We start from the raw sequence: 57,671 nt of genomic DNA, 5'->3' as shown, positions 1-57,671 counted from the left end.
ATACAGGCCCAGCAGCAGTTTGATCAGGGTGGTCTTGCCGCAGCCGTTTTCGCCGACGATGAACACGATGTCGCCCTGTTCGATCTTCAGATTCACCGGCCCCAGCGTGAACGGGTTGGCGTCGCCCACGGCCGGGAAGGCGTAGCGCACGTCTTTGAGTTCCAGGCTCTGCACCGGCTCGGCTTTCTTGCCCTGATCGCTGAGCAACAGATGCGGCTCGGGCGAGGAGAACTGCGCCGACAGTTCGGCGATGCGGCGGAAGGCGATCTGTGCGCGGCTGACCACCGGCAAGGTGCCGACCAGATGTTCCAGTGGACCTTTCATGTACAGCAGCACCAGGACGAAACCGCTCATCACGGTTTTGTCAGCGCTGGGCCAGAACGATTGCAGGGCCAGTGCCAGACCGATGACCACAAAGAACAGCATCGAGCCGAAACTCTTGGCAATCACGAAGGTGTTGATCGATTTGATCTGGGTCTTGCAGATGAAATCGGCAGTGCCCTTGATGCCGCTGTTGAACATGCGTTGGCGACGCGGGCGGTGAATGCGCAGTTCCTTGGCACCTTCGGCAATCGCGTTGTAGTGCTTTTGCAGTTCGTCTTCAGCATCACGGGCGGCGAAGAAACCTTTGATCCCGCGCCCTTGGGCAAAGTACTGAATGCCCGTGCCGATCAGGATCGCCACGACCATGATCAGGAACATTGGCCACGACAGCATCGCCAGATAACCCATGCAACCGAGGGTCACGGTCAGCGATATGGCCAGTGGCGCGAAGGCGAAGGCGAAGTCGCTGATGGTGTCGACATCGTGGGTCAGCACCGGAATCAGGCGATGGCTGCGATAGCGTTCGATCTGCTCGATCGGTGCCGACAGGACTTTCTCGCCCAGTTGTTTGCGCAGGGTGGCGATGATGTGCTGGCCGACATAATTGGTGCCGATGTCCGAGCAGATCGAGCTGAGCAGCGCCAGCACACACAGGCCACCGAACAGCGCGACCACGCCTTGGGTCAGACCGGTTTCGGAGTGCAGCGCGTTGTTGATGGTGGCCAGGAGGACCGTGACACTCAGGCCACCGACCATACCCAGAATGACCGACAGTGCGACGACGAGCCGAAAAGGTTTGAGTAGGGTGAACAATTCATGAATTGCACCGCGCGTAGGCTGGGTCATGACAGGACAGTTCCTTGGGTCGTAAAGGCAGATACCCTGTAGAACGTCTGATCCGCTGCTTAATTTAGACGGTCGCCGACTGGCGGCGACCGGGGGGAGAGGAGAAGCGTTACTGCCTATTACAACTCACGCACAACACGGAAACCGATCCAGTCGCCGCGGGTCTTCGGATCGATGTCGTTGCGGTTGCCCGAACGGGAGAAGACCGGCGCTTCACCCCAGTCATTGCCGCGAATGCGCAGGGTCTCGCAGTTGGGTTCCAGCCACGCGCTACCGTCGGTTGGCGCACCTTTGTAGTCCGGGTGATAGCAGTCTTCGACCCACTCATAGACATTGCCGTGCATGTCGTACAGGCCAAAGGCGTTGGCCGGATAGCTGCCTGCCGGCGAGCTGAAACTGTAGCCGTCCGCCGGGCCGTAGGTGTTGGCGTGCTTGGCGATGCTGTAGCCCTTGCCCTCGTCGAACGGGAAGGGGAACGGTCCTTTGGAACCTGCACGGGCACCGTATTCACGCTGGGCTTCGCTGAGCATGCTGTAGGTCTGCCCGGTTTTTTTCGACAACCAGGCGACGTAGTTCTTGATGTCCTGGAAGTCCATGCACACCGCCGGCTGGCGCGGGGTTTGCGGGTAGCGCGGTTTGCTCGCGATGCACTCGCGACCGGGGCGCGTGTCACCGTTGGCGATCACCGCACCGCTCTCGCGAATGTAACTGTCCCATTCACCTGCAGTGATCTGGAAGCGGCTCATGGCGAAGGGTTTGGCGAAGGTCACTTCATGCATCGGGCCTTCGTCAGGTTCGCGCCCGACTTCATCCTCCGGTGTGCCCATGGTGAAGGTGCCGGCCGGCAGCACGACCATCTCCGGGCAGTCCTTGCAGTCCTTGAACACTTTGCCAGCAGCAGGGGCGGTTGCGGCCTGGGCGGCGCTCGGCAGCAGGCCGCTCATGAGGGCGGCGAGGGCCAGTGCCTTGAGCGCCTTGGCGCCGAGGGCAGGGGTCAACAGATCACGTTTCATGAGTCATCTCGTCTAAAGGAAAGCGGGGCGTCACAGCTGTTTGTTGAGCACGGCCATGAAACGCTCGATGTCGTTTTCGCTGTTCAGCAGGCCGGGTGCGATGCGTATCACCGGGCCGACGTCGCGCTCCACCGCGTCGCATACCACGCGGTTTTGCATGAGTTGAGCGGCGACCTGATCGCAATCGCGATCCTTGATCCGGAAGAAGGTGAAGCCGGCAGACAGATCGCTGCTGCGCGGTGTTACCAGTTCAATCGAACGGTGTTCCAGCAAGCGGTTTTTGGCGTAGGTATTGAGTTCGTGAATACGCGTTTGCACCTCGCGCTTGCCCAGCGTCAGATGCAGCTTGAACGCTTCGTCCAGCGCCCAGCGGTGCTCGAAACTGTGATACCCGCCGGGGGTCATGATGGTCGAGAACGTGGTGGCTTCGGAGAAGGTCGGGATGGTCGGGGTGACGTCCTTCAGTTCGCTGGAACGTGCGCAAATAATTCCGGTGCCGCGCGGGCCGAACATCCACTTGTGGGTACCGGCGATAAAGAAATCGCAATGCATGTCGGGGAAGTCGAGGTCATCGACACCAAAGCCGTGCACGCCATCGACGACGTACAGGATGCGATCCTTTTCCTCGCGCTGACGATTGTGCTGGTCCACCAGTTTGCCGATCTCGCCGATCGGCAGCTTCACGCCGCTGCCCGATTGCACCCAAGTCATGCCCAATACGCGGGTTTCAGGGCGAATGCCTTTGTCGATACGGGTCAGTATTTCGTCGACGGACACCGTTGCGCTGCTGTCGAACAACTTCAGTTTGCGCACCTTGACGTCATCTTTCTGCTGGCGATAAGCCAAGGTGTAATTGGTCGCGTAGTGCTCGTGTTCGGTGGTGAGGATTTCCTGATCGGCGCGCACATGAATGCCGCCATAGATAAGCGCCAGACCTTCGGTGGTGCTGCCGGTGAGGGCGATCTGCTCAGGCTTGGCCTTGAGGTAGCGACCGGCCCATTCGCGCACGGTTTGCTCGCGCTTTTCGGTTTCACCCAGATCCCAATCCATCGCGCGACCGGGATTGCGGTCGAGGGTCACGCGGTAACGCTCGATGGCTTCGCGCACCGGGCGCGGATGGGAGGTCACGAGGAAGTTGGCGAAATGCAGGTAATCCGGGTCCTGATCGAACAACTGGCGCAGTTGTGCCCATTTGTTCCCGCCGATCGGTTGTGGATTGGCGGCGCGGGCCGGCAGGTTGACGGCAGCGCCAAGGGGCAGGCCGGCGGCAAGAATGCCGGCTTGTTTGAGAAAAGAACGACGGTTGGTCATGAGGTCTGATCGCTTGTTCGAAGAGGTGTCAGCGGTTGACGACAGGCTTGGAGGATTTTTGCACTTGTTCCCAGACCCGCAAGAAGTTGCCGCCCCACAATTTGGCGATGTCGGCCTCGCTGTAGCCACGGGAGATCAACTCGGCGGTTACGTTGCGTGCTTCGCTGACGTCCTTCCAGCCATCCAGACCGCCGCCATCGTTGAAGTCGGAACTGATGCCGACATGGTCGATGCCGATTTTCTTCACGGCGTAATCGATTGCGTCACCGAGGTCCTTGAGGTTGGCCTTGGGTTCTTCGTCGACGATTGCGTAGAGCTGGCCGGCGTACTCGCCAAAGCGTTGTTCCGGCCATACGGTGATGATCGGGTCACCAGGCATCAGCGCCATTTCCAGGCCCTGCAGTGGCTGCAGATCAAACCTGGCACGCAGTGCGTTGAGCTTGTCCTGCGTTGTTTGGCTCAGGGGACGCAAGTAGGTCGGGAAACCGACAATTTGCACAACGCCGCCACTGTTCTTGATCAGTTGCATTTCCTGGTCGCTGATATTGCGCGGGATATCCACCAGTGCCCGTGGCGCCGAGTGGGAGGCCACGATCGGTGCGCGACTCAGTTGCGCGACCTGTTCCAGTGCCTTGGTCGACATCTGCGAGACATCGATGATGACGCCCAGATCATTGAGGCGATGCACGGCCTGTTTGCCGATGTCCGACAGACCGCCGAGCGCATCGCGGGTGTCATTGAAAAACGGCAGTGGTCGCGAGGAGTCGGCCCAGTCGTTGTTGCCCACGTAACTGAAACCGAACATGCGCATGCCACGTGCGGCCCACTTGTCCAGGGCGTTGAGATCGTTGCCCAGTGGATAGGCGTTGAGCATGCTCATGAAAATCGCAAACTTGCCTTCGCCATGCAGACGGCGGAAATCGTCCGGGGTGTAGGCGATGGCGACCTGATTGGGGAAGTCGCGCACCAGGGTGCTGATGATCTTGTAGCGGGTTTCCTGTTCGAAGCGTGCTTCTTCGACAAACCCGGCGGTCGGACGGTGGGGGGCGTTGGCGCCGTTCCAGATTTCCGGCCAGCCGAAGATCGTCAGGGCGGCACCGGACAGGCGCCCGCGGGCTGTTTTTACCAGATCGAACTGGCCGCTGCCATCCTTGTCGGCTTCGTTGCCGGCGGTGCCGAAATCCAGCGGCACGGTGATGTGGCTATCGAAGGAAATGATGCGGTCCTGCAACTCATCGGCTTGCTGCATGACTTTGACCGGGTAGCCGGGGTTGTCCTTGAACCAGTGTTCCCAAACCGCAAAACCTGCGGCGGCACTGATCGCCAGGGCCAGCGGCAGGCCGATGTAAAGAGCCTTTTTCGAACGTGGTTTTGTCATTGCCATCTCAGTCAGGTTCGCCGTCGAGGTGCAGGCGCAAGGGCCTTCGCTATCTGGGTGGAACGACTGGGCTGCCGGGTAATTTAGGTCTGGCTGAAAAGAACGCGCGCGATACAGGAACTGCCGAAGGCTGCGATCTTTTCAGGACGGCATAAATTTACCTCTGCAACAAACGTTCTAGCTTGGATAAAGCCTGCTTCATGGCTGACACAGGTAGGGCAATGAAGATTTCTCGACGATGGTTCATGGCGGGCCTGGCACTGACCGGCGCCGCTGTGCCTGCAGCGTATTTTGGGCATCGTGAATGGACGAAGCCGGATCCGACGATCACCCCGGGTGAGGCGTCGTTCGACGTCGCGGATGTTGCCGGACAACGCCTGGCGGATGCGCTGCGCGGTGTCTGGCAGATTCGTTTCGAGGGTCATGATGCCGGTATCGCGGGTTTGCCCGGAGAAGGTCTGGAAGTGTTTCTCGATGTTGCCCACAAAGGGCGCGGCGTCATCGGCTTTCTCGACACGGCCGAGCGCTTGCGTTCGTCTCAGGCGCCGCGCTATCGAATTCTCGCGGACCTCGCCGATGTCAAAACCTCGCAGTTGAGTTGGCGTCTGGTCAGCCTGTCCGCAGCCGACGGTGCACCGGACTACGAATTCAGCATGGCGCTGGATGAGGTCTGGGGCGGTTTCGGCAACGCCGGCAGCGGCAGCCTCAGCGGACGCGTCCTCAACCTTGATCGCCCCTTGATGCTGCCGGCGCAGGACAACCGTTTTATTGCCGTCAAACGCGTATTCCCCGAGGCACGCGAGCGCGCAGGGTTGAACCCGACGTTGCTGGCCTGGCTGATTTCTCCTGAACACCGCTTGTTCCATCAGCTCTGGCACGCCAGCCGCGACAAGTGGCATACCTTGAGCGAGGAAAAGCGCGGCGCCCTGCGCGGTATCGGCTGGCAGCCCGGCCCGCGTGACAAGGAGCGCGACGCCCGTGGTCCGCGCAAGGACCGCAATGGCTCGGGCATCGATTTCTTTTTCATGCACAGGCACATGCTGGGCACGGCGCGTTCAATGCAGGATCTGCCGTCGTGGCAGCATTTTCCGCTGCCGCAGCCGGAATTGATCCGTGATCGCCAGGGTTTTGCCGATTATTTCGACAATCACGACGGCACTTCACTGCCGCCGACCTGGCTGGCCGAGGACGATGACGAATACTCGCAATGGGTCAGCGACATCAAAACGGCCGAGACTTATCACAGTAATTTCCTAGTGTGGGAATCGCGCTACCGTGACCCGCGCTATCTGGCCAGGCTGACCTTGGGGCAGTTCGGTTCGGAAGTCGAACTGGGGCTGCACGACTGGCTGCACATGCGCTGGGCGTCAGTACCACGGGACCCGTCCAATGGCCATCCGGTACCGTTCGCGCGCGATCCGGCAGATTTTTCCGCGCGTTGGTACGCCGCTGAAAACGACTTCCTTGGCGATCCGTTTTCCTCCCATGTCAGCCCGGTGTTCTGGCACTTTCACGGCTGGATCGATGATCGCCTGGAAGACTGGTTTCGCGCGCACGAACGCTTCCATCCGGGCGAAGTCAGTCGCTTGCAGGTCAATGGTGTGCCGTGGTTTGCACCGGGTCGCTGGGTTGAAGTCGCCGATCCGTGGCTCGGGCCGAGCACTCACGGCTGCAGCACGGTGCCGGGCCTGCAACCGGGCAAGTCAGTGGAGATGGATCCGGAAACCATGAAGCTGGCGCTGCGCATTACCTTCAGCGATGACGAGAAGGTGTTGTCGTCGTTGTTTCGCAAGGTGCCGCAGCGCCCTTGGTATGCGCGCCATCTGAAACCCAAACAGACTTCGGCCTGAGGCCGCGTCATCGTTCTTGGCGAGCAGGCTCGCTCCCGCAGGTTGTTGTGCTGGCCCGTAGCTAGCGGCAGCACCCCTGAACACTGTGGGAGCGAGCTTGCTCGCGAATGGGTTTGACCGGCAGAGAACTTACAGCGCCTGCCACCCACCCCCAAGCGCCTTGTACAACGCAATGCTTGCCTGCATTCGCGACAATCTCAACTGCACATTCAAGTCCTGCGCGGCGTACAACGTGCGTTGGGTTTCCAGCACCGTCAGCAAGTCTTCGGCGCCGGCCTGGTAGCGGCTCTGGGCGATGTCGAACGCGGTCTGCGCTTGCCGCAGTTCTTCGCTCTGCCACTGCCGCTGTTCGTCGAGGCCGCGAATGCTGTTCAAGGCTTTTTCGACATCGGCGAAGCCGTTGATGATCGCACCCCGATAATTCTGCAGCAGTTCTTCCTGGCGAGCGGTCGCCTTGTCACGCTCTGCGCCGAGGCGACCATTATTGAAGATTGGCCCGATCAGTCCGGCAGTAAGGTTGTAGAAGGGGCTGCGTAGAACGTCGCGGAACTGGTCCGCCCCCGAGCCGATATCGGCACTGAGGGTGACGGTGGGCAGCATGGCGGCGCGGGCAACGTTGACGTCGGCTTCGGCGGCAGCCAGTTGCGCTTCGGCGCGGGCGATGTCCGGGCGTCGATCGAGCAGATCGCTTGGCACGCCGGCGGCGATTCCCGGCCATTGCAATTGGTCGAACGATTCCCGGTTCGGTGCAAGTTCCTGAACGGGTCGACCGAGCAGCGCCGCGAGGCTGATCGAAGCGTCTCGGGCTTGTTGCTGCACCAGCGGCAATTGTCGTTGTTGGGCGGCCACCAGGCTTTTCTGCTGAGCCAGTTCCAGGGCGGTGGCCGAGCCTGAGTCAAAACGCGTTTGCACCAGTTTCAGCACGCTTTGTGCGTTGGCCAGATTGAGTTCGGCAATGCGGCTCTGCTCGCGCAGCGACAAGGTTTGCGCATAGGTGTCGGCGACACTGCCGAACAGCGTCAGCTCCACCGTGGCACGGTCGAACTCGCTGGCCTGCAAGGCAAATTGCGCACTGTCGCGTGACGCCTGTTTGCCACCCCAAAAGTCGATTTCGTAACTGGCATTCAGATTGGCGTCGAAATAATCCACAGCCTTGTTACTGCTGTCGGCGTCCAGTTGACTGTAGCCGTTGCCACGGAGCAGTTTCTGCCGATTGGCATTGAGCGCGGCCTGCACCTCAGGCAATTGAGAGCCGCCAGCGATCACGGTGCCGGCCTGGGCCTGGCGTACCCGGGCCATGGCGGCGGCGAGGTCGAAACTGCCGGCGCGCGCCTGTTCGATCAGACGATCAAGCTCTGGGCTGCCAAACTGCGTCCACCATTGCGGGTTGTTGCGAGCACTGCTGGCAGTAGGCGCTGACTGCCACGCGGCAGGAGGCTGCAAGCTGCTGTCCGGGCGCTGGAGGGGACTGCCGCAAGCGCTGAGAATCAGGCATACGGTCAACAAACTGAGGCGCGGTTTCATAGATCGATCATTCGCTGGTAAGGGCCGTGACCGGGTCGAGCCGGGCAGCTTTGCGGGCCGGCATGAAGCCGAAGACAACACCGGTGACAAGCGCGCAGCCAAAAGCGCCGAGCACCGCCAGTAACGAGAAGGCGACCGCGACGTCGCTGAGGATCAGCACGCCGCCGACGAGTAACGCCAAGGCAATCCCGGCGATCCCGCCGACCACCGAGAGCATCACGGCTTCGGTGAGGAACTGACGCAGGATGTCGCGCTGACGCGCACCGGTGGCCATGCGAATACCGATCTCGCGGGTGCGTTCACGCACGGTCATCAGCATGATGTTCATCACGCCGATACCGCCGACCAGCAGCGAGATAGCGGCAATCGAACCGAGCATCAGGGACAGGGTGTTTTGCGTGCGCGCCTCGGCCTGGATCATCGCGGCGTTGTTGGTCAGTTCGAAATCTTTCTTGCCGTTGTGCAGACGCAGCATCATCCGCTCAATGTCCTGCTCGGTTTCCTTGACCCTGCGCGCATCGGCGGCGGCGATGGCGACGTACTCCGGGTTATAGGTGCCAAACAGGCGCGTGCTGGCGGCGGAGTAGGGAATGGCAATGCGGTCGTCGCTGTCGGAATCGCCAGAGCTGGAACCCTTTTCCGCAAGAACCCCGACCACTTGAAAGGGCACGTTTTCAATCAGAATGTACTGCCCGATAGGGTTGGCAACATCCTTGAGCAACTTGCTTCTGACTTTGTGCCCGATGACGGCTACCGCAGCGCCACTGGCTTCGTCGGCAGCGGTGAAGTAAGTGCCTTCAACCACTGGCCAATTGAAAATCTTCGGGAAATTGGTGTCATTGCCGCCCACGTAACTGTTGTGGTCGAGATTGCCGAAACGCACCACGGCTTCGGCGCCGTTGACGGGCATGATCTGCTTGATCAGCGGCAGTGTGGCGAGCACGGCGAGGTCGTCGAGGGTGATGATGCCCTGCGGAGCCCGCGGGTGCGGAGGGACGCCGCCCAGATAAATGATGTTCGAGCCGAACGCGCCCATTTGCGCCATGACCTGGCGCTTGCTGCCTTCGCCGACCGCCAGCATCACCACCACCGACGCGACGCCGATGATGATCCCGAGCAAGGTCAGCGCGGTGCGGAAGCGGTTGATCCACATCACTCGCCACGCGGCGTGCAAGGCGTCCACCAGTTCGCCTTTCCACGCGCCGGTGGCTTCGGCGCCCTCGGTCAGACGCTTGCGCAGATCCACCGCTTGCAGCGCGCCGGGGTTGGCACTGGTCTGGGCGTGGGGATTTTCGCGGGCGCTGTCGCTGATGATCAGGCCATCGCTGATTTCGATGATGCGCTTGGCCCGCGCCGCGACTTCGCGATCGTGGGTGATGAGGATCACCACATGGCCCTGGCTCGCCAGTTCGTCGAGCAGCGCCATGACTTCTTTGCCGCTGTGGCTGTCGAGGGCGCCGGTCGGTTCGTCGGCGAGAATGATGTGGCCGCCGTTCATCAAAGCGCGGGCAATCGATACCCGCTGTTGCTGGCCGCCGGAGAGCTGATGCGGACGGTTGCCGGTGCGCGAAGCGAGGCCGAGGCGGTCGAGGAGGGCGGCGGCGCGGGCATGACGCTCGGCGGCTGGAGTGCCAGCATAAATCGCCGGCATTTCGACGTTTTCCTGGGCGGAGCCGGAAGGGATCAGGTGATAGCCTTGGAACACAAATCCAAAGGCTTCGCGACGCAGCCAGGCCAGCTCGTCGCTGTCGAGACCGGCGACGTTTTCCCCGGCGAAACGGTATTCGCCGGACGTCGGTCGGTCGAGGCAGCCGAGGATGTTCATCAGCGTCGATTTGCCGGAGCCGGACGCGCCGACAATCGCCACGAATTCGCCGGCGTGGATCGACAGGTCGATCCCGCGCAGCACGTGAACTTCAGGCGCGTCGCCGCCGCCGTAGGATTTGCGGATGTCCTGCAGGTCGATCAGGGGCGTTTGCATTCAACCACCACTGCCGTCGGCCGGGCCGATCAGCAGGTGATCGCCTTCACTCAGGCCGTCGAGAATCTGTACCTTGAGTCGATCGGTGATGCCGGTGCGCACTTCGCGGGATTCGATTTTGCCGTTGGCGGCAACCACCTGCGCGGTCTGCAGGTTGGCTTTGTCGCTGCCTTGCAGGGCCGCCACCGGGGCGGTGAGGACATCCCTGGCCTGATTGGCGACGAAGAACACCTGAGTGGTCATTTCCGCCATCAGTGCGTTGTCGGCGTTATCGACGTCGAGCAAAACGGTGTAAAGCACCACGCGAGCGCTGCCGCTTTTGCTGCTGCTGGCCGGGCTGCCACCGCCCTGACTGGTTTGGTCCAGCGGCTTGGGCGGCACCGGCAGAATCTGCCGCACTGTGCTGCTCCAGCGCCGATTGCCGCCGCTGAGGGTGGTGAAGTAAGCGGTCATGCCCGGTTTGACGTGGCCGATGTCGGCCTCGGAAACCTCTGCCCACACGGTCATTGGCGACAGTTTGGCGATGCGCAGAATCAGCGGCGTTTGCTGTTGCGCGTTGAGTGTCTGGCCTTCGCGGGCATCGAGGGCGACCACGGTACCGGCCATCGGCGCGTAGATGCGTGTGTAGCCGAGCTCGGCCTGATCGCTGCGCAGACTGGCTTCGGCCTGGCGGATCTGCGCCTGAAACATGTCGATGCGTGCTTGCGTGGCTTTCAGTTCGGCGCGAGCGGTCTGTACGTCTTCTTCTCGGGTTGCACCGCCGGCCGCGAGGTTTTGCTGGCGCTGATATTTCTGTTGCGCCAATTCATGTTGCGCGCGTTGTTCCTGCAATTGCGCCTTGAGGTTCTCGATCGAGAAGCGGCCGGCGTCGAGCTTGGCCTTTTGCGTCGATGGATCGATTTCCACCAGCAATTGGCCTTCCTTGACCACGTCGCCGACTTCCACATGGATCCTCTGGATCTGCCCGGAGGCCTGCGCGCCGACGTCTACGTAACGGCGTGGTTGTAACGTGCCGAGCGCGGTGACACTGCTTTCGATATCGCCACGGCTCACTTGCACGGTGGCGAATTTATCCCGGCCCGGCGGCAGCATTTGCCACGCGGCATAGCCGACAACAGGGATCAGACAGAGGACTACGAGCAGGGCGCGTCGGGCGGGGCGGGGACGTTTCATGCAGGGTTCCGGCCAGTGGAAATCGGCCCGTCGTTCGGCTGGCACACAGTTTCGGGCAGCGCTGAACGCTGTCGCAGGGCGCGACAGACACGGGGAGCTGTCCTGTAAACGTTGCAAGGGCGAGGGAATTTAAGCGAAGACACACGATGTTACAGCTATAGAACAGGACTATTTCTCGGGCAACGACAAACACCACTTTAAATCTATATGAGAATTACTATAAATTACGCGCCTCAAGTTGCCACTATCTTGCTACTGCCGTTCAGGTGCTGGCAGATCAGTCGGCTCAAGGACAGAAACCGCACCACAGCGGTCGGGAGTCATGTTGGAAAACTACTATCGGGAGCTGGTGTGTTTCCTGAACGCCAAGCTTGGCAACCGTCAGGTCGCCGAAGATGTGGTGCATGACGCCTATCTGCGAGTGCTGGAACGTTCCAGCGACACGCCGATCGAGCAACCCCGAGCCTTCCTCTATCGGACCGCGTTGAATCTGGTCATCGATGACCATCGGCGCAACGCACTGCGTCAGGTCGAATCGCTGGAAGTGCTCGACACCGAAGAGCGTTACTTCACGCCTTCACCCCACAGCACGTTCGATCACGGCCAGCGCCTGGAGATGCTTCAGCGGGCCTTGGCGGAACTGTCGCCGATGTGCCGAGAAAGTTTTCTACTGCGCAAGATCGAAGGTCTGTCGCATCCGCAAATCGCGCAACAGCTCGGCATTTCCAAGGCTCTGGTGGAAAAACACATCGTCAACGCGATGAAGCATTGTCGTATCCGGATCAAGCAATGGGATGCCCATTGAGCTGTCACTGTTAAATTTTATTTCACTGTCCTCGTTCCTACTCAACAGACGACCTGCTGTCCTGCTCAAGGCCGGTCAGGTCACTTAGGCTCTCCTTGCCCCTTGTTGAGGGGTTCATCCAGAGGACACTGGAAATGACTCAGGCAATTACATCGCCCATCGTTCACGACCTGATCGGCGTCGGTTTCGGCCCTTCGAACCTGGCGCTGGCCATCGCTCTGCAAGAGCGCGGGCCGACCCAGGGCGAGCTGGATGTGTTGTTCCTCGACAAGCAGGCTGACTACAGCTGGCACGGCAACACGCTGTCGACCCAAAGCGAGTTGCAGATTTCCTTCCTCAAGGATCTGGTGACCCTGCGCAACCCGACCAGTCCATACTCCTTCGTCAACTACCTGAAGGATCACGGCCGTCTCGTTGACTTCATCAACCTCGGCACCTTCTACCCGTGCCGCATGGAGTACAACGACTACCTGCGCTGGGTCGCGGGGAAGTTCACCGAGCAGAGCCGTTACGGCGAAGAAGTGCTGACCATCGAGCCGGTGCTGCACAACCATCAGGTCGAAGCGCTGCGCGTCATTTCCCGTGGCAGCGACGGTCAGCAGCATGTACGGACTACCCGCTCGGTAGTGGTCAGCGCCGGCGGCACACCGCGTATTCCGCAGGCGTTCAAGGCGCTGAAGGGCGACGCCCGCGTGTTCCACCACTCGCAATACCTGTCGCAAATGGCCAAACAGCCGTGCGTGAACAATCAGCCGATGAGCATCGCGATCATCGGTGGCGGGCAGAGTGCGGCGGAAGCCTTTATCGACCTGAACGATTCGTTCCCGTCGGTGCAGGTCGACATGATCCTGCGTGGTTCGGCACTGAAACCGGCGGACGACAGCCCGTTCGTCAACGAAGTGTTCTCGCCGGAATTCACCGATCTGGTGTTCCAGCAGAACAGCGCCGAGCGTGAGCGTCTGGTCAACGAATACCACAACACCAACTACTCGGTGGTCGACATCGACCTGATCGAACGCATCTACGGCATCTTCTATCGCCAGAAGGTTTCGGGGATTGCCCGTCACGCGTTCCGCACCCTGACCACCGTCGAGAGCGCCACTGCCACTGAAAACGGTATAGAACTGGCCGTGCGCAACAACGCCACCGGGGAAGTCACCGTACGCAACTACGATGCTGTGGTATTGGCCACAGGTTACGAGCGGCAGATGCACCGCAAACTGCTGGCGCCGCTGGAAGAGTACCTGGGCGAGTTCGAGGTTGATCGCAACTACAAACTGATCACCGACGAGCGCTGCAAGGCCGGCATCTACATGCAGGGCTTCTGCCAGGCCAGCCATGGTCTGAGCGACACGTTGTTGTCGGTGCTGCCGATTCGTGCGGACGAGATTGCCGGCTCGCTGTATGAACATGGCAAGAATCGCGGGCATCGTTCGATGGCGGATCTGTTGTTGGCAACTGCCAGCTAACTCAGTATTTCCTGATACACCGCCATCGCTGGCAAGCCAGCTCCCACAGGATCTGTGCTGGACACAAAATTTGTGTTCACTGGAGATCCCTGTGGGAGCTGGCTTGCCAGCGATGGGTTCCTTATGGCTAACAAAAATCTGATTTCTGAACCCTTCCTGAACATCCCCCACATTCCCTGACGCACTTCCTTTTGCGGGTTTACTCTCCAATCATCGGGGCGTAAGCTTCGCGCGTTTTCATCAATAGCGGAGACCCACAGTGGGTACTTGTTCGAGTGACAGTTGTCGGCCGGTCTCGGTAACCGGCAGATTCTCGGCAAGATAACGCGCAGCCTTTCTCTGCCGTTGTCTCGCCGTAACAGCGAGCAGCGGCATCCCGTGCATGACCCGTTCTGGGGCATGTCTGGACGTTCCTTCTCATCGACGCTGAACAGAGCGTGATTTCGACTGCACAGTCGTGATCGCAGCCCTATCGACACGCCTGTCTTTTTGACCGGCGCGCCAAGCCTTGCCGTGCCGGTTGATCCGGCGAACGAGGCGCGGCCGTACCTGCTTGACGGTTTCCCGGCTGACCATAGGGGCAACAGCCATGAAACTTACGCTCAAGGAATTTTTCGCAGGCTTTCTGCGGACCCGCCACATCGCCCGGCACTTCCGTCGCCTGGCGCTGCTGGAAACCATCAACGACACCACGGTCAGCCGTGAAGTCCCGCCAACCTTGGCCAATGTGCTGGTCGATGCCGCGCACAGCGACAGCGGCGTATTGCTGTCTTCACTGGGCACGCACTCCGATGGTCTGACCGATTTCGAAGTCGATGCGCTGCGTGCGCAATACGGCCTCAACGAAGTCGAACACGAGCAACCGCTGCCATGGTGGACTCACCTGTGGCACTGCTACAAAAACCCGTTCAACCTGCTGCTGACCTTGTTGGCGGTGATCTCGTGGCTGACCGAAGACCTCAAGGCGGCCGTGGTGATTTTTTCCATGGTGGTGCTGTCGACGCTGCTGCGCTTCTGGCAGGAAAGCAAATCCAACCAGGCCGCCGACGCGCTCAAAGCCATGGTCAGCAACACCGCCACGGTGATGCGCCGTGACGCACCGCGCAGCGAGTTGCCGATCAAACAACTGGTGCCGGGCGACCTGATCGTACTGTCGGCCGGTGACATGATTCCGGCCGATTGCCGGGTGCTCAGCGCCAAGGACCTGTTCGTCAGCCAAGCGGCGATGACCGGTGAATCGATGCCGGTGGAGAAATTCCCGCGTCAGCAGGATCGCGACACGCGCAATCCTCTGGAACTGGAAAACATCCTGTTCATGGGCACCAATGTCGTGTCGGGCACAGCGGTGGCGGTGATTCTGACCACTGGCAACAGCACGTATTTCGGTGCGTTGGCGCAACGCGTCGGCGCGACTGATCGAGCGGTGACGTCGTTCCAGCAAGGCGTGAATAAAGTCAGCTGGCTGTTGATCCGTTTCATGTTCGTCATGGCGCCGCTGGTGCTGTTCATCAACGGTTTCACCAAGGGTGACTGGACGGAAGCACTGCTGTTCGCATTGTCGATTGCAGTCGGTCTGACCCCGGAAATGCTGCCGATGATCGTCACCTCGACGCTGGCCAAAGGCGCGGTGTTTTTGTCGCGCAAAAAAGTCATCGTCAAACGCCTCGACGCGATCCAGAACTTCGGCGCGATGGACGTGCTGTGCACCGACAAGACCGGCACGCTGACCCAGGACAAAATCTTCCTCGCGCGCAATGTCGATGTCTGGGGCCAAGACTCCGATGACGTGTTGGAAATGGCCTACCTCAACAGCTACTACCAGACCGGCCTGAAAAACCTGCTCGACGTCGCGGTGCTGGAACACGTGGAAATCCACCGTGAACTGAAAGTCGGCACGGCGTTTCGCAAGGTCGATGAGATCCCGTTCGACTTCAATCGTCGGCGCATGTCGGTGGTGGTCGAGGGGCGTGGTCAACCGCATCAACTGATCTGCAAAGGTGCGGTGGAAGAAGTGTTGGCGGTGTGCAGCCGCGTGCGTCACGGTGAGGTCGATGAAGCCTTGAGCGATGAATTGCTGACCCGGATTCGTCAGGTCACCGCAGCATTCAACGCTGAAGGCTTGCGCGTGGTGGCAGTGGCCGCCCGCTCGATGCCCGAAGGTCGCGAAATCTACAGCCTGGCGGATGAGCAGGAACTGACGCTGATCGGTTATGTGGCGTTCCTCGATCCGCCGAAGGAAAGCACCGCGCCGGCGCTCAAGGCTTTGGCCGAGCATGGCGTGGCGGTGAAAGTGCTGACCGGCGACAACGAGCTGGTGACGGCGAAGATCTGCCGCGAAGTCGGCCTCGCTCAGCAAGGTCTGTTGCTGGGCAACGATGTCGAACGCATGAGCGATGCCGAACTGGCAGTGGCCGTAGAGACAACCAACGTCTTCGCCAAACTGACGCCGTCGCACAAGGAGCGCATCGTGCGCATCCTCAAAGGCAACGGTCATGTGGTCGGCTTCATGGGCGACGGCATCAACGATGCGCCGGCGCTGCGTACCGCAGACATCGGCATTTCCGTGGACAGCGCGGTGGACATCGCCAAGGAAGCGGCCGACATCATCCTCCTCGAAAAGAGCCTGATGGTGCTGGAGGAGGGCGTGCTTGAAGGCCGTCGCACCTTCGCCAACATGCTCAAGTACATCAAGATGACCGCCAGTTCCAACTTCGGCAACGTGTTCTCGGTGTTGGTCGCCAGTGCGTTTATTCCGTTCCTGCCGATGCTGCCGATGCATCTGTTGGTGCAGAACCTGCTCTACGACATTTCGCAGATCGCCATTCCGTTCGACAACGTCGATGACGAGATGCTGAAAAAACCGCAGCGCTGGCAGCCCGGTGACGTCGGCCGATTCATGCTGTTCTTTGGCCCGATCAGTTCGATCTTTGACATCACCACGTTCGCCTTGATGTGGTACGTCTTTGATGCCAACACCCCGGATCACCAGACGCTGTTCCAGTCCGGCTGGTTCGTGGTGGGGTTGCTGACCCAGACGCTGATCGTGCACATGATCCGCACGCCGAAGATTCCGTTCCTGCAAAGCCGTGCAGCCACGCCGCTGCTGGTGATGACCGGGATCATCATGGCGGTCGGGATCTTCCTGCCGATGGGCCCACTGGCGCATTACTTCAAATTGCAGGCGTTGCCATCGCTGTACTTCGTGTTCCTGCCGGTGATTCTGCTGGCGTACATGGCGCTGACCCAGGCGGTGAAAGGCTTCTACATCCGCCGGTTCGGCTGGCAATAACCGCAGGATTGCTCCCCCTGTAGGAGCTGCCGAAGGCTGCGATCTTTTGATTTTGTTTTTAAAAGACAGGATCAAAAGATCGCAGCCTTCGGCAGCTCCTACAGGGGATTTGTATGTATTCAGGGAGATGACGATGCAAGCCATCAACAACCTCAATCTCGATTCGCTGCTCGACACCCTCGTCAGCCTCAGCGCCGCGTTCATCCTCGGCGGTCTGATCGGCTTCGAGCGTCAGTACCGGCAACGCACCGCCGGCCTGCGCACCAATGTGCTGGTCGCGGTCGGTGCGGCGATTTTCGTCGACATGGCCAACCGTCTCGCCGGCGCTGAAGGCGCGGTGCGTGTGGTCGCTTACGTGGTCTCCGGTATCGGGTTTCTCGGTGCAGGGGTGATCATGCGCGAAGAAGGCAACGTGCGTGGCCTCAACACCGCCGCGACCCTCTGGACTTCTGCCGCAGTCGGCGCCTGCGCCGGTGCCGATCTGCTCGCCGAAGCCGTGCTCGGCACGCTGTTCATCCTCGCCGCCAACACCTTGCTGCGGCCCATCGTCAACAACATCAACCGTCAGCCACTGGACGTGGTCTCGGCGGAAGTTACCAACATCGTTTATGTCATCGCCCGGCGCTCGCAGCAGAAAGCCGTGTTCGCCTTGCTCGAAGCCGAGCTTGAACGCAGCAACTACCCGGCCAGCGACGTTGACGTGCATGCCTTCGGTGCCGATGAAATCGAAATCGAAGCCACCTTGGCGACCACCTCGGTCGATGGCGACGAGCTGGATGCACTGGTCGCACGAATCTCTACCTCGGCGCTGGTGGTGCAGGCGTTCTGGAGTCCGAGTACTACCGAATAAGCGCAATCCCAAGCCAATGGCACTGAACAACCGTTCGGTGTGGCACGCCTCTGATAAATAAAAAAGCCACGTCGGTTGATCCTGCGTGGCTTTTTATTGTGATGTTTAAAGATTGATCTCGCTATTTTTCAGACTTGTCCTACATGACTCGCGGGCCTTTTTGCCTAGTGTGTGGTTTCGCACTGTGATCAGTAATTTTTCTCTAAACCGTCGAAACCTATGTCCTACAAATGCTGGCGAATATTGATCGTCGAAGAGCAGCCTTTGCTGCAAACCCGAATCGGCAAAACCCTCAACGAGCTGGGTTGCCGTGCGCTTACGGGCGTCTGTTCGTTTCGCGAACTTCTGAGCCTGACCCATTACTCGTACGAGCCCTTCGAGCAGTTTGATCTGCTGCTCATCAACGGCGAACTGCTGGCCTCTGCGGGAGTTGATCCGGTGCGGTTCTTTCAGAGCAATTCACAAATTCGCCACGGCGTGATTTACGACACACGGCGTGGCCAGCCGCGGGCCGAGATGATTTATGCCAATCATCGGCGCCAGTTGAGCCTGGTTCACACGCCAGATCGCCAGACGCTCGGGCCTTTGCTGGATCAGCTCAATATTCAGAAGGTTGCCTCTAAATGTGCGGGCATTTCCCGAAACGCTGAATGCGGATGAATGACCCGATAATTCAGAAACTTCCTACATAAAGCAGCGTGGCTGTTGCGTAGCCTTTCGGCCTCTTGAAACGGCCAGGAGATCGACCATGATCAATAAAACCCTGCGTGTCCTGATCGCTGACGCGCAGCATTTCAACCGGATGAAAATCGAACGTTCATTCAATGCCCTTGAGTACTACCGGATTGCGCCCGTGCAAAGCCTCCTCGAGTTATTGACACTGGTGGAGTACGGCTGTGAACCGTTCGACGTGGTGGTCATCAACGCTGAACTGGCCGCGGGCTCGCTGGATCTGCCGGCGTTCTTCCTCGATAACCCGCAGGTGCGTCATGCCCTGATCTACAACGATCCTTCGGCAACGTTGCAGGCTGATCCGGGGTTTGCCCAGGAGAACCTGCAAATCACCCATGCCGCGTTGCCCGATGTACAGACGATCAAATCCCTGATGGCGCAGGTCGATCTCTGCGCCGAACCAGCACAGTTGGCCTGGAGGCCAGAATCAGCAGCGCCACGGCGAGCCTCTGCATAAGTTCGTGACGCTGACAACTGTCAGATCTGACAGGTAGATTCGTGTCGACGTCCGTGCAACAGTCACTGTGTCGGTGACGAGTGGACAGAGCGCCATCGTCACGTCTTCGTACAGGGAGTGTTCATGAAGTCAGCGCTGATCGTCGACGATCATCCGGTGGTGCGCGCCGCCGTCAGACTCGTGTTGGAAGCGGAGCGCTTCAGTGAGATCTACGAGGCATCCAGCGGTAGAGAAGTCTTGCAATTGCTCCGCGAGCACCAACCGCAACTGGTAGTGCTTGATCTGAAGCTTTTCTCTCTCGACGGGCTCGATGTTATTGAACGGATCAAAGCCAACGATTTTGTTTGCCCGATACTGGTCTTTACCTCATGCGAAGCAGTGTTCTACCAAGAGCGTTGTTTGCGCGCCGGTGCCATGGCGTTCGTGCAAAAAACCAATGATTTGCAGCAATTGCACCAGGCAATTCAGGCGTTGATGTCTGGTTACACCTACTTCACCGCACTGCCCAATAATTCAAATTTATTGAGCGGGCTGCTGGCCACGGAAAAGCAACTGATCGACCTGCTCTCCAATCAAGAGTTGAAGATCCTTGTGCAACTGGCATCCGGTAAATCCAACAAGTCCATCGCCGAAGAGATGCACCTCAGTCACAAGACCGTCAGTACGTACAAATCCCGCCTGATGATCAAACTTGGCGTCAGTTCCGCCGTTCACTTGCGTGATTTTGTCGTCCGCAATCACTTGATCTGAGAGGCCGGGCATGGGGTTTTGGCGCTGGGCTCTCATCCTGTTGGCGACTTGCGGACTGACGGCGACCGCAGGTGAAACACCGAAAACCCTGGAAATTCTGACCCGCACGCCTCTGGAAAATGTCCAGCTGCGGCTCGACGGCGCGGATCGTTACTGGTTGCGCATGCATCCCGTACTGCGCATGGGCGTTTCCGGGACGGATTACCCGCCATTTGAACTGACGCGCAATCAGCATCAACTCGAAGGGCTCAGCGCCGACTATGCCGATCTGCTCGCGCAACTGCTCGGTGTCCGGGTCGAGGTGTTGCGCTACAGCGACCGTGCGGCGGCCATTGCCGCACTCAAGCGCGGCGAACTTGATGTACTCGCCACCTCGAACAATTTCGAGCTCGCAGACCCGGAGTTGATGCTGTCGCGTGCCTACGCCGAGGATCAACCGATGCTGGTGACGCGTGTGGGTGAAGCCCCTTTGACCGATCTGGCCGGCAAGCGTCTGGCGATGGCCGAGGACTACTTGCCTTTACGGACGGTGCAGGCTTTTTATCCGCAGACCGTCATTCAACGCTACCCCTCGGACATGGATGCACTCGGCGCCGTGGCGTTCGGCGGGGTTGATGTCTACTTGGGCAGCCTCATCAGCGCCAGCCATCAGATCAACATCAATTACCGCAACGATGTGTTATTGGCCGGGCCTTCGGGGCTTGACGCCAATCCGTTCGGATTTGCCTTGCGCCGCGCCGATGTGCGATTGAAACGGATCATCGACAAGGCGCTGGTCAGCATCCCGATGGATCAGCGGCAAATCATCGAGCAACGCTGGAGCGCCGGACGGGCCGACATGGCCGAGCATTCGCGGGTGCAACTCAGTGAGGGGGAGCAGCGCTGGCTGGATAGCCATCCGCGAGTGCGAGTAGGGGCCAATGAAGATTTCGCTCCATTGTCGTTTTTTGATGCCGACGGCCGGCTCACTGGGCTTGCGGCGCAATTGCTGAACCTGATCAGCCAGCGCAGCGGGATGACCTTCGACATCATTCGCGGAAACTCGCTGAGCCGGCAGATCGAACAGCTCACGGCGGGTGAACTGGATGTTTTGCCGGTTATCACGCCCAGCAATGAGCTTGAAAACGAGCTGCATTTTACGCGGGCCTACTTGATCAACCCGTTTGTAATCGTCAAGGCGACGACGGCTGGCAGCCCGAGCAATCTCGACGAACTGGCCGGCAAGCGTCTGGCGATCTATCGCGCGCATCCGCTGCGCGCTTATCTCGCCGAGCATGCGCCGCAGGTCCGGCTGATCGAAGTGAAAAGCCCGGCGATGGGCATGAAAATGGTCGTCAATGGCCAGGCTGAGGCGGCTTTGAGTTCGCTGGTTGGCGCGCGTTATCTGATTGCCCGTCAGTACCGCGAACATTTGCTTATCGCCACTACCGTGGGTGATCAACCGGCCAGAATCGTGTTGGCTACTTCACCGCAGGCGCCGGAACTGACCTCGATCCTGAACAAGGCGCTGTTGAGTATTGGCCCAAAGGAAATGGACGAGCTGGTCGCACGCTGGACCCATGATGTGGCGGTCGATGACAGCTACTGGCAGCGCCATCGCCGGGAAATTCTGCAGGGCTTTGCCGGTGCTGCATGCTTGCTGTTGCTGGCGCTGGGCCTGATCGGTTTTCAGCGTCGGCAGATCCGCCAGCGTCAACAGTGGTTGCGTCAATTGCAACAAGCCAAGGACGCCGCCGACGATGCCAGTCGCGCCAAAACCAACTTTCTGGCCATCATGAGCCATGAGCTGCGCACGCCGATGAACGCCTTGCTCGGCATGCTCCAACTGGCAATGAAGCGCGCGGACGAGGGCGTGACCGATCGCCTGGCCATTCAGATCGCCGCCAGTGCCGGGGAACAATTGCTGGCGTTGATCGGCGACATCCTCGATATCGTGCGCATCGAATCAGGGCATCTGTCTCTCGTGCCGGAACGGGCCAATCTGCACGATCAGGTGTTGTCGATATGCCGGGTGTTCGAGGGGCTGGCGCGGCAAAAGCGGCTGCACTGGCACATTGAGCTGGATGCCCGCAGTGATGTCGATGTACTGATCGATCCGACCCGGTTCAAGCAGGTGCTGTCCAATCTGTTGAGCAATGCGATCAAGTTCACTGAAACCGGAGAGGTAAGCCTGCAACTGCGGGTGAGCACCACCGAGACCGCGCAACTGGCCGTCAGTGTGGTTATCGAGGACAGCGGCATTGGCATCAGTGCACAAGACCAACAGCGCTTGTTCAGCCCGTTTGTGCAGGCCGGCGGCCATTCGCAAGTTGCTCGCAGTGGCTCCGGGCTGGGTCTGGTGATCAGCCGCAGTCTGTGCGAAATGATGGGCGGCGAGCTGCGGCTGGACAGCAAGCCTGGGCTTGGTACACGCGTTTTCGTGTCGCTCGAAATGCCCATGCTGGAGGCACGTGTCCGCAACGCTGCCCTGGTACCACAAGTCAGCCTGCCGAGGCGGGCGCTGCGCATTCTGGTGGTGGATGATCAACCGGTGAACCGTTTGCTGTTGGGTTGGCAACTGAGTGAACTGGGTCATCGCACGGTCGACACTGAGGACGGTGAACAGGGTCTGGCCTTGTGGCGCGAGCAACCGTTTGATGTGCTGATCACTGACTGCAATATGCCGCGCCGCAATGGCTATGAGCTGGCGCAGGAGATTCGGCGGATGGAGGCGCAAGCGGGATCTGCACCGTGTCTGATTCTCGGCTTCACTGCCAATGCAATGGTCGAGGAGAGGGTTCGCTGCCTGGCGGCGGGCATGGACGATTGTCTGTTCAAGCCAATCCGTCTGGAGGATTTGAGTCAGGCGTTGAGCCGCGCCAACCCGGTCGATAACGAGGTGGGAGAACTTTGCGTCACAGCCCTGAAGGATCTGGATCTGAGTGCGCTGGAGCAATTGGCCGGAGATGACCGGGCGATGATCGACCAGTTGCGTACGGAGGTCTTGCGCAGCCTGTACGTTGATCTGCGCAGGCTCGACGAATTGCGCCAGGCACCCGACTGCGGTGGGTTACGCGATCTGGCCCATCACATCAAGGGCGGTGCACAAATGGTCGGCGCGGCACGGGTAGTGTCTGCGTGCGCCGACCTCGAACAGGCTTGCCGGGATGATGAAGGTGTCGCGCTGGTCATGAGCGTCGATGCATTGCGCGAGGCCATGCAGGGTCTCGCGCAACGTCTTCAGGCCTGAACAATCAATCCCAGTGCGGTGCGATGCCTTTCGGGCTGGTCAGACGATGGCCGCGCTCAAGCGAAGCAATCAGTGCCATGTCAGCGTCACTCAATGTCAGTGCGCTGGCGCCGAGGTTGCTTTGCAGGTTGGCGCGCCTGGTTGAAGAAGGGATCACCGCGTAGCCCGATTGCATCGCCCAGGCGAGGGTAACCTGTGCCGGAGTAGCGTGCAGGCGTTCGGCGATTTGTTTGATCAACGGGTCCTTCAGCACTTCGCCGTAAGCAAGGGTCATGTACGACGTGATCTGAATACCCTGGCTGTGGGCGAACTCGGCCACCTGACGGTTTTGCAGGTACGGGTGCAGCTCGATCTGGTTGGTCGCGATGTTATCGGCGCCGACGGCTGCGATGGCCTGTTTCATCAGGTCGATGGTGAAGTTGGACACGCCGATCTGCCGGGTCAGACCTTGGCGCTTGGCTTCCAGCAGCGCTCCCATGAACTCTTCGACCGGTACTTGATCGTCCGGCGATGGCCAGTGGATCAACGTCAGGTCGAGGTAGTCGGTTTGCAGTTTTTGCAGACTCTCTTTGAGGCTGTCGATCAGACGATCCCTGGCGAAGTTGGCCACCCAGATCTTGCTGGTGATAAACAACTCTTCGCGCGGGATGCCGCTGGCGGCGATGGCCTGGCCGACGTCGGCTTCGTTTTCGTAGATCTGTGCGGTGTCGATGACCCGGTAGCCGAGTTCGAGGGCGGTGCTCACCGAGTCAATGACGACCTGGCCTTGCAGGCGAAAGGTACCGAGGCCGAAGGCGGGAACAGACATTGTGGACTCCAGGGTTGCAGTGGGAATGGGCAGGAGTATCCGCCTCTGCATCCATGAGAAAAACCGTCGGTGGGACAAAGCACCTTTGCCCGCAGGTCACGAATCTTTGCGGAACTGAGAACAGGATCGTGGCTAACTGTTCTCCTCATGGAACGCTGAGGGCGATTTTTGCGGTCTAGTGCATTAATGGTTGTGGATTTATGCTTAATCCATCGCGTCACTTACCCCATTGGAGACAACCATGAAAAACATCATCGGTATCTACACCAGCCCACGGGGCCATTGGGTCGGCGATGGTTTCCCGGTTCGCACGCTGTTTTCCTACGATAACCTGGGCCAGCACATCAGCCCGTTCCTGTTGCTCGATCATGCCGGCCCGGCTCAATTCACCCCGACCACCGAACGGCGTGGCGTGGGTCAGCATCCGCACCGTGGTTTCGAAACCGTGACGATCGTTTACGACGGCGAGGTGCAGCACCGCGACTCGACCGGCAGTGGCGGCACCATCGGCCCGGGCGATGTGCAGTGGATGACCGCGGCTTCGGGAATTCTCCATGAAGAATTCCATTCGGAAAACTTCGCCCGAACCGGCGGCAATCTGGAAATGGTTCAGTTGTGGGTCAATCTGCCGGCCAAGGACAAAATGGCCGCGCCGGGCTACCAGACGATCCTCGATGGCGACATTCCGAGCATTGCGCTCAAGGACAACGCCGGCAGCCTGCGTTTGATCGCCGGTGAGTTCGATGGCCACACCGGTCCGTCGCGCACCTTCACGCCAATCGATGTGTGGGATTTGCGTCTGAACGCCGGCAAGCTGCTGACGCTGGATTTGCACGAGGGGCGCAATACTGCACTGGTGGTGCTCAAGGGCTCGGTGCAGATCAATGGAAAGGAATCGGCGGAGCAAGGGCAACTGGCGTTGTTCGAACGTGATGGTCGGCAACTCACCCTCGAAGCCAGTCAGGAAGCGGTGGTGCTGCTGCTCAGTGGCGAGCCGATCGACGAACCGATTGTCGGTCACGGGCCGTTCGTGATGAACACCGAGCAGGAAATCCACCAGGCGTTCGCCGACTTCCAGTCCGGACGCTTTGGCCGGATGCACGGCTGATACCGCCATCATACTGACCCTGTAGGAGCGAGCCTGCTCGCGAAGGCGTCATGTCAGTCAATGCACCTTTGACTGATCCACCGCTTTCGCGAGCAAGCTCGCTCCCACATTCGTTTTGCGATGTTTTTGCGAGGGTGTTCATCCTCTGAAATCAATTGCTCCTACACTGAGCCCAATCTGTGCGATCTTCTCGCGATTGGTCCCCGTCGGAGTTGTTTGATGCTGTCACTGCTGACCGAACATCCGTTGTTTTGCGCGTTGATCCTGATCCTTCTCGATCTCGGTCTGTGGCGCTTGATCAGTTCCCGTGGCAGCGAGTGGAAACTGCTGGTGCGGGTGCTGATTTTCAGTTTGTTCAGCGTCCTGCTGTTCAACGAAGGCCTCAACCCGATGGAGCCTGCGCCGTGGGCCGACAACGTGGCTTTGCACCTGGCGGCGACCGGGTTGCAGATCGGCTGGTGGCTGTTCGGTGCGCGCACGCTGACGGTGTTGCTCGGTGCGGTGATGATGCAGCGGGTCGGCCACACCGGGCGGCTGTTGCAGGATTTGCTCGGCGCGGTGATTTTTCTCATCGCGATTATCGCGGCGCTTGCCTACGTGCTGGATCTGCCGGTCAAAGGTGTGCTGGCGACTTCTGGTGCGTTGGCGATCATCGTCGGTCTGGCTTTACAGAGCACGCTCAGCGACGTGTTTTCCGGGATCGTCCTCAACACCACCAAGCCTTATCAACTGGATGACTGGATTTCCATCGACGGCACCGAAGGCCGGGTCACTGACATCGATTGGCGTGCCACGCGCCTGCAAACCAGCCAGGGCAGCATGGCGGTGATTCCCAACTCGCTGGCAGCCAAAGCCAAGATCATCAACTTCAGCCGGCCGAGCAACATGTTCGGCGTTTCGGTCAGCGTTCAGGTCAGCCCGCATGCGCGGCCCAACTCGGTGATAGAGGCGCTGGAGCGGGCGATGCAGGGCTGTCGCCAGTTGCTGGACACCCCGGCGCCAAGTGTGGCGCTGAAAAGCTCCGGCAGCAGCGGCGCGGAATACGAGATCAGTGGTTTCGTCGCCTCGATGGGTGAGAAGCGTGTGGTGCGCAATCAACTGTTCGATCTGGCGTATCGGCACTTGCAGGCGTCGGGAGTCAGTTTGCTGTCGAGCAATGAAACCAATGTTCCGGCCAACCTTTCGCGGCCTCGGGCACTGCTCGACAGCTCGCCGATTTTTTCGACGCTGCGCCAGGAAGAGAAAGAAACCTTCAGCCAGAACATGACCCTGCAAACCTTCCGTGCCGGCGAGACCATCCTCGCGGCGGGGGAGGTCAGCGATCATTTGTTCATCATCGAGTCCGGCGTGGTTACGGTAGCCCTGACCCGGCACGGCACGCCGTTCGAATCCGGCCGCATGGGCCCGGGCGAGGTGATCGGCGAGGCGGGGATTCTTTCCGATACGTCGGTGCCGGCGACGTTTGCCGCGAAAACCTTCTGCGCCATGTATCGCATCGAAAAGACTTACTTGAAGCCGTGCCTCGATGCCCGTCACGACATCAGCGATGCGATGAAAACCTTGCTCGATTACCGTTTGCACAAAGCCCAGTCACTGACCGAAGAGGTGCCGGTGGTCGTGGCGAAAAAGGGCTTCTTGCAGTGGTTGCGCAATCGCGCCTGAACACCTTGGCGTTACGCGTAAGCAGCGAGCTTCTGTTCCAGGTGGCGGCGCACTTGCGGCCACTCGTCGTCGATGATGCTGAAGCGTACGGAGTTGCGCTTGCGACCGTCCGGCATGATCCGTTCATGGCGGACGACGCCTTCCTGCTGCGCGCCGAGACGCAGGATCGCGTTACGTGACTTCTGGTTGTTCTCGTCGGTGGTGAATTGCACGCGCACGCAATCGAGCACTTCAAAGGCGTGACGCAGCATCAGGTACTTGGCTTCGGTGTTGACGAAAGATTTCTGCCAACTTGCGGAAATCCAGCTGCTGCCGATTTCCAGCTTGCGATTGAGCGGGTCGATCTTCCAGAAGCGCGTTGAGCCAATCACTTCGTTGCTGTCTCGCAGCACGATGACGAACGGCATTACCGTCCCGGCTTCACGGCCGTCGAGCGCTTTTTGCAAGTAGCTGTCGACGGTGCTGGCCGAAGGCACGACGGTGACGGTGAGGTTCCACAACTCTCCATCGGCCGCCGCGTGGAGCAGGGCGTCGGCGTCGGAATACTGAAGCGGGCGCAGAAGGATGCGCTGACCTTGCAGCGTGGTTTGCATGGGATTCAGGTCTCGGCAGAGCAGGCGAATGGCGAGCGCCTATTACGCCGCAGCAGGCTGATCCGATGCAACCGCCACGATGTTCACGAGGTCACAATTTTCACAGCCCATGGGCAGGAGCCTCAGCCGATGAAAAACCTGCGGATCGCCACCTACAACGTCAACGGGTTACGCGCGCGTTTGCCGAACCTGCTGGACTGGCTCAAGCGTGAGCAACCAGACATCGCTTGCCTGCAAGAGCTGAAAATGGTCGACAGTGCATTCCCCGCTGCGGAGCTGGAGGCCGTCGGCTACGGCGCGATCTGGCAGGGCCAGGCCTCGTGGAACGGCGTGGCGATTCTCGCCCGTGATGCGCAACCGCTGGAGAGTCGGCGCGGTTTGCCGGGCGATCCCGACGACAAGCACAGCCGCTATCTGGAAGCGGCGGTGCACGGCGTGTTGGTCGGTTGCCTGTACCTGCCCAATGGCAATCCGCAGCCGGGGCCGAAATTCGATTACAAACTGGCGTGGTTCGAACGGCTGATCAGCTACGCAAAAGACCTGCAAAGCAGCGATCACCCGGTGGTGCTGGCCGGCGACTACAACGTCGTGCCCACCGACATGGACATCTACAACACCCGCTCATGGCTCAAGGATGCGCTGCTGCAACCCGAGAGCCGCGAGTGTTATCAGCGTTTGCTCGATCAGGGCTGGACCGATTCGCTGCGGCATCTGTATCCCGAGGATCGGCTCTATACGTTTTGGGACTACTTCCGCCAACACTGGCAAACCAATTCCGGTCTGCGCATCGACCATCTATTACTCAACCCGGCGCTGAGTCCGTATTTGCACGAGGCCGGAGTAGACGCCTGGGTGCGCAATGAGCCGCATGCCAGTGACCATGCGCCAACGTGGATCCGCATCGGCTCGCGCAAGCGCCGATAGCGTTGATTGGCGAAATCAATTGTCGTCAGCAGTGACTGATCCCGTATACATGTCGGCCATCGGCGGAACGATCCGCAGCCACATGCAAAAGGACTGAGCCATGAGCGAGCCACGCCTGACACATTTGCATCTCTATCTGCAGCGTCTGGGCTTCGACGCACCACCGGCGCCAACATTGCAGACCCTGCGTCAATTGCAGTTGCGCCACACCGGCGCCTTTCCCTTCGAGAACCTGTCGACGATCAGCGGCGAGCCGGTGTTGATCGACCTCGAATCTGTCGAGCAAAAAGTGCTGCAAGACGGGCGCGGCGGTTACTGCTACGAACTGAATAATCTGTTTCTGGCGCTGTTGCAGGAACTGGGGTTCGACGCTCGGGGCATCAGTGGGCGAGTAGTCATGGCACAACCCGAAGGCACTTGGACAGCGCGCACGCATCGCTTGAGCCTGGTGATCCTTGATGGTGTGCGCTACATCACCGATGTCGGGTTCGGTGGCATGGTGCCGACTTCACCGCTGATTCTTGACTCTGAAGCGGAACAACTCACCCCACACGAACCTTATCGCATCGAAAAACAGGCCGATGGCCACATGCTGCGGGCGAATGTCGCGGGTGAATGGCGCTCGATGTACCTGTTCGACCTGCAACGTCAGGAAGACATCGACTACACCATTGGCAACTGGTACGTCTCGACCCATCCGGACTCACCATTCGCCAAGCGCCTGATGGTCGCGCGTACTGGCGATGGCTGGCGGCGCACGCTTAACAACGGCAGTTTTGCGATTCATCGTGTTGGCGCCGAGAGTGAGCGTCGCGAAGTGACGGACGTTGATGAGCTGATTGAATTGCTGGCGCACGAGTTTGATCTTCACGTGCCTGCCCAGCCCCATGTTCGCCAGTCTCTGGCACGGATGCTTGTGCCGGCCTGAGGCTAGGGTTTCGCGTCCGGCTCGAGCATCCGGCGAATCTCTCCGGCCGCTGCCGAGAGCTTTTTTTCAAGGCTTTTGAGGTCGGTCGCGGTGAGGCCCGCTCCGAGTGGCGTCGGCTGTTCGTTCTGCTCCTTCTTGCCGGTGTCGAGCAGGACATGGCGCAGTGTGTTGTTGATCACCGTCTGATAACCAAACCCTTCGTTCTCGGCCACCGTGCGGGCGGCTTCGATGACGGCATCGTCAAGCATGATGGTGATGCGCGTTTTGCCCTTGCTGGACGCTACGGCGCCGCGCTTGCCCTGGGTGAAGTCATATTCGTCTTTCATCGGTCAAGCCTCCAGAAAATAAGCGCAACGTTCGCTCGGTGTGGCGACACGTGCAGAAATGATTCGAACGACATTCGCCTCGCGGTAACTGTACGTAACGACCAGCAAGCGTCCCTTGCCGTCGAGGCCGAGGCTGATCCAGCGTTGTTCGTCATGGTCGTTGTCCTCAATAGTCAGCGCTCGTTCGTCGTGAAAGACCGCTTCGGTCTCGGCGAGGCTGACACCCTTGTGCTTGAGTTTGTTGGCTGCGTTCTTGCTTTTGTCGTACTGAATGTCAATTGACTTCATTATGCATACTTTATATGTATATAAAAGACTGCGACCGCGCCGTCGGTCGCCGTGAACACTTCAGCGTAGTGGGGGTGGGCGAACGCGCCGGAGGGGATGTGTTGCCGGATTTGTGGGGGATGGAAGCCGCGGGATAGAAGCTTGGGTGGCTACCTATCCATTATGTGACTGATAAGTTGTATACAACTCTATGGACATTTGTCCCGAGTATTGAATACAGTGTGCGCATAACAAAAACCAGGGAACCCCCCACCATGAAAACGCCCCATGTTTCACACCAACGGCCCGAGGACGAAAATCTCGGGGTCGGCGCGAATATGGCTTACGGCCTGCAACATGTTCTGACCATGTATGGCGGTATCGTCGCGGTGCCACTGATCATCGGTCAGGCGGCCGGGCTGTCGCCGGCTGACATTGGTTTGTTGATTGCTGCTTCATTGTTTGCGGGGGGGCTGGCGACGCTGCTGCAAACCCTGGGTGTGCCGTTTTTTGGCTGTCAGTTGCCGCTGGTACAGGGTGTGTCGTTCGCCGGCGTTGCAACCATGGTCGCAATCGTCAGCAGTGGCGGGGAGGGTGGCTTCCAGTCGGTGCTGGGCGCGGTGATGGCGGCCTCATTGATCGGTTTGCTGATCACCCCGGTGTTTTCAAAAATCACCAAGTTCTTCCCGCCTTTGGTCACCGGTATCGTGATTACCACCATCGGCCTGACGTTGATGCCGGTGGCCGCGCGCTGGGCCATGGGCGGCAACAGCCATGCGCCGGACTTCGGCAGCATGCAAAATATCGGGCTGGCGGCGGTGACGCTGCTGTTGGTGCTGGTATTGAGCAAGATTGGCAGCTCGACCATCTCGCGCTTGTCGATCCTGTTGGCGATGGTGATCGGCACGCTCATCGCGGTGGTCTGTGGCATGGCCGACTTCTCCAGTGTTACACAGGGGCCTATGTTCGGCTTCCCGACGCCGTTCCACTTCGGCATGCCGACCTTCCACGTTGCCGCCATCCTGTCGATGTGCATCGTGATCATGGTGACGCTGGTGGAAACCTCGGCGGACATTCTGGCGGTCGGTGAAATCATCGGCACCAAGGTCGATTCCAAGCGCTTGGGCAACGGTCTGCGTGCGGACATGCTGTCGAGCCTGTTTGCGCCGATTCTCGGTTCGTTCACGCAAAGCGCTTTCGCCCAGAACGTCGGGCTGGTGGCGGTGACCGGGATCAAGAGCCGTTATGTGGTGGCCACTGGCGGTATCTTCTTGGTGATTCTCGGCTTGCTGCCCTTCATGGGGCGGGTCATCGCGGCAGTGCCGACTTCAGTGCTTGGCGGCGCCGGTATCGTGCTGTTCGGTACCGTGGCGGCGAGCGGGATTCGCACGCTGTCGAAGGTTGATTACCGCAACAACGTCAACCTGATCATCGTCGCGACGTCGATCGGTTTCGGCATGATTCCGATTGCTGCGCCGAACTTCTACGATCACTTCCCGAGCTGGTTCGCGACCATTTTCCACTCGGGCATCAGCTCGTCGGCGATCATGGCGATCCTGCTGAACCTGGCGTTCAACCACTTCACCACGGGTAACTCGGATCAACAGTCGGTGTTTGCCGCAGCGGATGAGCGCACCTTGCGCTTCCGTGATCTGGCGGCGCTGCGTGAAGGCGATTACTTCAGCGAAGGTAAACTGCGCGATTGCGATGGTAATGAAGTGCCGGTGATCGAGCCGGATGATCACGACCATGGACATGGCGCGCCGAAAGCGCAGGCGAAAAGCAGCGAGCATGTCTGACTGCTGTAGCTGAATGGAAAAGGGCCCATCGGGCCCTTTTTTCAGATCAAAAGATCGCAGCCTGCGGCAGCTCCTACAGGAGATTGGATTTCATCGTGCAGGAGCTGCCGAAGTCTGCGATCTTTTGAGCTTTTCGAGCGCCCACAAAAAAGCCCCTGAATCTTTCGATTCAGGGGCTTTGCTATTTGGCTCCACAACCTGGACTCGAACCAGGGACCCAATGATTAACAGTCATTTGCTCTACCAACTGAGCTATTGCGGAATTGGTGCGTATGTTACTGATTCAAAAAGAGAAGTCAAGCGTCAGTTGTGAAATTTAGTGATTCGGCTGGATCAACGCTGGTTTGTCAGCGATTGGCGGTTACCAGAATCGCAGCAGAGGTCTACCATGGCCGCCCGGAAGTGGTCACACGCGCTACCGGCCATCCGCCGAAAAAGGTACGCGCCATGAAGTCTTCATCCTGCAACCACGAGGTGCTCGCATGAGCATCGCGCAAATCAGCCTGCCAAAAGGCGTCGGTCCCCACGCCGAAAAACTCCTCGACGCAATCACCCAGGCCAGCACCGTTGAAGAATTGAACCGTGCGGGCGGCAAGGCCGAAGGGTTCGTCCTCGGTCTGGAAAGCGCCAAAGCGATCAAGAGCCAGATCGCCGAATCGATGTATGTCGCTTATGACGATGCCGCCAGTCAGCGCGCGAGTGAACTGGCTTAACTGCCGAAGGTGAGGGTGCCGAGCAGCAGTTTGGCGTAGGCCGCCGTCACCGCCAGTTGCACCAGCCACAACGCCAGCCCACCGAGAAACACCCCGGCCGCCACTTGCAGCACCAGGCTTTTTTCGCGTTTGGCCGGGGTGCGGGGGATGAAATCATCCAGATCATCACGGTCAGCGCGCAGGTTGTCGTTTTTCATTTGGCTTCTCTCAAAAATCCCGGATAAACACAAAACCTGTAGGAGCAAAGCTTGCTCGTGAAGGCGTCAGGTCAGTCGCCATTATCATCGGCTGACCCGACGCCTTCGCGAGCAAGCTTTGCTCCTACAGTTTTGAGTTGTTTGCAGTCTAGAGGGTGTAGAGCAGTTTCCGTGACGAATAAAAAAACGGGAAGCACTCAGGCTTCCCGTTTTTCATCACGCCGTGAAATCAGATGACCTGAACGATCGCGTCCGTCACAGCCTTGATGTTGCTCTGGTTCAACGCAGCCACGCAGATGCGGCCGGTGTCCAGGGCGTAGATGCCGAACTCGTTGCGCAGGCGATGCACCTGTTCAGTGGTCAGGCCGGAGTAGGAGAACATGCCGCGCTGACGGCCGACAAAGCTGAAGTCACGCTGTGGCGCTTTTTGCGCCAGCAGGCTGACCATTTGCTCACGCATGCCGCGAATGCGCAGGCGCATTTCCGCCAGCTCCGCTTCCCACTGCGCGCGCAGTTCCGGGCTGTTCAGCACAGCGGCGACGATGCTTGCACCGTGGGTCGGCGGGTTGGAGTAGTTGGTGCGGATCACGCGTTTGACCTGCGACAGTACGCGCGCACTTTCTTCTTTCGATTCGCTGATGATCGACAGGGCGCCAACGCGCTCGCCGTACAGCGAGAACGACTTCGAGAACGAGCTCGATACGAAGAAAGTCAGGCCGGATTCAGCAAACAGGCGCACAGCGGCGGCGTCTTCGTCGATGCCGTCACCGAAACCCTGGTAAGCCATGTCGAGGAACGGCACGTGACCTTTGGCCTTGACCGCTTCCAGCACGTTGTTCCAGTCCGCCGGGCTCAGGTCGACGCCGGTCGGGTTGTGGCAGCAAGCGTGCAGCACAACGATCGAGCCGTTTGGCAGGGCGTTGAGGTCTTCGAGCAGGCCAGCACGGTTCACATCGTGGGTGGCAGCGTCGTAGTAACGGTAGTTCTGCACCGGGAAACCGGCGGTTTCGAACAGCGCGCGGTGGTTTTCCCAGCTCGGGTCGCTGATCGCGACAACGGCGTTAGGCAGCAGCTGCTTGAGGAAGTCGGCACCGATTTTCAGTGCGCCGGTCCCGCCGACAGCCTGAGTAGTGATGACGCGACCGGCGCTGATCAGCGGCGAGTCGTTACCGAACAGCAGCTTTTGCACGGCCTGGTCGTAGGCAGCGATGCCGTCGATCGGCAGGTAGCCACGGGATGCGTGCTGAGCAGCGCGAACGGTTTCGGCTTCGATCACGGCGCGCAGAAGTGGAATTCGCCCCTCTTCGTTGCAGTAAACACCCACGCCCAGGTTGACCTTGTCGGTCCGGGTATCGGCGTTGAATGCTTCGTTGAGGCCCAGGATTGGATCGCGGGGTGCCATTTCGACAGCGGAGAACAGGCTCATTATTACGGCGGCTCTGAATGGATAGTGGAGGGACGTGTGGCGCTCCAGCCGAATGCACTAGAGCGGTGCACAAACGGGGAGCTAGTATAGAGGCCATCTGCGAGCAATGGCGACAGGCGATTCGGCTTTTACCCCAAGTTTTTCCGATTATTTCTCGACCGTTAGTCGATTGGCCGTGTCAGATTCTTTACCCGATGTAGGACGTTTGCCTTGAAAGGTCAGGCAATCGCCACCACATTGAGCACAATCCAGGTTTTTTCTTGCGCGACGTCGGTCGTTTGCGGTCGTCCCCGTGGTGCTCCGCTTTGCTCGGAACGCCGCGACCCAGAGGTGTATATGTCCGAATTCCAGCTCGTCACCCGCTTCGAACCCGCCGGCGATCAACCGGAAGCCATTCGCCAATTGGTTGAGGGCATCGAAGCCGGTCTGGCGCACCAGACGCTGCTCGGTGTGACCGGCTCGGGCAAAACCTTCAGCATCGCCAATGTCATCTCGCAGATACAGCGCCCGACCCTGGTGCTCGCGCCGAACAAGACCCTCGCCGCGCAGCTGTATGGCGAATTCAAGGCATTCTTCCCGAACAACGCCGTCGAGTATTTCGTTTCTTACTACGACTACTATCAGCCCGAAGCGTATGTGCCGTCGTCCGACACCTTCATCGAGAAGGATGCGTCGATCAACGATCACATCGAACAGATGCGTCTATCGGCGACCAAAGCGCTGCTGGAGCGCAAAGACGCGATCATCGTCACCACGGTGTCGTGCATTTACGGTCTCGGTAGTCCGGAAACCTATTTGAAGATGGTGCTGCACGTTGATCGTGGCGACAAACTCGATCAGCGTGCGCTGCTTCGCCGTCTGGCTGACTTGCAATACACCCGCAATGACATGGATTTTGCCCGCGCGACGTTCCGCGTGCGCGGCGATGTAATCGACATCTACCCGGCGGAATCCGATCTGGAAGCGATCCGCATCGAGCTGTTCGATGACGAGGTCGAGAGCATCTCCGCGTTCGATCCGCTGACCGGCGAAGTCATCCGCAAGATGCCGCGCTTCACCTTCTACCCGAAGAGTCACTACGTGACGCCGCGCGAGACCCTGCTCGACGCCATCGAGCACATCAAAGTCGAATTGCAGGAGCGCCTCGAATACCTGCGCAGTAACAACAAACTGGTCGAAGCCCAACGTCTGGAGCAGCGCACCCGTTTCGACCTGGAGATGATCCTCGAACTGGGTTACTGCAACGGCATCGAAAACTACTCGCGCTACCTGTCCGGACGCCCGGCCGGTGCAGCGCCGCCGACGCTTTACGATTACCTGCCGGCCGACGCCTTGCTGGTGATCGACGAATCCCACGTCAGCGTGCCGCAGGTCGGCGCGATGTATAAGGGCGACCGTTCGCGTAAAGAGACGCTGGTCGAATACGGCTTCCGTCTGCCGTCGGCACTGGACAACCGACCGATGCGTTTCGATGAGTGGGAAGGGGTGAGCCCGCAGACCATTTTCGTCTCGGCAACGCCGGGCAACTACGAGGCTGAGCACGCCGGGCGCGTGGTCGAGCAACTGGTGCGTCCGACCGGTCTGGTCGACCCGCAGATTGAAGTCCGCCCGGCGCTGACTCAGGTCGACGATTTGTTGTCGGAAATCTCCAAGCGCGTCGCCATTGAAGAGCGGGTGTTGGTCACCACGCTGACCAAGCGCATGGCCGAAGACCTTACCGATTACCTCGCCGACCATGGTGTGCGCGTGCGTTATTTGCACTCGGACATCGATACCGTTGAGCGCGTCGAGATCATCCGCGACCTGCGTCTCGGCACCTTTGACGTGCTGGTCGGGATCAACCTTTTGCGCGAAGGCCTGGACATGCCGGAAGTGTCGCTGGTGGCAATTCTCGACGCGGACAAAGAGGGCTTCCTGCGTTCCGAGCGCTCGTTGATCCAGACCATTGGCCGGGCGGCGCGTAACCTCAATGGTCGGGCGATTCTCTACGCCGATCGCATGACCGGCTCAATGGAGCGGGCGATTGGCGAGACCGAGCGTCGTCGTGACAAGCAGATCGCCTTCAACCTCGAAAACGGCATCACCCCGAAAGGCGTGTTCAAGGACGTCGCCGACATCATGGAAGGCGCCACCGTGCCGGGCTCGCGCAGCAAGAAGCGCAAAGGCATGGCCAAGGCTGCCGAGGAAAACGCCAAGTACGAAGCCGAACTGCGTTCGCCGAGCGAGATCACCAAGCGTATTCGTGCGCTGGAAGAGAAGATGTATCAGCTGGCGCGGGATCTGGAATTTGAAGCGGCGGCGCAGATGCGTGATGAAATCGCCAAATTACGCGAGCGGCTTTTGGCTGTCTGATCTCTGTTGCCTGATCTGGCCTCTTCGCGAGCAGGCTCGCTCCCACATAGGTATTGTGTCGTTCACAAATCCCCTGTGGGAGCGAGCCTCTCGCGAATGGCGGCAACGCGTTCTTAATGAGACTCCCCAGCCTTCAGCCCTTGCGGTAATTTCTTGGTCAACAGAATCGCCAGCATACTGATCCCCAGCGCAATCCCGACAAAGTGAAACGCATCGTTGTAGGCCATGATCGCCGCCTGCTGATGGACGATCTCGCTCATCTTGCCCAGCGCCGCCGTGTCACTGCCAAACCGGTCTGTCATCGACGCCATGCGCTCAGCCACCTGCGGGTTGGTCGGTACAATCGCCTCACGCAAATAATCGAAGTAGGTCTTGGTCCGCGCATCCAGTAGTGTCGCCAGCAGCGCAATGCCAATCGCACCGCCGAGGTTGCGCAGGATGTTGAACAGGCTCGACGCCGACCCCGCATCCTGCGGCAGGATATAAGCGGTGGCGATCAGCGAAATGGTCACCATGATCAACGGCTGGCCCAGCGCCCGAATGATCTGGATCTGGTTGAACTGCGGCCCGGCAAAATCCGGGTTGAGCACGCCCGAAGAAAAACTCGCCAAGCCAAATAACCCGAAACCCAAAGTGCACAGCCATTTTGGCGAAATGAACGTCATCAGCTTCGGCACCAGCGGAATCAGAAACAGCTGCGGCACGCCCATCCACATGATCACTTCGCCGATCTGCAAGGCGTTGTAGTTCTGGATCTGTGCCAGATACAGCGGCAGCAGATAGATCGAACCGTACAACCCGACGCCCATGCCGAGGCTGGAAATACTCGACAGGCCGAAGTTGCGATTACGCAGAATGCCGAGGTTGATCAGCGGATTTGGCTTGGAGATCTGCACGATGACAAAGGTGATCAGGCTCAGCAGGGCAATGCTGCCCAGTGTCACGATCAGGCTCGATTCCAGCCAATCCTTGCGATGCCCTTCTTCGAGAAATACCTGCAAGCAACCGAGGCCGATCCCCAATGTGAGGATGCCGGTGTAGTCGGTGCTCTTGAGCAATTCCCAGTGCGCTGCTTTCTTTTCCAGTCCATACATCAGCCCGGCGATCATGATCAGCCCCGGCGGAATGTTGATGTAGAAGATGTATTCCCAGCCCCAGTTTTCCGTGAGCCAACCGCCCAGCGTCGGGCCGATGGACGGCGCAAACGTCGCGGTCATGGCAAACATCGCCATGCCTTTGGCGCGGTGGTGTTCGGGGAGTTTGATCAGCGTCAGGGTAAACGCCAGCGGGATCAGCGCGCCGCCGGTGAAGCCTTGCATGGCGCGGAAGACGATCATGCTCTCGAGGCTCCAGGCCATCGAGCACAGTAGCGATGAAACCAGAAAACCCAGCGACACCCATACTGCTAGTCGCCGCGCCGAGAGCAACTGCACCAGCCATGCGGTCAGCGGGATCATGATGATTTCCGCGACCAGATAAGAAGTGGAAATCCACGAACCTTCTTCAAGCGTCGCCGACAGGGCGCCCTGGATGTCTTTGAGCGAAGAGTTGGTGATCTGGATGTCGAGCACCGCCATGAAGGCGCCGAGCATCACGCTCATTACCGCGATCCAGTCGCGCCGGGTCGGTTCGCCGACCGGGCGGATCAGCGAATCACCGGCCATCGTCTGGGGCGTCTTTGATGTTCACGGTGGCGGTGACGGACATGCCCGGACGGATCTTGCCGCGCAACGGGTTATCGGCTTTGAAGGTGAGTTTCACCGGAATCCGCTGCACGACTTTGGTGAAGTTGCCGGTGGCGTTATCGGGTGGCAGCAAGCTGAACTGCGCACCGGAGGCGGCGAACAGACTGTCGACTCGCGCCTCGATCGGCGTGTCGCTGTAGGCATCGAAGGTCAATTCGGCTTTTTGTCCGGGCTGCATATGACCGATCTGGGTTTCCTTGAAGTTGGCCTGTACCCAGATGTCTTCGTCCGGGACGATCGACAGCAGATAGGCGCCGGCCTGGACCACTTGACCGTTGCGTGCGGCGCGCTGGCCGACCAGGCCGCTGATCGGTGCGTGGATTTCGCTGCGGGTCAGGTTGAGTTGGGCCTGGGCGATATCGGCGCGGGCATTGGCGATCTGCGCGTCGAGGCGTTTGATTTCGGCGCTCAATGCGTTCACTTGCTGGCGCTGACTCTGCGCATCGGCCTGGGCCTTGGTCACTTGCGAGCGGGCAATGTGGGCGTCGGCGGCGAGGGTGGTTACGCGCTCTTCGGAAACGTAGCCGGGTTTGCGCAGGGTTTCCGCCCGCGACAAATCCATCTGAGAGCGGCCGAGGGTTGCTTGGGTGGTCGCCACTTGTGCATCGCTGGAGGCGATCAGGCTGGCTTGCTGAGTGAGCTTGCTTTGCGCCTGCAAGCGTTCGGCCTCGCGAGTGGCAAGCGCGGCGTTGGCGCGATCGACCGCCAGACGGAAATCGTCGCCTTCGAGGCGCACCAGCAACTGGCCTTTTTCGACGTGCTGGTTGTCCTGTACCAGCACGTCGTCGATGCGCGCGCTCAACTGGCTCGACACACGGGTGATTTCGCCCTGGACATAGGCGTTGTCGGTGCTTTCATAAAAGCGCCCCTTGAAAAACCAATGGGCGAAGAAGCCCCCGGCAATCAGCAGGACGAGCAGTAGAAAAATGAATAGGCGACGCTTGAGTTGGGCAGGCATGGGCAAACTGTAGTCTAGTAATTGTAAGGAAAGTTATCAGCCGGTGAATCTCGCATACAGCCGATAAACGGTAAATGCCCATGGTTGATATTCGGCCATTCACCACGGCTCACGGGCGTTACAGACGCAAACTTGGCTTAAATGCCCTGCCTGCTGGAGCGGGGCGGGTGTCGCCTGTTACCATTCGCCGCTTGATTGTTTTGCTTTTCATTCTTTTCGAGACATGCCATGACCACCGTCCGCACTCGCATCGCGCCATCGCCTACCGGGGACCCCCACGTAGGTACCGCTTACATCGCATTGTTCAACTACTGCTTTGCCAAGCAGCATGGTGGTGAGTTCATCCTGCGGATCGAAGACACCGACCAGTTGCGTTCGACCCGCGAGTCCGAACAGCAGATCTTCGACGCCCTGCGCTGGCTGGGTATCGACTGGAGCGAAGGCCCGGATGTTGGCGGCCCGCACGGTCCATACCGTCAGAGCGAGCGTGGCGACATCTACCAGAAGTACTGCCAGCAACTGGTCGACATGGGCCATGCGTTCCCATGCTTCTGCACTGCTGAAGAATTGGACCAGATGCGCGCCGAGCAAATGGCTCGCGGCGAAACCCCGCGCTACGATGGCCGCGCGCTGCTGCTGTCGAAGGACGAAGTCGCAGCCCGCCTGGCCGCCGGCGAACCGCACGTAATCCGCATGAAAGTGCCGAGCGAAGGCGTCTGCGTGGTGCCAGACATGCTCCGTGGTGACGTCGAGATCCCGTGGGATCGCATGGACATGCAAGTACTGATGAAGACCGACGGTCTGCCGACATACTTCCTCGCCAACGTGGTCGATGACCACCTGATGGGCATCACCCACGTCCTGCGTGGCGAAGAGTGGCTGCCATCGGCGCCGAAACTGATTCTGCTGTACGAGTACTTTGGCTGGGAGCAACCAGAGCTGTGCTACATGCCGCTGCTGCGTAACCCGGACAAAAGCAAGCTGTCCAAGCGCAAGAACCCTACTTCGGTGACGTTCTACGAGCGCATGGGCTTCATGCCGGAAGCGATGCTTAACTACCTCGGCCGCATGGGCTGGTCGATGCCGGACGAGCGCGAGAAGTTCTCGCTGCAGGAAATGGTCGACAACTTCGACCTCAAACGTGTTTCCCTCGGCGGGCCGATCTTCGACATCGAGAAGCTGTCGTGGCTCAACGGCCAGTGGCTGCGTGATCTGCCGGTGGAAGAGTTCGCCAGCCGTTTGCAGACCTGGGCGCTGAACCCGGAATACATGATGAAGATCGCGCCGCTGGTGCAGGGCCGCGTTGAAACCTTCAGCCAGGTTGCACCGCTGGGTGGGTTCTTCTTCGCCGGAGGCGTCAATCCGGATGCCAAGCTGTTCGAATCGAAGAAGCTTTCGGGCGATCAGGTTCGCCAGTTGATGCAGTTGATCCTGTGGAAGCTGGAAAGCCTGCGTCAGTGGGAGAAGGACAACATCACCGCAACGATTCAGGCAGTGGTTGAATCGCTGGAGCTGAAACTGCGTGACGCGATGCCGCTGATGTTTGCTGCGATCACCGGTCAGGCGAGTTCGGTGTCGGTGCTCGATGCGATGGAGATCCTCGGCCCGGACCTGACCCGTTTCCGTCTGCGTCAGGCGATTGACCTGTTGGGCGGCGTATCGAAGAAAGAAAACAAAGAGTGGGAAAAGCTTCTGGGCGCCATCGCCTAAGCGTTTAGCCCCCTGTAGGAGCTGCCGCAAGCTGCGATCTTTTGATCTGGATCTTTAAAAAGCCACATCAAAAGATCGCAGCCTGCGGCAGCTCCTGCAGGTCCGAGTTCTATCCCGAGTGCCGGATTTTCGGGAGGAGGGCGGTAAGTGGTTGTTATGCCGACAAAAAATTTTGAAAAATTTCAAAAATAAGTTTGACAGGCTTTCGATACGCCCTTAAGATTCGCCCCGTCCTCAGCGATGACATCAACGATGAGGGGCTATAGCTCAGCTGGGAGAGCGCCTGCATGGCATGCAGGAGGTCAACGGTTCGATCCCGTTTAGCTCCACCAATTTTACACTTCGAGGTCTGGCCACACCGGCCTTGAAGCGATCAACACTCAGTGTTGGTCTGTTGTATAGAAGGGTTTGCGTCCCCTTCGTCTAGTGGCCTAGGACACCGCCCTTTCACGGCGGTAACAGGGGTTCGAGTCCCCTAGGGGACGCCAGTTTTACAGAAGTGATGTTGCAAAATGTCACTCCGCCGCGAGGCGATAAATCGGGGCTTTAGCTCAGCTGGGAGAGCGCCTGCATGGCATGCAGGAGGTCAGCGGTTCGATCCCGCTAAGCTCCACCAATTTTACAAGTTCAAGGTCTGGCCACACCGGCCTTGAATCGATCAGCTCTCAGCACTGATCAGTTGTATAGAAGGTTTGTGTCCCCTTCGTCTAGTGGCCTAGGACACCGCCCTTTCACGGCGGTAACAGGGGTTCGAGTCCCCTAGGGGACGCCACGATTACCCGCTCTGCGGGATTTTATAAGGGTCATTCAATTATTGAATGGCCCTTTTGTTTGTCTGGCGTTTGGCCAACTCTCCTTTTTCCTTACACTGTGCTTCAGACCAGCGGTCATATTCTTGACTTGCAGAATATTATTATGCGAATAATATTCTAGTCGTAATATTCGGAGGCAACGATGAACGATAAAAAAGCTCAAACCCGCGAACGCATCCTCAAGGCTGCCAGCGCCGCACTGATCCAGCGTGGCCCGGCCGACCCGAGCGTGGGCGAAGTGATGGGCGCAGCCGGCCTGACGGTTGGCGGTTTTTATGCGCACTTCGAAAGCAAGGACGCAATGATGCTGGAAGCGTTCAAGCAGCTGCTGGGTCGCCGTCGCGACCTGATTGCCGACATGGACACCGAACTGACCGGCGAAGAGCGTCGCGCCTTGGTCGCCGCGTTCTACCTGTCGCGCAAACACCGTGATTCCAGTGAAGCGGCATGCCCGATTCCAGCCTCGATCGGCGAATTGGGTCGTTTGCCGGAGTCGTTCCGCATTGCGCTCAATGAGCACCTGGAACTGATGATTGCGCAGTTGGCGTCCAGCCCTGAAGACACCGACAAAGCCCTGGCCGACGTGGCCTTGATGGTGGGTGGTCTGGCACTCGCGAGAGCGCTTGGCCCTGGAGATTTGTCCGATCGATTGCTGCGCGCTGCCAAGTCGGCCGTGCGTTGACCTGAAGGCAGCAGGCCTGAGGAGAGAGCGATGAACACGTTGAAGTGGGTTCGTGGCGTTAACGGCACCTTGGGCTGGATTGCACCGAAACGCGTGGCGAGCAAAATGCGTGTGGCGTTCATGACGCCGCGGTCGCTACCTCTGCGGGATTGGGAGTTGCCGTTGCTGGCCAATTCCGAGCGGATCACGTTGCGCTTTGGCCTTTCAGCGTTGCGCTGGGGTCAAGGCCCGACGGTGCTGCTGATGCACGGTTGGGAAGGGCGCCCAACCCAGTTCGCCGCGTTGATCACGGCGTTGGTCGATGGCGGTTATACCGTCGTCGCGCTCGATGGTCCGGCCCACGGCCGTTCGCCGGGGCGTGAAGCCAATGTCGTATTGTTCGCTCGGGCGATGCTCGAAGCCGCTGCCGAGCTACCGCCGCTGCAAGCGGTCATCGGTCACTCCATGGGCGGCGCCAGCGCCATGCTCGCGGTGCAATTGGGCTTGCGCACGGAAACCCTCGTCAGCATTGCCGCCCCTGCGCGAATCCTCGGCGTATTGCGTGGGTTTGCCCGCTACGTGGGCATGCCGCCGAGAGCGCGTTCCGCGTTCATTCGTCAGGTTGAGCAGGATGTCGGCATGCGCGCCGCCACCCTCGATGTCGCCCACTATCAATTGGATATGCCCGGCCTGATCGTACATGCCGAGGACGACAACTTTGTCTCGGTCAAAGAGTCGCAACTGATCCACGAAGCCTGGTTCGACAGCCGCTTGCTGCGGCTGGAAGGTGGCGGTCATCAGCGTGTGCTGGCCGATCAGCGGGTGATTGATGGCGTGTTATCACTGCTGGCCGGCCGCAGTCTCCAGGCGCGCCAATCGGCGTGAGCTCCGTTACACTGCCCCGGTTGAAATAATTTGACCGGGAGTGGGGCATGGGCTGGGATCGGGCAACGCCGTTTACCATTGATCTGCAAGTAGGCGCCGAGGACATCGACGGGCTGGGCCACGCGAACAACGCGGTCTACGTCACCTGGCTCGAACGCTGCGCCTGGCGCCATTCGCAGCGTCTGGGGCTGGATCTGGTCGAGTACCGGCGCCTGGATCGGGCGATGGCGGTGGTGCGCCACGAAATCGATTATCTGGCCGCTGCCTACGAAGGCGACGAGCTGCAGTTGGCGACCTGGATCGTCGATTGGGACCAGCGTCTGAGGATGACCCGGCATTTCCAGCTCAAACGCCCGAGCGACAACACCACGCTGCTCCGCGCGCAAACCACCTTCGTCTGCATCGAGCTGTCCACGGGCAAGCCCAAGCGCATGCCCGCCGAATTCATCGACGGCTACGGCCCGGCGATCCAGCCCTCAGAATCTGCCCAAATTTAAACTGTAGGAGTGAGCCTGCTCGCGATAGCAATGTGTCAGCCACACCGCTATCGCGAGCAGGCTCACTCCTACAAGGGATCTGCGGTTTTTCTCGTAATCCAGTAAACTGCCGCACGTTTTTCTTTAAGTAGTGTTTTCCCATGCAAATTGCTCTGGCGCCCATGGAAGGGTTGGTCGACGACATCCTGCGCGACGTGTTGACCCGCGTTGGCGGCATCGATTGGTGCGTGACCGAATTCATCCGGGTCAACGATCAATTGCTCACGCCAGCCTACTTCCACAAGTTCGGCCCGGAACTGCTCAACGGCGCTCGCACGGCGTCGGGCGTGCCATTGCGTGTGCAACTGCTCGGTTCCGACCCGGTGTGCCTGGCGGAAAACGCAGCGCTGGCCTGCGAACTCGGTTCTGAGGTAATCGACCTCAACTTCGGCTGCCCGGCCAAGACCGTGAACAAGTCCCGTGGCGGCGCGGTACTGCTTAAAGAGCCCGAACTGCTCAACCAGATCGTCGAGCACGTGCGCCGCGCTGTGCCTGCGCACATTCCCGTCACCGCGAAGATGCGCCTCGGTTTCGACAGCCCGGACGGCTCGCTCGTCTGCGCCACGGCATTGGCCGAAGGTGGCGCCGAACACATCGTGGTTCACGCCCGAACCAAAATGGACGGTTACAAACCACCAGCGCATTGGGAGTGGATTCCGCGCGTGCAGGACGTGGTCAAGGTGCCGGTGTTTGCCAACGGTGATATCTGGAGCGTCGAAGACTGGCGCCGTTGCCGGGAAATCAGTGGCGTGGAAGACATCATGCTCGGTCGTGGCCTGGTCTCGCGCCCGGATCTGGCCAGGCAGATCGCTGCAGCGCGCGCCGGTGAGGAAGTCGTCGAGATGACCTGGGCCGAGCTGATGCCGCTGATCCAGGACTTCTGGTTACAGGCCAAAGCGCAGATGACTGCGCGTCAATCACCGGGCCGTTTGAAGCAATGGCTGGCAATGCTGACGCGCAATTATCCCGAGGCCACCGAGCTGTTCACCGTCTTGCGTCGTGAAACGGAACCGGATCATGTCTCGCGTTTGCTCGGTCTGCCGGTCGTTGAAGCGGCGTGAAAAAAATCTGCAAATAATCTCTTGAAATCAAATCGGCGGTCCCTATTTAAGGGTTACGCGATGCCGAATTCGGGTCGCGGATACACAAAACCTTGCTGATTGTTTTCAGGAGATTTGAACCATGAGTACTGCATTTTCCCTCGCACCACTGTTCCGTTCCTCGGTAGGCTTCGACCGTTTCAACGACCTGTTCGAAACCGCCCTGCGCAACGAGCCTGGTAGCACCTATCCGCCTTACAACGTGGAAAAGCACGGTGATGATCAATATCGCATCGTCGTTGCCGCGGCCGGTTTCCAGGAAGAAAACCTGGAGCTGCAAGTCGAGAAGGGTGTGCTGACCATCAGTGGCGGCAAGCGTGATGCCAACGAAGGCGTGACCTTCCTGCACCAGGGCATCGCCCAGCGTGCATTCAAGTTGTCCTTCCGCCTGGCTGATCACATCGAGATCAAAGCCGCCGACCTGAGTAACGGTCTGCTGAGCATTGACCTGTTGCGTGTGGTCCCGGAAGAAGCGAAGGCCAAGCGCATCCCGATCAACGGGACGCAAAAACCGGCTCTGCAGCACTGATTCAGTTGCAGATAAAAGCGTCTGAATGGGCGCTGAGCCGCTGAACGAAGGCCCCGATACGTCGGGGCCTTTTTTATGGGCGCTACACACCGGCTTTGCCGCCCGGCAGCGGTTTCTCTACAATCCGCCGCAGTTTTGCCGACCCTCCATCCCTCACCGGTCGGCCTGGAGCATTTTTCATGGATGAGATTCAGCAGCGCTGGCTGTGGGCCCTGTCTGCGCCTATGGCGGCGCTCAATCCTGGAGCCGGGTACGACGACCCTGCTTTCTGCGACGACGCGTACATCAATCTGAAGAACAGCTGGGGCATTGATGACCGCCAGGAGCTGTTCGGCATGCTCAGGCGGATGACCGACGACGGCCATGCCAAACATCTCAGTGCCGCGTATCTGGCCTGGCAGCGTTGCCTGCCGAGTGAATGGCCGGCGCTGCTTGAGCGCCTCGAACTCCGTGAACGCGTTCTGCATGAGTTTGCCAGCCGCACCTTCGACAGCTGCGGGGCTGGCGGGATTTTGTCCTGGGACTACGGGCGCATGGGGTTCCTCCTGCGCTGCGGTGTGCGCAACCAGTGGATTGATCTGGTCGAGAGTCAGTGGCTGCACACGCGCCTGGCCGTCAGGGCGCAATTTCATTACGACAGCTGGATGGCTTACTTCCATGGCTTCCTTATCGGGCGGGCATTCTGGTGCTGCCAAAGTAAAAGTGATGAGGCACTGGCGTTCGAGCTCGATCGACAAGGGCAGACCACGCATAACCTGCTGATCGCCCGTGGTATGGATCAGAACATCCCGCAGTTTCTGCCTGACTTGCCTTGGCAAATGGAAATCGAGTTGCCGCCACGTCCGGCATCGCTCAAGGAGTTCGACTGGTCATGAGTTGCTGGATTCATCTGGGCATTGAGCCCACCACCGACGAAACCCTGATCCGTGATGCCTACCGCGCGCGTCTGCCCGCACATCACCCGGAGACCGATCCCGAAGGCTTTCAAGCGTTGCGCATGGCGTATGAAAAAGCCGTGCGTCTGGCTCGCGAAGATGCTGCCGAAGAGGACGAGGACGAGGACGAGGAAGAAGACTACAGCGAGTTCGAGGCACCCGACGAGACGGTCACTGAGGTGCCCCGGGCCTTCGTGGATTTCTGTGAGCTGCTCGACGATCCTGCACGGCGTTTCAATTTTGCTGCGTGGCAGGCGTTTATCCGAACGCTGGATCAATTGCCTCTGGATGAGCTGGTTGACCTCAGCTGGGATTTCTACCACCGAATGACCGATGCCGGCTTGCTGTCGCACCGATGCGCGAACCTGCTCGCACAGCGGATGGCCTGGGATCAACAACTGCTCGATCTTGACTACGATCACGCGGAGCGGGTCGAAGTGTTTCTGCAACGGATAAAAACCCCCGACCCGTTCGATCTGGCGCTGATGAACCAGTGGCCTGAGGCCGCACAGGTTGAGTCGCTGTGGTACACCCGCAGCCTCGAAGTCACCTTCGCCCAGCGTCCGCTGCACGAATTCAGTCATTTCGCTCTCCGACACGCCTGCTTGCCGTTGCCTGATGATGAGGCGTACATCAAGCGCCTGCTCGGGCAGTTCACTCAGGCGGGTATCAGCGGGGAAGGGTTGCTGCAGTGCTGTGTCGAACACCAGCGTCAGCATCCTGACGATATTGACTGGCTGTACTTGCTGGCCAGTCAGTGCAGTTTGCAGGGGCTGGACGATCAGGCGTGGCCGAACTGGATCCGCTTGTGGCAGGAACATCGCCATCCGAAAGCCGAAGGCCAGTTGTTGGCGTTATGTGCCGAGCGCTCACCGGACTTGCTGCCGTTGCTGATTCAGGCCTTCGATTGTGCCCAGCCTTTCAGTGCCTGGCCGCTTGATCTTGACGACGCCAGTCAGGCGTATGGCAGCCCGTCTCAGCAACCGCAAACCCTGTTGCGCTGGCTGGACGTAGGTCCTCTGCAACTTCAAGGGCTGGCCAGGGCTTTCGTCGATTGGCGCCTGCACGACGATGAGTTGCCGCTGCTGGCGCTGTTGCTCGGCGAGCATGCCGACATCCGCTTGCAGCGACTTTATCGGCACGCGTGGGCGTTGCATCGCGGTGACGTGCTGTTGTTGCAGCAGGTGCTCGACGAGACGTTGCCGCTGGATGCACTTGAAGCGCTGGTGCTGAGTGGCTTTCAGTGTCAGGCGGAGCAACATGTGCGCTGGCTGAAGCAAGCGCCGATCGCGTTGGCGATGAATGCCTACATCGATGAAAACGCAGTGTCGCCGCAACTGCCGGCGGCGCAGACCAGCGATCAGTCGCACAGCCTCTGCCGTGGGTGGTTGCGCCGGTTGCGTCCTTACGGTCATGCCGCGCTCGCGCGCATTGACGAAGACTTCAAGCTCAACGGTTCGTACGCCGGCACTGATCTGTCGGAACTGACACAACTGCTGCAACTGGCTCAACACAATGTGCTGTTGCCGGCGCCGGAGGCGGGCGAAGCGTTGTGGCAATGGCACGCGCAAACGCTGTTTCTGCTGGCGTTGCTGGGGCAAACGGAGCGTTGGTTGCCATTGATCGACGGGCGGATGCTGGAGTCATTGGCATTCAACCCGGCCCATCCGCTCAGCCGCTTGCAGCCGTTATTGCAGCGATTGTTGCGTGAGCAAGGCAATTGCAGTGGCTTGCTCGGCTTGCTGCAAACCGAAGAACCGGTGCAAGCGCTGCTGGCCCAGCAGATGTATGGGGTTCAGGAGGCGCTCGACAGCCTGCGCTTGCTCAGCAACGACCGGTTGTTCACGTGCATGCGCCGCGATCTGAGGGCTTTTGACGACGACCTGCTCGGCCGGATGCTGCTGACCGGGGTTCTGTATCACACAGGATTGTTTGATGCCAAACAGCGACGTTTTCTACTCGACAGGATTACCGAAGTCGTCAACCCGCAGGATTGGTTCGACGGCTTCCGCCACAGCTTGATCAAGGGCGAACCGGTACGGCCTTCTCGCGAGGCGCTGGAGGGCATTGATGACATCGACGACTTTTACCTGGCGCTCGATGCGCTCAAGGATCTGGTCAGGTACGGCGACGCGGGTGTGCCACGTCAGAAAAACTTGATACGCCTGCAGCGCGCCAAGGACAACCTGCAGAACGGCCTCGGTTTGCGTTTTGCCTGCAGCGCGCTGCTGTCGTGGTCGGAGCGTTTGCTGCTGGCCAGGGCCGAGGCGCGGCCGACATCGGCCATGGCCTTCTGGCGCCTTGGCTCGCGGCTGAGTCGCGAGGCCTTTGTCGGGCAAGTGATTGGCCTGGTGCTGCTCACCCCGCTGGTCGCCGTGCTCAGTGGGTCGACGACGCCCGCCCTGGTGGTGTTGTTGCTCGGGGTGTTGATTCTGCTCGGCGCCATGCTCCGACGCCTGCATGACATGGGCCGAGGTATACCGACCTTTCTGGTGCTCGCCGGACTGACACCCGTCTTGCCGTTTCTGCCGCTGGTCCTGTTCGGCTTTCCCGGGGAGAAGTTGCCCAACCGCTATGGCATGCCCCCGGAAAGCTTTCGTGAAGACCCGCTGTCCGCCGGTTTGCAGGCTGCGTTGCGGCGTCTCATCGGCTAGAAGCGCAGTTCATCCAGGGCGTCGTTGAGCTGTGAGCGCTGGCTGGCAATCTGCGCAGGTTGCTGGTCGGCGAGCACAGCCGTGAAACCGTGCAACCATTCGGCAATGCGTTCGCGCTCGGTGCCGAGGCTCTGCATCCAGGCGCGCTCCAGGCGTGCCAGCAAGGTGCGGTTGGGCAACGCGTCGCGCGGGTGAACCTTGAGTGCGGCGAGCCGGTCGTGGCTGTTCTGACGTGACGCTTCGTCAAGGCCGGTGGGGCTGCGGTCGATGGCGTGGCTGTGGCGCTTGCCGGTCTGAAGCAGCATGACGTCAACCTCGAGCAGGCCATTGATGTCGTAACTGAAGCGTACATCCAGCGCCTGAATATGATCGCAGGGTGTCAGCGTCAGATCGAAACTCTCAATGAAGATGTTGTCGCGCACCCACGGGCGTTCGCCCTGATAGACCGCAATACGGATTTCTTCTTGTCGTGGGTAGGTTGTGTAATAGCGTTCCACCCGTGACGTCGGAATGATCGTGTTGCGCTCGATGATGGGCGAGAAGGCACCTTCGACACCTTTGCCGCGCATCGTCTCGATGCCCAGCGTGTAAGGGCAGACGTCGGTCAGGATCAGCTCCTCTACTGCGCCATCGCGGGCCTTGCACGCCGCTTGTGTGGCTGCGCCAAGCGCGACGATGGTGTCCGGGTCGAGATGCCGATAAGGCAGGCGGCCGAACAGCGTCGCAACCAGTTGTTGCACCGCCAGCATGCGCGTGGCGCCGCCGACCAGCACCAGGCTGTCGAGGTCGCGGGGTTTGAGGCGGGCATCGCGCAGGGCCTGTTCGATCGGCGCACGCAAGCGGCCCAATAGCGGTTCCCAGAGGTTTACCGCAGTGGCTGCGTCCAGCGCCCATTCGAAGGTTTTTTCGCCAAGCCGCCAGTGCAGTTGCTGGGGGCCTTCACCCAGTTTGCATTTGAGTTGCTCCAGCGCATCGGCGAGGCTGGCCATGCTCTGGGCGTCGATCAGTGCCGGCGTCAGTTGCCAGTCTTTGAGGCAGGCTTGCAACAGCGCGGCAGTGAAGTCTTCGCCACCAAGGAAGTTGTCACCGGTGGACGCGTGCACTTCGATCAGCGGCAAGGCGTATTCCAACACCGTGACATCGAAAGTGCCGCCGCCCAGATCGAAGATCAGCGTGCGTTCGAATTTCTGCTCATGCAGCCCATAAGCCATGGCCGCTGCGGTCGGCTCGTTGATCAGCCGCGTGACGGACAAACCGGCCAGTTCGGCGGCAAACAGAGTGCGCTTGCGTTGTTCGTCACTGAAATACGCCGGCACCGAAATCACCGCCTCAGAGACCGGATGACCCAGAAATGCTTCGGCATCTTGCTTGAGTGAACCGAGTACCAGAGCCGACAACTCTTCAGGGCTGAAGGCGCGCGCGCCGAGCTCGATCTGTTTATCGCTGCCCATGAAGCGTTTGAATGCGGCAGCCGTGCGATCCGGGTGCGTGGTCAGGCGGGCGCGGGCGGCTTTGCCGACCAGGATCGTATCGTCTTCATCGAGGCTGACCACCGACGGGGTCAGCACGTCGCCGAGGGCATTGCGGATCAGCTCGGCGCGACCGTCGCGCCAGACGGCGATCAGGCTGTTGGTGGTGCCAAGGTCGATGCCCAGCAATGCCGGGCGGGGGAGGGTTGCATCCTGCATGAAAGATCTCGAAACGGCGCAAAAAAAGCGACCCTACAGGTTGGCGCAAACCGTGGCAATTGCCGCTCTGTTGCAAGCTGCGCAGCGGCGAATATCAGGGCAGGAGCTTTTTCAGATCCTCCAGCGGTAGTGGTCGGCTGTGCCAGTAGCCTTGATACAAATGGCAGCCCAGACCTTGCAGGAATGCCAGTTGCTCTGAAGTTTCCACGCCTTCGGCGATCACCTCCAGCGCCAGGCTGCGGGCCATGGCCACGATGGCACGGATGATTTCCGCATCGTTCGGGTCGGTGGTGGCGTCGCGGATAAACGACTGATCGATTTTCAGGGTGTCGACCGGCAGGCGCTTGAGGTAAGTCAGCGACGAATAACCGGTGCCGAAATCGTCCATGGCAAAGCTTACGCCTAGCTTTTTCAGGCGACGCATTTTGCTGATGGTGTCTTCCAGATTCTGGATGACGATGCCTTCGGTGATTTCCAGTTTCAGCAGCGAGCAGGGCAGCCCGTGGCTGACCATGCTGTGTTCGATGCGTTCGACAAAGTCGTTCTGGCGGAACTGTCGCGGGCTGATGTTCACGCAGAGGCTGAAATTGAGCGGGTCGATCAGGTGTTCGGCGATCAGTTGTTTGAAGGCATCGCAGGCTTCGTCGAGGATCCACGTGCCGACTTCGAGAATCAACCCGCTGTCCTCCAGCACTTTGATGAACTCGGTGGGTGATTGCGCGCCGAGTTCCGGGTGATTCCAGCGCACCAAGGCTTCGGCGCCGATGATGCGGTTGTCGCGGGCATCGATCTGCGGCTGGAAATGCACGTTGAACTCACCGCGCGACAGCGCCAGGCGCAAGTCGGTCTCCATGCGCAGCCGTTCGCTGGCCGCCTTCTGCATGGTGTTGTGGTACATCGTCGTGGTGTTGCGCCCGGAATCCTTGGCGCGGTAGAGGGCAATGTCGGCACGTTTGAGCAGGTCGGTCGGGGTCGAGCCGTGATCAGGAATCAGCGCCACGCCGATGCTCGGCGTTACTTGCAGGCGCTGGCCGTCGAGGAACATCGGCTCCGACAACAGTTCGCGAAGGGTGTCGGCCAGATTGCGCACTTGCAGACTGACTTCGTTGCGCGACCCTTCGAGGCCGCTGAGCAGCACGACGAACTCGTCGCCACCCAGGCGCGCGACCGTGTCCTCCATGCGCACGCTGGCTTCGAGTCGTGCGGTGATAATCTTCAGCACCGTATCGCCAACCGGATGGCCGAGAGAGTCGTTGATGTGCTTGAAGTGATCCAGATCGAGAAACAACAAAGCGCCGCGCAGATTGTGGCGTTTGAGCAAGGCGATCTGCTGACTCAAGCGATCCATCAGCAGGGCACGATTGGGCAGATTGGTCAGCGGATCGTGGTAAGCCAGATGACGGATCTGTGCTTCGGCGTTTTTCAGCAGGCTGACATCGCGAGCGGTGAGTAGCAGGCACGCGGTTTCATTCAGGGTGATCGGTTCGATCGAGACCTCTACGGTCAGCAATTCCCCGCGCTTGTTGCGCCCGAGCATTTCCTGATGGTGCACGCGGCCCTTTATCTGCAACTCGGCCAACAACGCCGAACGCTGTTTTTCCTCAGCCCAGATGCCCACCTGATACACGGTTTTGCCAACCACTTCGTCGGCGCGATAGCCGGTGAGGCGACAGAAACCGTCGTTGACCTCCAGATAGCGCCCTGTGTCGCGCTCGGTGATGGTGATCGCATCGGGACTGGAGTGAAACGCCTTGGCGAATTTCTCTTCGCTGGCCTTGAGTGCCGCTTCCGAGCGTTGCTGCTGGGTGATGTCGCGCAGGGTGGTGACGATGCACGCTTGATCGCCGACGCTGATCTGCCGGCTGGAAATCACGCAGGTCAGCGATTGACCGTCCTTGTGCTGAACGATGATTGCGACATTGCTCAGGCCTTGTTCGCGGATTACCCGTTCGATGCGTTGCAGGCTTTTTGCCGAGGCATCCCACAGGCCGATTTCTTCGGCGGTGTGGCCAATCACGTCAGCAGCGCTCCAGCCGAAGGTCTGGCTGAAACTCGAGTTGATCTCGATAAATTCGCCGCTGTCCTGGCGCGTTACGCAGATCGGGTCGGGGCTGACCTGGAACAGCGTGGCGAACTTCTCTTCCGACGCGACCAGGCGCTGTTCGCGCTCAACCTGGTCGGTAATGTCCAGCAACGTACCGGCCATGCGCAGTGGCGCGCCGTTGTCGTCACGATAGAGGCGGGCGCGGCTTTCCAGATAGCGTGAGCTACCGTCCGGCAGTTGCACGCGATAAGTCAGTTGGTAATTGCCTGCCGGGCCTTCGCGCAGGCTGCGATAGGCGTCGCGCATGCTGTCGCGTTCCTCGCCGGGCACCCCTTCAAAAAACGCATCGAATGATTCATGGAAGGGTTTCGCGTCCAGGCCGTGCAATTGCGCGGCCCGTGCCGAGCCGTAGAGCATGCCGCTGGGAATGTGCCAGTCCCAAGTGCCCAGTTGCGCCGAATCCAGCGCCAGGTCGAGACGTTCCTGGCTGTCCTTTAATGCATGTTCGGCGACTTTGCGTTCGGTGGTGTCGAGGAAGGTGCTCAACAAGTACGGCTGGCCTTCGAGTTCAACCTTTTGGGCGCTGAGAATACCGTCGTGAATCTGGCCGTTGCTCGCGCGAAACTGCACTTCCATGCTGATCAGTTCGCCCTTGGCCTTGGTTTTCCTGACCAGTTCGGCACGTTGCTCGGGGTGCACCCACAGGCCCAGCTCCAGCGTGGTGCGGCCAATGGCGCTTTGCACCGGCCAGCCGAACAGGCTTTCGAAATATTGATTGGCCTCGCTGATCAGGCCGTCTTCCTGGCGGGTCAGCAGAACCATATTCGGACACAGATGAAACAGTGTGGCGAAACGTTTCTCTGAACTGCTCAGGGCTTGTTCGCGTTGGCGCTGGTGGGTGATTTCGCGAATCACCCCGATCATTCGGGGGCGGCCGTTTTTATCCGGCAACAAGCTGCCACTGATCTCCAGCCAGTGCAGGCTGCCGTCGGGCCAGCGGATGCGGTGGTGCATCGCCTGTTCCAGCGGCGCACCGGCAATCACCGCGTGGAAGGCCCGAACGGTCTTGGCGCGGTCTTCCGGGGGCAGCAGATCAAGGTATTCGAGGTCCGCCGGCAACGGCTGCCGTGGATCGAAGCCGAACAAGGCCTGGGTGCCGCGCGACCAACTGATCTGCCCGCGCTCGATGTCCCAGTACCAGGCGCCGAGCCGCGCGCCGTTGAGCGCGGCGAGCAATTGCGGCGCGCTCTCCCAGCTCTGCTCGGAATGACGCGGGTCAATCGCCTGAATACGCGGCATCGGCGGAATTCGGTCAACAGATTTCGGCATTGTGGACAGGCCTTGAGCTGATGGTGGCGTTAGGCACAGGGACAGCGGCTCTTTAGGAGTAGCACAAGTTGGCCTTAAGTCCCTGGCAGATCGATCTGTGCGTCCAGCAAGGCCATAAAGGCTCTTGCCGCATTCGATAGCGTCCGTTCGGTGTGCAGGATATAGCCTAGCTGGCGTCGCAGTTGTATGCCCGGCAAAGCGATGCTCGCCACTTGATCGTCGAGCATGGTGCGCGGCAACACGCTCCAGGCCAGGCCGATGGAGACCATCATCTTGATGGTTTCCAGGTAGTTGGTGCTCATGGCGATGTTAGGTGTCAGGCCCTGGGCCTCGAACAAGCGCTGCACAATATGGTGTGTAAAAGTGTTGCCGCCGGGGAAAACTGCCGGATGACCGGCAATGTCCGCCAGACTGACGGCACCGTTGTTGATCAGCGAATGCTCAGGGGCGACCACAAAATCCAGCGGGTCGTCCCACACCGGCGTAGCTTTGACCAACGCGTGAGGCTCCGGCGCGAGGGTGATGACCGCCAGTTCAGCGCGACCGTGGAGAATTTCTTCGTAGGCCACTTCCGAATCGAGGAACTGAATATCCAGCGCGACTTGTGGGTAGCGGCGGGTGAACTCCCTTAATAAGGGGGGCAAACGGTGCAGGCCGATGTGGTGACTGGTGGCCAGCGTCAGGCGACCGCTGACCTCGCCGCTCAGATTGGTCAGGGCGCGGCGCGTGTCGTCGAGCACGTTGAGAATCTGATAGGCCCGTGGCAGCAGGGCACGGCCGGCCTCAGTCAGGCCGACTTCGCGGCCCAGCCGATCAAACAGGCGCACCTTCAATTGCTGCTCCAGGCCGGCGATGCGTTTGCTGATCGCCGGTTGCGTCAGGTGCAGCCGTTCGCCAGCGCCGGAGAAACTCCCCGTCTCGGCAATCGCGATAAAAGCATTGAGGTTGGCCAGATCCATGTTCGTATTCCAGTTGGTTATCCAAAGCATAAAAAATATGAATTTGAGTTATTTAATCTAACCCCATAGGATCGGCCTCACAAGCCAAAGGGTTATTGATAAGCCCAGGGCATAGAAACAAGCTGATGAGGAACCGTCTGATGGCCGGCAAAACGCTCTACGACAAGCTCTGGGATTCGCATTTGGTCAAGCAGCGCGACGATGGCTCTGCGCTGATCTACATCGATCGTCACATCATCCACGAAGTGACCTCGCCGCAAGCCTTCGAAGGCCTGCGTCTGGCCGGGCGCAAGCCATGGCGCATCGATGCCAATATCGCGACCCCGGATCACAACGTACCGACCACGCCAGAGCGCAAGGGCGGCATCGAAGCGATTGCCGACCAGGTTTCGCGTTTGCAGGTTCAGACCCTCGATGACAACTGTGATGAGTACGGCATCGTCGAGTTCAAGATGAATGACGTCCGCCAAGGCATCGTCCACGTCATCAGCCCGGAGCAGGGCGCGACCTTGCCGGGCATGACCGTGGTCTGCGGCGACTCGCACACTTCGACCCACGGCGCCTTCGGTGCTCTGGCTCACGGTATCGGCACCTCTGAGGTTGAGCACGTGCTCGCCACGCAGTGCCTGGTCGCCAAGAAAATGAAAAACATGCTGGTGCGCGTTGAAGGGCAATTGCCGTTCGGCGTGACCGCCAAGGACATCGTCCTCGCGGTGATCGGCAAGATCGGCACTGCCGGCGGTAACGGCCATGCCATCGAATTCGCCGGCAGCGCGATCCGCGACTTGTCCGTTGAAGGCCGCATGACCATCTGCAACATGTCCATCGAAGCCGGCGCACGTGTTGGCTTGGTGGCTGCGGATCAGAAGACTGTCGACTATGTGAAGGGTCGTCCGTTCGCCCCGAAAGGCGCGGAATGGGACATGGCCGTCGAAGCCTGGAAAGACCTGGTGTCCGACGCGGATGCCAAGTTCGACACCGTGGTTGAGCTCGACGCTGCGCAGATCAAGCCGCAAGTCAGCTGGGGCACTTCGCCCGAGATGGTGTTGGCGGTTGATCAGAACGTGCCGGATCCGGCCAAAGAGATGGATCTGGTCAAGCGCGACTCGATCGTTCGCGCCTTGAAATACATGGGTTTGACCGCCAATCAGGCAATCACCGACATTCAGCTTGATCGCGTGTTCATCGGTTCCTGCACCAACTCGCGGATCGAAGACTTGCGCGCTGCGGCGGTGATCGCCAAGGGCCGTAAAGTCGCTTCGACCATCAAGCAGGCGATCGTCGTGCCGGGCTCGGGTCTGGTGAAGGCCCAGGCTGAAGCCGAAGGTCTGGACAAGATTTTCCTTGAAGCCGGTTTTGAATGGCGTGAGCCGGGTTGCTCGATGTGCCTGGCGATGAACCCGGACCGTTTGGAGTCCGGCGAGCATTGCGCCTCGACCTCCAACCGTAACTTCGAAGGCCGTCAGGGCGCCGGTGGTCGTACCCACCTCGTCAGCCCGGCCATGGCTGCTGCGGCAGCGGTGAACGGTCGTTTCATCGACGTCCGTGAATTGATCTAAGGAGCGCAGCATGAAAGCTTTTACCCAGCACACTGGTCTTGTCGCGCCTTTGGATCGTGCCAACGTCGACACCGACCAAATCATTCCGAAACAGTTTTTGAAGTCGATCAAACGCACCGGTTTCGGCCCGAACCTGTTCGACGAGTGGCGTTACCTCGATGTCGGTCAGCCGTATCAGGACAACTCCAAGCGCCCGTTGAACAAGGACTTTGTCCTCAACGCCGAGCGTTATCAAGGCGCCAGCGTGTTGCTGGCCCGCGAGAACTTCGGTTGCGGCTCCAGCCGTGAACACGCGCCGTGGGCGCTGGAAGAATACGGTTTCCGCAGCATCATCGCGCCGAGCTACGCCGACATCTTCTTCAACAACAGCTTCAAGAACGGCTTGCTGCCAATCATCCTCAGCGACGCTGAAGTCGATGAATTGTTTAAGCAGGTTGAGGCCGAGCCGGGTTATCAATTGCAGGTCGATTTGCAGGCGCAGACGGTGACCCGTCCCGATGGCAAGGTTTATAGCTTTGAAATCGACGCGTTCCGCAAACATTGCCTGTTGAACGGTCTGGACGACATCGGTTTGACCTTGCAGGACGGCGATGCGATTGCGACGTTCGAGGCCAAGCACCGCGTGAGCCAGCCGTGGTTGTTCCGCGACGCATAAGCAAGGATTTGGAGTTGATGTAGTCAGGGCTGGCCTCATCGCTGGCAAGCCAGCTCCCACAGGTTTCTCTGGTGTCCGCGAAATGTGTGTTCACTGAAGATCCTTGTGGGAGCTGGCTTGCCAGCGATGAGGCCGGAACAAGCACCATAAGATTCAAGGAAAGATCCCATGACCAGCACCGCCCAACATACTCAGGTCGTCCAAAAGCAATTCGGTGAACAGGCCGCCGCCTACCTGAGCAGCGCCGTTCACGCTCAAGGCACCGAATTCGCGCTGCTACAAGCCGAACTGGCCGGGCAGGGCGAAGCTCGCGTGCTGGACCTGGGTTGCGGCGCCGGTCACGTCAGTTTTCATGTCGCACCGCTGGTCAGGGAAGTGGTCGCCTACGACCTGTCGCAGCAAATGCTCGACGTGGTCGCTGCTGCCGCTGTAGATCGCGGCTTCAGCAACATTTCCACCGTCAACGGCGCCGCCGAGCGTCTGCCGTTTGCCGATGGCGAGTTCGACTTCGTGTTCAGCCGTTATTCGGCGCATCACTGGAGCGATCTCGGTGTGGCTCTGCGCGAAGTGCGCCGGGTGTTGAAACCGGGTGGCGTGGCAGCGTTCGTTGACGTGTTGTCACCGGGCAGTCCGTTGTTCGACACTTACCTGCAAAGCGTTGAAGTACTGCGCGACACCAGCCATGTGCGCGATTATTCCGCCGGTGAGTGGTTGCGTCAGGTCAGCGAGGCTGGTTTGCATGTTCGCAGCACCACGCGGCAGCGCCTGCGCCTGGAATACAGCAGTTGGGTCGAGCGCATGCGTACGCCTGAAGTGATGCGAGCAGCG

Annotated in this window: 44 protein-coding genes, 5 tRNA genes and 1 pseudogene (2 of these 50 running past the window's edge); 31 read left to right on the top strand and 19 right to left on the bottom strand. The window is 59.7% G+C overall.

Annotated elements, in window-relative coordinates:
- The 4 genes from JFT81_RS10145 to pvdM form a co-directional block, all read right to left on the bottom strand.
- Positions 1–1,170, bottom strand: the 5' portion of a protein-coding gene (locus JFT81_RS10145; protein WP_201227206.1) for a cyclic peptide export ABC transporter. The gene continues 480 nt to the left of window position 1, outside the view; the window shows 1,170 of its 1,650 coding nt (coding positions 1–1,170); its start codon is at positions 1,168–1,170; its stop codon lies beyond the left edge, outside the window.
- A 119-nt stretch (positions 1,171–1,289) separates the two neighbouring features.
- Positions 1,290–2,183 (bottom strand): formylglycine-generating enzyme family protein, encoded by an 894-nt coding sequence (locus JFT81_RS10140; protein ID WP_201227205.1) that lies wholly within the window; start codon positions 2,181–2,183, stop codon positions 1,290–1,292.
- Positions 2,184–2,213: 30 nt separating this feature from the next.
- Positions 2,214–3,494: an aminotransferase class V-fold PLP-dependent enzyme gene (locus JFT81_RS10135; RefSeq protein ID WP_201227204.1), complete on the bottom strand. Its 1,281-nt coding sequence runs from the start codon at positions 3,492–3,494 to the stop codon at positions 2,214–2,216.
- Positions 3,495–3,522: 28 nt separating this feature from the next.
- A complete protein-coding gene (gene pvdM, locus JFT81_RS10130; RefSeq protein ID WP_201227203.1) occupies positions 3,523–4,872 on the bottom strand; it encodes a pyoverdine-tailoring dipeptidase-like protein PvdM in 1,350 nt (449 codons plus the stop codon).
- 221 nt (positions 4,873–5,093) lie between these two features.
- Here pvdM and JFT81_RS10125 point away from each other — a divergent pair, with 221 nt between their 5' ends.
- A complete protein-coding gene (locus tag JFT81_RS10125) occupies positions 5,094–6,722 on the top strand; it encodes a PvdJ/PvdD/PvdP-like protein (RefSeq protein WP_201227202.1) in 1,629 nt (542 codons plus the stop codon).
- Positions 6,723–6,851: 129 nt separating this feature from the next.
- On the opposite strand, the gene JFT81_RS10120 is transcribed toward JFT81_RS10125, so the two are convergent.
- Genes JFT81_RS10120 through JFT81_RS10110 form a run of 3 tightly spaced genes read right to left on the bottom strand, consistent with a single transcriptional unit; the run spans position 6,852 to position 11,400 of the window.
- The gene (locus tag JFT81_RS10120; RefSeq protein WP_201227201.1) at positions 6,852–8,246 is read right to left on the bottom strand and encodes an efflux transporter outer membrane subunit; all 1,395 of its coding nucleotides are present in this window, start codon (positions 8,244–8,246) and stop codon (positions 6,852–6,854) included.
- Positions 8,247–8,253: 7 nt separating this feature from the next.
- Positions 8,254–10,227, bottom strand: a complete 1,974-nt coding sequence (locus tag JFT81_RS10115) for a MacB family efflux pump subunit (RefSeq protein ID WP_201227200.1) — start codon at positions 10,225–10,227, stop codon at positions 8,254–8,256.
- Positions 10,228–11,400, bottom strand: a complete 1,173-nt coding sequence (locus JFT81_RS10110; RefSeq protein ID WP_201227199.1) for an efflux RND transporter periplasmic adaptor subunit — start codon at positions 11,398–11,400, stop codon at positions 10,228–10,230.
- Between the two features lie 310 nt (positions 11,401–11,710).
- Between JFT81_RS10110 and JFT81_RS10105 the strand changes: the two are divergent.
- The 8 genes and pseudogenes from JFT81_RS10105 to JFT81_RS10070 all read left to right on the top strand — a co-directional run.
- Positions 11,711–12,205: pseudogene (locus JFT81_RS10105) on the top strand (sigma-70 family RNA polymerase sigma factor); the annotation flags it as partial.
- 134 nt (positions 12,206–12,339) lie between these two features.
- On the top strand, positions 12,340–13,674 hold the full coding sequence (locus JFT81_RS10100) for a SidA/IucD/PvdA family monooxygenase (RefSeq protein WP_201227197.1): 1,335 nt from the start codon (positions 12,340–12,342) through the stop codon (positions 13,672–13,674).
- 589 nt (positions 13,675–14,263) lie between these two features.
- Complete coding sequence (mgtA, locus tag JFT81_RS10095) at positions 14,264–16,963, top strand: magnesium-translocating P-type ATPase (RefSeq protein ID WP_201227196.1); 2,700 nt, start codon at positions 14,264–14,266, stop codon at positions 16,961–16,963.
- Positions 16,964–17,096: 133 nt separating this feature from the next.
- Positions 17,097–17,813: an MgtC/SapB family protein gene (locus tag JFT81_RS10090; protein ID WP_008084043.1), complete on the top strand. Its 717-nt coding sequence runs from the start codon at positions 17,097–17,099 to the stop codon at positions 17,811–17,813.
- 243 nt (positions 17,814–18,056) lie between these two features.
- On the top strand, positions 18,057–18,473 hold the full coding sequence (locus JFT81_RS10085; protein ID WP_242485600.1) for a hypothetical protein: 417 nt from the start codon (positions 18,057–18,059) through the stop codon (positions 18,471–18,473).
- A gap of 88 nt (positions 18,474–18,561) precedes the next feature.
- Positions 18,562–19,002 (top strand): chemotaxis protein CheY, encoded by a 441-nt coding sequence (locus tag JFT81_RS10080; RefSeq protein WP_201227194.1) that lies wholly within the window; start codon positions 18,562–18,564, stop codon positions 19,000–19,002.
- Positions 19,003–19,125: 123 nt separating this feature from the next.
- A complete protein-coding gene (locus JFT81_RS10075) occupies positions 19,126–19,752 on the top strand; it encodes a response regulator transcription factor (protein WP_201202237.1) in 627 nt (208 codons plus the stop codon).
- A gap of 10 nt (positions 19,753–19,762) precedes the next feature.
- Positions 19,763–22,981 carry a transporter substrate-binding domain-containing protein gene (locus tag JFT81_RS10070; RefSeq protein WP_201227193.1) on the top strand — a complete coding sequence of 1,073 codons (3,219 nt, stop codon included), beginning with the start codon at positions 19,763–19,765 and terminating at the stop codon, positions 22,979–22,981.
- Positions 22,982–22,985: 4 nt separating this feature from the next.
- Here JFT81_RS10070 and dkgB read toward each other — a convergent pair whose 3' ends face one another.
- The gene (gene dkgB / locus JFT81_RS10065) at positions 22,986–23,789 is read right to left on the bottom strand and encodes a 2,5-didehydrogluconate reductase DkgB (protein ID WP_201227192.1); all 804 of its coding nucleotides are present in this window, start codon (positions 23,787–23,789) and stop codon (positions 22,986–22,988) included.
- A 241-nt stretch (positions 23,790–24,030) separates the two neighbouring features.
- Here dkgB and JFT81_RS10060 point away from each other — a divergent pair, with 241 nt between their 5' ends.
- Together JFT81_RS10060 and JFT81_RS10055 are read left to right on the top strand one after the other, a co-directional pair.
- Positions 24,031–24,897, top strand: coding sequence for a pirin family protein (locus JFT81_RS10060; protein WP_201227191.1), 867 nt, complete (start codon positions 24,031–24,033; stop codon positions 24,895–24,897).
- A gap of 219 nt (positions 24,898–25,116) precedes the next feature.
- Positions 25,117–26,559 (top strand): mechanosensitive ion channel family protein, encoded by a 1,443-nt coding sequence (locus JFT81_RS10055; protein WP_201227190.1) that lies wholly within the window; start codon positions 25,117–25,119, stop codon positions 26,557–26,559.
- An 11-nt stretch (positions 26,560–26,570) separates the two neighbouring features.
- Here the strand turns inward: JFT81_RS10055 and JFT81_RS10050 are convergent, their stop codons facing one another.
- Positions 26,571–27,152 (bottom strand): GNAT family protein, encoded by a 582-nt coding sequence (locus JFT81_RS10050; protein ID WP_201227189.1) that lies wholly within the window; start codon positions 27,150–27,152, stop codon positions 26,571–26,573.
- A gap of 129 nt (positions 27,153–27,281) precedes the next feature.
- Here JFT81_RS10050 and xth point away from each other — a divergent pair, with 129 nt between their 5' ends.
- Together xth and JFT81_RS10040 are read left to right on the top strand one after the other, a co-directional pair.
- Entirely contained in the window at positions 27,282–28,076 is a 795-nt protein-coding gene (gene xth, locus JFT81_RS10045) for an exodeoxyribonuclease III (protein WP_201227188.1), read from the top strand.
- 100 nt (positions 28,077–28,176) lie between these two features.
- Entirely contained in the window at positions 28,177–29,004 is an 828-nt protein-coding gene (locus JFT81_RS10040) for an arylamine N-acetyltransferase (RefSeq protein ID WP_201227187.1), read from the top strand.
- Positions 29,005–29,006: 2 nt separating this feature from the next.
- Here the strand turns inward: JFT81_RS10040 and JFT81_RS10035 are convergent, their stop codons facing one another.
- Together JFT81_RS10035 and JFT81_RS10030 are read right to left on the bottom strand one after the other, a co-directional pair.
- On the bottom strand, positions 29,007–29,330 hold the full coding sequence (locus JFT81_RS10035) for a BrnA antitoxin family protein (protein ID WP_201227186.1): 324 nt from the start codon (positions 29,328–29,330) through the stop codon (positions 29,007–29,009).
- A gap of 3 nt (positions 29,331–29,333) precedes the next feature.
- Positions 29,334–29,618 carry a BrnT family toxin gene (locus JFT81_RS10030; RefSeq protein ID WP_201227185.1) on the bottom strand — a complete coding sequence of 95 codons (285 nt, stop codon included), beginning with the start codon at positions 29,616–29,618 and terminating at the stop codon, positions 29,334–29,336.
- A gap of 254 nt (positions 29,619–29,872) precedes the next feature.
- On the opposite strand from JFT81_RS10030, the gene JFT81_RS10025 reads away from it, so the two are divergent.
- Positions 29,873–31,396, top strand: coding sequence for a nucleobase:cation symporter-2 family protein (locus JFT81_RS10025; protein ID WP_201227184.1), 1,524 nt, complete (start codon positions 29,873–29,875; stop codon positions 31,394–31,396).
- 186 nt (positions 31,397–31,582) lie between these two features.
- Here the strand turns inward: JFT81_RS10025 and JFT81_RS10020 are convergent.
- Positions 31,583–31,658: transfer RNA gene (locus JFT81_RS10020), tRNA-Asn, on the bottom strand.
- A 220-nt stretch (positions 31,659–31,878) separates the two neighbouring features.
- Between JFT81_RS10020 and JFT81_RS10015 the strand changes: the two genes are divergently transcribed.
- Entirely contained in the window at positions 31,879–32,109 is a 231-nt protein-coding gene (locus JFT81_RS10015) for a hypothetical protein (RefSeq protein WP_201227183.1), read from the top strand.
- On the opposite strand, the gene JFT81_RS10010 is transcribed toward JFT81_RS10015, so the two are convergent.
- Both JFT81_RS10010 and JFT81_RS10005 read right to left on the bottom strand, forming a co-directional pair.
- Entirely contained in the window at positions 32,106–32,306 is a 201-nt protein-coding gene (locus tag JFT81_RS10010) for a hypothetical protein (protein WP_201227182.1), read from the bottom strand. The two genes, JFT81_RS10015 and JFT81_RS10010, sit on opposite strands and share 4 nt — an antisense overlap.
- 229 nt (positions 32,307–32,535) lie before the next feature.
- Complete coding sequence (locus JFT81_RS10005; protein ID WP_201227181.1) at positions 32,536–33,732, bottom strand: amino acid aminotransferase; 1,197 nt, start codon at positions 33,730–33,732, stop codon at positions 32,536–32,538.
- Between the two features lie 336 nt (positions 33,733–34,068).
- On the opposite strand from JFT81_RS10005, the gene uvrB reads away from it, so the two are divergent.
- Entirely contained in the window at positions 34,069–36,084 is a 2,016-nt protein-coding gene (gene uvrB / locus JFT81_RS10000) for an excinuclease ABC subunit UvrB (protein ID WP_008083013.1), read from the top strand.
- A gap of 113 nt (positions 36,085–36,197) precedes the next feature.
- Here uvrB and JFT81_RS09995 read toward each other — a convergent pair whose 3' ends face one another.
- On the bottom strand, positions 36,198–37,748 hold the full coding sequence (locus JFT81_RS09995; protein WP_201227180.1) for an MDR family MFS transporter: 1,551 nt from the start codon (positions 37,746–37,748) through the stop codon (positions 36,198–36,200).
- On the bottom strand, positions 37,738–38,787 hold the full coding sequence (locus tag JFT81_RS09990) for an HlyD family secretion protein (RefSeq protein WP_201227179.1): 1,050 nt from the start codon (positions 38,785–38,787) through the stop codon (positions 37,738–37,740). The genes JFT81_RS09995 and JFT81_RS09990 overlap by 11 nt, the downstream gene beginning before the upstream one ends.
- 228 nt (positions 38,788–39,015) lie before the next feature.
- On the opposite strand from JFT81_RS09990, the gene gltX reads away from it, so the two are divergent.
- The 12 genes from gltX to JFT81_RS09930 all read left to right on the top strand — a co-directional run bounded on the left by gltX (position 39,016) and on the right by JFT81_RS09930 (position 48,609).
- Positions 39,016–40,497 (top strand): glutamate--tRNA ligase, encoded by a 1,482-nt coding sequence (gene gltX, locus JFT81_RS09985; protein ID WP_201227178.1) that lies wholly within the window; start codon positions 39,016–39,018, stop codon positions 40,495–40,497.
- Between the two features lie 256 nt (positions 40,498–40,753).
- Positions 40,754–40,829 (top strand) — tRNA-Ala (locus JFT81_RS09980).
- An 80-nt stretch (positions 40,830–40,909) separates the two neighbouring features.
- Positions 40,910–40,985, top strand: a tRNA-Glu gene (locus tag JFT81_RS09975).
- Between the two features lie 52 nt (positions 40,986–41,037).
- A tRNA-Ala gene (locus JFT81_RS09970) sits at positions 41,038–41,113 on the top strand.
- A gap of 80 nt (positions 41,114–41,193) precedes the next feature.
- Positions 41,194–41,269 (top strand) — tRNA-Glu (locus JFT81_RS09965).
- A 182-nt stretch (positions 41,270–41,451) separates the two neighbouring features.
- Positions 41,452–41,991 carry a TetR/AcrR family transcriptional regulator gene (locus tag JFT81_RS09960; protein WP_201227177.1) on the top strand — a complete coding sequence of 180 codons (540 nt, stop codon included), beginning with the start codon at positions 41,452–41,454 and terminating at the stop codon, positions 41,989–41,991.
- Between the two features lie 30 nt (positions 41,992–42,021).
- Positions 42,022–42,855 carry an alpha/beta hydrolase gene (locus JFT81_RS09955; RefSeq protein ID WP_201227176.1) on the top strand — a complete coding sequence of 278 codons (834 nt, stop codon included), beginning with the start codon at positions 42,022–42,024 and terminating at the stop codon, positions 42,853–42,855.
- Positions 42,856–42,902: 47 nt separating this feature from the next.
- Positions 42,903–43,352, top strand: coding sequence for a thioesterase family protein (locus JFT81_RS09950; protein ID WP_201227175.1), 450 nt, complete (start codon positions 42,903–42,905; stop codon positions 43,350–43,352).
- A gap of 140 nt (positions 43,353–43,492) precedes the next feature.
- A complete protein-coding gene (locus JFT81_RS09945) occupies positions 43,493–44,452 on the top strand; it encodes a tRNA-dihydrouridine synthase (protein WP_201227174.1) in 960 nt (319 codons plus the stop codon).
- 121 nt (positions 44,453–44,573) lie between these two features.
- Positions 44,574–45,020 (top strand): Hsp20 family protein, encoded by a 447-nt coding sequence (locus JFT81_RS09940; protein WP_201227173.1) that lies wholly within the window; start codon positions 44,574–44,576, stop codon positions 45,018–45,020.
- 179 nt (positions 45,021–45,199) lie between these two features.
- Positions 45,200–45,895: a DUF1266 domain-containing protein gene (locus JFT81_RS09935; protein ID WP_201227172.1), complete on the top strand. Its 696-nt coding sequence runs from the start codon at positions 45,200–45,202 to the stop codon at positions 45,893–45,895.
- The gene (locus tag JFT81_RS09930) at positions 45,892–48,609 is read left to right on the top strand and encodes a DUF805 domain-containing protein (protein ID WP_201227171.1); all 2,718 of its coding nucleotides are present in this window, start codon (positions 45,892–45,894) and stop codon (positions 48,607–48,609) included. The genes JFT81_RS09935 and JFT81_RS09930 overlap by 4 nt, the downstream gene beginning before the upstream one ends.
- Here JFT81_RS09930 and JFT81_RS09925 read toward each other — a convergent pair.
- The 3 genes from JFT81_RS09925 to JFT81_RS09915 all read right to left on the bottom strand — a co-directional run bounded on the left by JFT81_RS09925 (position 48,606) and on the right by JFT81_RS09915 (position 54,629).
- On the bottom strand, positions 48,606–50,297 hold the full coding sequence (locus JFT81_RS09925; protein WP_201227170.1) for a molecular chaperone HscC: 1,692 nt from the start codon (positions 50,295–50,297) through the stop codon (positions 48,606–48,608). The two genes, JFT81_RS09930 and JFT81_RS09925, sit on opposite strands and share 4 nt — an antisense overlap.
- 94 nt (positions 50,298–50,391) lie before the next feature.
- Positions 50,392–53,670: a PAS domain S-box protein gene (locus JFT81_RS09920; RefSeq protein ID WP_201227169.1), complete on the bottom strand. Its 3,279-nt coding sequence runs from the start codon at positions 53,668–53,670 to the stop codon at positions 50,392–50,394.
- Between the two features lie 74 nt (positions 53,671–53,744).
- Positions 53,745–54,629 carry a LysR family transcriptional regulator gene (locus tag JFT81_RS09915; protein ID WP_201227168.1) on the bottom strand — a complete coding sequence of 295 codons (885 nt, stop codon included), beginning with the start codon at positions 54,627–54,629 and terminating at the stop codon, positions 53,745–53,747.
- A gap of 140 nt (positions 54,630–54,769) precedes the next feature.
- Between JFT81_RS09915 and leuC the strand changes: the two genes are divergently transcribed.
- From leuC to JFT81_RS09900, 3 genes are all read left to right on the top strand, one after another.
- Positions 54,770–56,188, top strand: a complete 1,419-nt coding sequence (gene leuC, locus JFT81_RS09910) for a 3-isopropylmalate dehydratase large subunit (protein ID WP_016984527.1) — start codon at positions 54,770–54,772, stop codon at positions 56,186–56,188.
- A gap of 10 nt (positions 56,189–56,198) precedes the next feature.
- On the top strand, positions 56,199–56,843 hold the full coding sequence (gene leuD / locus JFT81_RS09905) for a 3-isopropylmalate dehydratase small subunit (protein ID WP_007913445.1): 645 nt from the start codon (positions 56,199–56,201) through the stop codon (positions 56,841–56,843).
- Between the two features lie 168 nt (positions 56,844–57,011).
- On the top strand, positions 57,012–57,671 hold the 5' portion of the coding sequence (locus JFT81_RS09900) for a class I SAM-dependent methyltransferase (RefSeq protein ID WP_201227167.1). The gene runs 108 nt beyond the window's last position; 660 of the gene's 768 nt are visible here — the first part of the coding sequence; its start codon is at positions 57,012–57,014; its stop codon lies beyond the right edge, outside the window.

Origin of the sequence: Pseudomonas sp. TH43 (genome assembly GCF_016650635.1) — a bacterium.
In the GTDB taxonomy this organism is placed as follows: domain Bacteria; phylum Pseudomonadota; class Gammaproteobacteria; order Pseudomonadales; family Pseudomonadaceae; genus Aquipseudomonas.
Note: the sequence above shows the minus strand (reverse complement) of the source record. Positions and strands in the feature narration are given on the sequence as shown.

Excerpts from the sequence above, each read along its gene's own strand:
- JFT81_RS10120 (WP_201227201.1), bottom strand. The coding sequence starts at position 8,246 with ATGAAACCGCGCCTCAGTTTGTTGACCGTATGCCTGATTCTCAGCGCT.
- JFT81_RS10015 (WP_201227183.1), top strand. The coding sequence starts at position 31,879 with ATGAGCATCGCGCAAATCAGCCTGCCAAAAGGCGTCGGTCCCCACGCC.
- leuC (WP_016984527.1), top strand. The coding sequence starts at position 54,770 with ATGGCCGGCAAAACGCTCTACGACAAGCTCTGGGATTCGCATTTGGTC.
- JFT81_RS09920 (WP_201227169.1), bottom strand. The coding sequence starts at position 53,670 with ATGCCGAAATCTGTTGACCGAATTCCGCCGATGCCGCGTATTCAGGCG.
- JFT81_RS09915 (WP_201227168.1), bottom strand. The coding sequence starts at position 54,629 with ATGGATCTGGCCAACCTCAATGCTTTTATCGCGATTGCCGAGACGGGG.
- JFT81_RS09995 (WP_201227180.1), bottom strand. The coding sequence starts at position 37,748 with ATGGCCGGTGATTCGCTGATCCGCCCGGTCGGCGAACCGACCCGGCGC.
- JFT81_RS09990 (WP_201227179.1), bottom strand. The coding sequence starts at position 38,787 with ATGCCTGCCCAACTCAAGCGTCGCCTATTCATTTTTCTACTGCTCGTC.
- pvdM (WP_201227203.1), bottom strand. The coding sequence starts at position 4,872 with ATGACAAAACCACGTTCGAAAAAGGCTCTTTACATCGGCCTGCCGCTG.
- gltX (WP_201227178.1), top strand. The coding sequence starts at position 39,016 with ATGACCACCGTCCGCACTCGCATCGCGCCATCGCCTACCGGGGACCCC.
- JFT81_RS10135 (WP_201227204.1), bottom strand. The coding sequence starts at position 3,494 with ATGACCAACCGTCGTTCTTTTCTCAAACAAGCCGGCATTCTTGCCGCC.
- JFT81_RS10055 (WP_201227190.1), top strand. The coding sequence starts at position 25,117 with ATGCTGTCACTGCTGACCGAACATCCGTTGTTTTGCGCGTTGATCCTG.
- JFT81_RS10090 (WP_008084043.1), top strand. The coding sequence starts at position 17,097 with ATGCAAGCCATCAACAACCTCAATCTCGATTCGCTGCTCGACACCCTC.
- JFT81_RS10070 (WP_201227193.1), top strand. The coding sequence starts at position 19,763 with ATGGGGTTTTGGCGCTGGGCTCTCATCCTGTTGGCGACTTGCGGACTG.
- JFT81_RS10025 (WP_201227184.1), top strand. The coding sequence starts at position 29,873 with ATGAAAACGCCCCATGTTTCACACCAACGGCCCGAGGACGAAAATCTC.
- xth (WP_201227188.1), top strand. The coding sequence starts at position 27,282 with ATGAAAAACCTGCGGATCGCCACCTACAACGTCAACGGGTTACGCGCG.
- mgtA (WP_201227196.1), top strand. The coding sequence starts at position 14,264 with ATGAAACTTACGCTCAAGGAATTTTTCGCAGGCTTTCTGCGGACCCGC.
- dkgB (WP_201227192.1), bottom strand. The coding sequence starts at position 23,789 with ATGTCTGTTCCCGCCTTCGGCCTCGGTACCTTTCGCCTGCAAGGCCAG.
- JFT81_RS10060 (WP_201227191.1), top strand. The coding sequence starts at position 24,031 with ATGAAAAACATCATCGGTATCTACACCAGCCCACGGGGCCATTGGGTC.
- JFT81_RS09960 (WP_201227177.1), top strand. The coding sequence starts at position 41,452 with ATGAACGATAAAAAAGCTCAAACCCGCGAACGCATCCTCAAGGCTGCC.
- JFT81_RS10115 (WP_201227200.1), bottom strand. The coding sequence starts at position 10,227 with ATGCAAACGCCCCTGATCGACCTGCAGGACATCCGCAAATCCTACGGC.
- JFT81_RS10075 (WP_201202237.1), top strand. The coding sequence starts at position 19,126 with ATGAAGTCAGCGCTGATCGTCGACGATCATCCGGTGGTGCGCGCCGCC.
- JFT81_RS10030 (WP_201227185.1), bottom strand. The coding sequence starts at position 29,618 with ATGAAGTCAATTGACATTCAGTACGACAAAAGCAAGAACGCAGCCAAC.
- uvrB (WP_008083013.1), top strand. The coding sequence starts at position 34,069 with ATGTCCGAATTCCAGCTCGTCACCCGCTTCGAACCCGCCGGCGATCAA.
- JFT81_RS10040 (WP_201227187.1), top strand. The coding sequence starts at position 28,177 with ATGAGCGAGCCACGCCTGACACATTTGCATCTCTATCTGCAGCGTCTG.
- JFT81_RS10110 (WP_201227199.1), bottom strand. The coding sequence starts at position 11,400 with ATGAAACGTCCCCGCCCCGCCCGACGCGCCCTGCTCGTAGTCCTCTGT.
- JFT81_RS10125 (WP_201227202.1), top strand. The coding sequence starts at position 5,094 with ATGAAGATTTCTCGACGATGGTTCATGGCGGGCCTGGCACTGACCGGC.
- JFT81_RS10050 (WP_201227189.1), bottom strand. The coding sequence starts at position 27,152 with ATGCAAACCACGCTGCAAGGTCAGCGCATCCTTCTGCGCCCGCTTCAG.
- JFT81_RS09945 (WP_201227174.1), top strand. The coding sequence starts at position 43,493 with ATGCAAATTGCTCTGGCGCCCATGGAAGGGTTGGTCGACGACATCCTG.
- JFT81_RS10010 (WP_201227182.1), bottom strand. The coding sequence starts at position 32,306 with ATGAAAAACGACAACCTGCGCGCTGACCGTGATGATCTGGATGATTTC.
- JFT81_RS09925 (WP_201227170.1), bottom strand. The coding sequence starts at position 50,297 with ATGCAGGATGCAACCCTCCCCCGCCCGGCATTGCTGGGCATCGACCTT.
- JFT81_RS10100 (WP_201227197.1), top strand. The coding sequence starts at position 12,340 with ATGACTCAGGCAATTACATCGCCCATCGTTCACGACCTGATCGGCGTC.
- JFT81_RS09940 (WP_201227173.1), top strand. The coding sequence starts at position 44,574 with ATGAGTACTGCATTTTCCCTCGCACCACTGTTCCGTTCCTCGGTAGGC.
- JFT81_RS10035 (WP_201227186.1), bottom strand. The coding sequence starts at position 29,330 with ATGAAAGACGAATATGACTTCACCCAGGGCAAGCGCGGCGCCGTAGCG.
- JFT81_RS09935 (WP_201227172.1), top strand. The coding sequence starts at position 45,200 with ATGGATGAGATTCAGCAGCGCTGGCTGTGGGCCCTGTCTGCGCCTATG.
- JFT81_RS10005 (WP_201227181.1), bottom strand. The coding sequence starts at position 33,732 with ATGAGCCTGTTCTCCGCTGTCGAAATGGCACCCCGCGATCCAATCCTG.
- leuD (WP_007913445.1), top strand. The coding sequence starts at position 56,199 with ATGAAAGCTTTTACCCAGCACACTGGTCTTGTCGCGCCTTTGGATCGT.
- JFT81_RS09955 (WP_201227176.1), top strand. The coding sequence starts at position 42,022 with ATGAACACGTTGAAGTGGGTTCGTGGCGTTAACGGCACCTTGGGCTGG.
- JFT81_RS10140 (WP_201227205.1), bottom strand. The coding sequence starts at position 2,183 with ATGAAACGTGATCTGTTGACCCCTGCCCTCGGCGCCAAGGCGCTCAAG.
- JFT81_RS09950 (WP_201227175.1), top strand. The coding sequence starts at position 42,903 with ATGGGCTGGGATCGGGCAACGCCGTTTACCATTGATCTGCAAGTAGGC.
- JFT81_RS10080 (WP_201227194.1), top strand. The coding sequence starts at position 18,562 with ATGATCAATAAAACCCTGCGTGTCCTGATCGCTGACGCGCAGCATTTC.
- JFT81_RS09930 (WP_201227171.1), top strand. The coding sequence starts at position 45,892 with ATGAGTTGCTGGATTCATCTGGGCATTGAGCCCACCACCGACGAAACC.